Origin of the sequence: Salinicola acroporae, from assembly GCF_003206615.1 — a bacterium.
GTDB lineage: Bacteria > Pseudomonadota > Gammaproteobacteria > Pseudomonadales > Halomonadaceae > Salinicola > Salinicola acroporae.
On sequence record NZ_PZJW01000012.1, the window covers coordinates 1 to 57,671 of the forward strand.

Consider the following 57,671-nt stretch of genomic DNA (forward strand, 5'->3'; position numbering starts at 1 on the left):
TTGCTGGGTAAGATCACTATCACGGTTGGATCCGCGGGACGGCAGAGGCAGGGAATCGGCAAAACAGCCTGCCACTGGCCCGAATGGCTGAGGACAACGCCCAGTTGACATGCCTCCGGCTAGGCCATATTTTCGTTGACGGGATACAAAGAAAAGCAAACAGAAACGGCCGACGATGCCAATAACTGACCCTATATAGCGACCATGAACCCAGGGTGACTCCAACCGTATCCCGCTTCAGAACGTCAAAGTACTTTAACCCGCGGTGCCAACGATGCTCCTGCTATCGCCTGGCGTTCGCGGGTTTTCTCGAATTATTGGCCACAGCTCACGAAAAGCACTGGCCACGACGCCCCGTTGAGACACGCCAACATCGCCCCTCCGTGCTCATTTTGAACACCAAGGAAAATAACATTTGTTTGCATTTCTTACTTACCCATTCTGACGCAAAACAGCGACAATGGCGCCATGCACCGCCACGGGTCAGGGCGCGAGCCCACCTCTCGACGGCAATCGTGTTCATGGTCGCCATCAAAAAAGCGATCTTTTCCGGCCCATAGGTTCACGCTGTCTCGTGAAACCCGTTGGGCCTTTTTTTTGCCCAAGGGTTTTACCGGTCCTGCCCGTTCAGCGGCTCCCACTGCATCGCGGACCACGACGGGGCATCGGACGAGGGGATGATCGACGCTTCCCAATGGCCGCCGCAGGGGCTGGCCGATATCGGCGTGAACCCGCCGAGCCTGGGTGCGGCATTCTGCGATCAAGTACCAATATGGAGAGAAAAAGAGAGGAGAAGAGGTAACGCTGAAATACTGATTTTTCGGATGGTGCCGGCGGTCGGACTCGAACCGACACACTGTCTCCAGCGGCGGATTTTGAATCCGCTGCGTCTACCAATTCCGCCACGCCGGCAGCGGAGACGCATTATACGGACGCCCGGCCCGGCGTCAATCATCACGCTGACTTAATCGGCCGCGTGCTTTATGATGGCGCCCTTTCAGACGCCACCCGCCCATCCAGACTCCACCGATACGCGACCTACGCCATGCAGCGCGCCGATTTTCATTTTGATCTGCCCGACGAGCTGATCGCTCGCTACCCCTCCGAACAGCGTACCGACTGTCGGCTATTGTGCGTCGATGGTGAATCCGGCGCGCTGGACCATGCTCGTTTCACTGACCTGCTTTCCCGACTCGAGCCAGGCGACGTGGTGGTGTTCAACGATACCCGCGTGATTCCGGCGCGGCTGTTCGGCCACAAGGCCAGCGGCGGCAAGGTCGAGATGTTGCTGGAGCGCCCCCTGGATGCCCATCGCGGTCTGGCGCACCTGCGCGCCAGCAAGTCGCCCAAGCCGGGTACCGAACTGATCTTCGAAGGTGACATTCGTGCTGTCGTCGAGGCTCGCCAGGACGCCCTGTTCGAACTGCGCTTCCTGGGCGAGACACCGCTGATCGCCCTGCTCGAGCAGCACGGCCACATGCCGCTCCCGCCTTACATCACCCGTGAGGACGAGCTGGCCGACCGCGAGCGTTATCAGACCGTCTACGCCCGCCGCGAGGGCGCTGTTGCTGCCCCCACTGCCGGCCTGCACTTCGACGAGGCGATGATGGAGGCGCTGCGCGCCAAGGGCATCGAGACGACTTTCGTCACCCTTCACGTTGGCGCCGGTACCTTCCAGCCGGTGCGCGTCGATGATATCCGCCAGCACCATATGCACAGCGAATGGCTGGAGGTCGACGCTGCCGTCTGCGAGCGAGTCAATCGCGCCCACGCCGTAGGCAACAAGGTCGTCGCCATCGGCACCACCAGCGTTCGCTGCCTGGAGAGCGCCAGTCAGGAAGATGGGCGCCTGGCGCCCTATCGCGGCGAGACCGATATCTTCATCTACCCAGGCTATCGCTGGCGCTGCGTGGATGCCCTGGTCACCAATTTTCATTTGCCGGAATCGACACTGTTGATGCTGGTCTCCTCCTTCGCCGGCTACGACACCGTGATGCGCGCCTATCGGGAAGCCGTCGCCAAGCAGTACCGTTTTTTCAGCTATGGCGATGCGATGTATCTGACCCGTCGCCCCGATTGACCCGAGCACGCTTCGCATGGCCCCGCATACAGCCTGATGCGCGGCTACGGGCGCATCCCGGCGTGACCCTATCGGCAGTGGACAAACGCTTTGCGCGCGGCTTCGGTCGCGTTGAAAAAAGAGAGATACGATGCGAGACGAATGCTTCATGAAATTCGAGCGGCTGGCGCAGGAAGGCCGCGCCCGCCGGGGTCGCTTGACCTTCCCACGTGGCACGGTGGAGACGCCCGCCTTCATGCCGGTGGGCACTTACGGCACGGTCAAGGGCATGACACCCAAGGATGTCGAAGCGATCGGCGCCGAGATCATTCTCGGCAATACCTTCCACCTCTGGCTGCGCCCCGGCACCGAAGTGGTCGAAGGCCATGGTGATCTGCACGACTTCTCCCAATGGCACAAGCCGATCCTGACCGACTCCGGCGGCTTCCAGGTGTTCTCGCTGGGCGCGACACGCAAGATCACCGAGCAAGGCGTGCACTTCCGCTCACCGGTGGACGGTGCCAAGGTGTTCATGGGACCGGAGGAGTCGATGGCCGTGCAGCGCTCGCTGGGCTCTGACATCGTGATGATCTTCGACGAGTGCACGCCCTATCCGGCCACGGAAGCCGAGGCCAGGAAGTCGATGGAGCTGTCGCTGCGCTGGGCCAAGCGCTCGCGCGAGGCTCACGACGACTCGCCCTCGGCGCTGTTCGGCATTGTCCAGGGCGGCATGTACCCGGAACTGCGCAAGCGCTCGCTGGAGGGGCTTCTCGAGATCGGCTTTGACGGACTGGCGATTGGCGGTCTCTCGGTGGGCGAGCCCAAGGAAGAGATGATCGGCGTGCTGGATTACCTGCCGACCTGGATGCCGGAGGATAAGCCCCGCTACCTGATGGGCGTGGGCAAACCCGAGGATCTGGTCGAAGGCGTGCGGCGCGGGATCGACATGTTCGATTGCGTGATGCCGACCCGCAACGCCCGCAACGGGCATCTCTTTACCGCCGACGGGACCGTCAAGATTCGTAACGCCAGCCATCGCCACGACACCCATCCGCTGGAAGCAGATTGTGACTGTTACACCTGCCAGCACTTCTCGCGCGGCTATCTCCACCACCTCGATCGCTGCGGGGAAATGCTCGGATCGATGCTCAATACGATTCATAATCTGCGCTATTACCAGCGCCTGATGGCGGGTTTGCGCGGGGCTATCGAAGCGGGTACATTGGCCGACTTCGTAGCACAATTCTACCGGCGACGCGGACTGCCCGAGCCGCCCAGGGTCGATTGACGCGATCCGGACCGGCACATCGACGGCCTGCCGTTCGTCAGTCTCACCCAAGTAACCCGTTTCATTACACGACCTTTTCTCACACAACCTTCGGAGAAACATCCATGCTGGACTTTTTCATCCCTGCGGCTCACGCCCAGGATGCGGGCGGCCCTGCCGGCGGTGGTATTGCCCAGATCATCATGCTGGTCGGCTTCGTGTTGATCTTCTACTTCCTGCTGTGGCGTCCGCAGTCCAAGCGCGCGAAGGAGCACAAGAAGCTGGTCAACAACCTGTCCAAGGGTGACGAAATCGTCATCGGTGGCGGGCTGCTCGGCCGCATCACCAATGTGACGGACGATTTCATCAGCATGGAGATCGCCGAGGGCACTGTCGTCAGCGTCCAGAAGAGCGCGGTAGCCTCCGTTCTTCCCAAGGGCACGCTGAAGTCGCTGTAACTCTCCTGGCTGCCGACGCTTCCGTCGGCAGCCGTCTCTTTCCGCGACACTCTTCGCACGACGGTCATCGCCTCGATCGTCATTGATTGAAAGGACAGGGCTTCCATGCTCAATCGTTACCCCCTGTGGAAGTATCTGCTGATACTCATTGTCTGTGTGGTTGGCGTCATCTACGCGTTACCCAATCTTTACCCACAGGATCCCGCCGTCCAGATCAGCACCACCAACGGTTCTCTGGGCAGTCAGCAGCTCGACCGTGTCACCCAAGCACTGTCCGACGATGATATCCAGGTCAAGTCGGCAGCGATGACAGGCAACAACACTGCCCTGATTCGGCTGACTGATGCCGAACAGCAGCTTCCCGCTCGCGACGTGGTCGACAACCTACTCGATAACGACTACACCGTGGCGCTCAATCTGGCGGACTCCACGCCATCGTGGCTGACCAGCCTTTCGGCGACGCCGATGAAACTCGGTCTCGACCTTCGTGGCGGGGTGCACTTCCTGCTCGAAGTCGACATGGAGGCGGCCGTCGAGCAGCGCCTGAAAGCCACGGCCAGCGCGATTCGCGCCGATCTCCGCGATCAGCGCATTCGCTACCGCTCCACCGACGTCGACGACAACGCCCTGCATCTGGAATTCGCCAATGCCGAAGATCGCGACGCCGCGCGCGACCAGATCAGCCAGACATTCAACGAATTCCAGCTGGAAAACCGTGACGAGGGACGCCGGGCATTCCTCGACATGACGCTGACCGAGCAGGCGATCAAGGACATTCAGGATTACGCGGTCCAGCAGAACCTGACCACGATCCGTAATCGTGTCAACGAACTCGGCGTCTCCGAGCCGCTGGTACAGCGCCAGGGCCCGAGCCGTATCGTGGTCGAACTGCCGGGCGTGCAGGACACCGCCGAGGCCAAACGCATCGTGGGGGCCACGGCGAATCTGGAGTTTCGCCTCGAGGCCCGTCCCGATGCGCCGGACTCCGAGACGGAGTCCTTCCCGTTCCGCAACGATCCGCAGCGCACCGCCACCCTGTCGCGCGACGTGATCATCACCGGTGACCGGGTCTCCAGCGCCAGCCAGGGCTTCGACCAGAACGGCCGCCCGCAGGTCAACATCAATCTGGATGGCACCGGCGGCTCGCTGATGAACCAGGCCACCCGCACCAACATCGGCCGCAACATGGCGGTGCTGTACATCGACCACAGCACGGAGACTCGCACGGTCACCCGGGATGGAGAGCAGGTCGAGGAGCGTATCCCGACGACCAGCCGCAGCATCATCAGCCTGGCAACCGTGCAGAGCGCGCTGAGCAACCGCTTCCGCATCACCGGCCTCGACTCCCCCACCGAGGCCAGCGAGTTGGCGCTGCTGCTGCGCTCGGGCTCCCTCGCCGCGCCGATCTACTTCGTGCAGGAGCGCACCATCGGCCCCAGCCTGGGCGCGCAGAATATCCAGCGCGGTATCTTCTCGGTAATCGTCGGTGGGCTGCTCGTCATCGCCTTCATGCTGATTCGCTACAAGGCGTTCGGCGTGATCGCCAACGCAGCGTTGGCGGTCAACCTGGTGCTGCTGATCGCGGCCATGTCGCTGCTCGGCGCGACCCTGACGCTGCCCGGTATCGCCGGTATCGTGCTGACGCTGGGTATGGCGGTAGATGCCAACGTGCTGATCTACGAACGCATACGCGAGGAGCTCAGACGCAAGACGCCCGCGCAGCAGGCGATTCATGCTGGCTACGGTCGCGCCTTCACCTCGATCGTCGACGCCAACCTGACCACGCTGCTGGTCGCGGTGGTGCTGTTCTCCATCGGCACAGGGCCAATCAAGGGCTTCGCCGTGACACTGTCACTCGGGATACTCACGTCGATGTTCACCGGCATCGTGGTGTCGCGTGCCCTCGTCAACCTCTCCATCGGCGGCAAGCCGGTGAAGAAACTCTGGATCTAGGAGACGCGAGCCATGCGCCAATTCGATTTCATGGGCAAACGCCGCATCGCCTTCATCGTCTCGATCGTGCTGACGATCGTCTCGATCGGTGCCCTCGTGCTGCTCAACCTCAACCTGGGTCTGGACTTTACCGGCGGCACGGTGGTGGAGCTCCACTACGCCACGGTGCCGTCGCTGGACGATATCCGTACCCTGCTGGCCAATAGCGGGTTCGAGAACTTTTCGGTCCAGACTTTCGGCGCCACCGACGAGATTCTGGTACGACTGCAGCAGACCTTCAGCAACGATGTCGGCAATCAGGTCGTCTCTGCGCTGAGCAGTGGCGGTGCCCAGCTCGAGCTGGTCCGGGCCGAGTTCGTCGGCGCCCAGGTCGGTGATCAGCTGCGCGACCAGAGCGGACTGGGCATGCTGGTGGCCATGGCTGGCGTCGCGGTCTACGTCGCCTTCCGCTTCCAGTACAAGTTCGCGCTGTGCGCGCTCATCTCGCTGGGTCACGACGTGCTGATCGTGCTGGGCCTGTTCGCGCTGTTCCAGTGGGAATTCGACCTCACCGTGCTGGCCGGGATCATGGCGGTCATCGGCTACTCGCTGAACGACACCATCATCGTCTACGACCGAATCCGTGAGAACATCCGGCTCTCGCGCAGCGACGACATGGCGCAGATCTTCAACGAAGCGATCAACCAGACCCTGTCACGCACCCTGGCGACCTCGGGCACCACCTTGCTGGTGCTGTTCGCGTTGTTCTTCCTCGGCGGTGACATGATCCACAACTTCTCGATCTCGCTGATTTTGGGGATCGTGGCCGGCACCTTCTCCTCGGTCTATGTGGCGGCAGCGCTGCTGATCGTGTTCAAGCTGGAGCGCCAGGACCTGATCCCGGCGAAGAAGGAGAACGTCGAAGGCGAAGAAGAGCTGCCCTGAGCCGCGCCGGGACCTCTGCTGGACCCAAGGCCTCTCCCCGGAGAGGCCTTTTTCATTGTCGTCTTCCCGGGCACGGCGGCCTCCTCCCCCGCGTCATTCTCGGCGCCGCGTCAGCGCGCTCGGGACTCGCCCCCAAGGCGCCGAGCTGGGGTATGATGAGTCGCCTTCCACGCTTGCCATCAGGGAGACCCATGGCTCCTATCTTTGCCGATTCCAGCGTCGCCCGCTGGCTGCTGGTGCTGGTGCTGATCGCCGGCGTCTATTTCTTCATCGATTTCCTGATTCCGGTGCTCGCCGCACTGATCATCTGTGTCGCCAGCTGGCCGCTCTACCGCTGGCTGCTGGCGCGCTGCGGCCAGCGCCGCACCCTGGCCGCGGGCATCGCCCTGGTGCTGATCATCCTGTGCCTGGTGATCCCCATCGTGATGGCCTGCACTTACGCCTTCCAGGAACTCAAGGGCTGGATCGGCTGGCTGCTGGTCGCCAACCAGCAAGGCATCCCGGTGCCTGCCTGGGCCGCCGAACTGCCGGGAATCGGCAATTGGGTGCACGAGCAGTGGCAAACCTATCTGGCCGAGCCGCACGCGCTGGAGTCCTATCTCCAACTGGTGGGTGGCGAGCACATCGGCAATATCTCGCGCTGGGTGCTGGCGCTCGGCAGCAATGCAGTGCATCTCGCGCTCACCCTGCTGTTCATGCTGATCACGCTGTTCTTTCTCTACCGCGACGGCGTGGGCATGGCACGCCAGCTCGATATTGTCGGCGAGCGCATCCTGCCGGCGCGCTGGCAACGCTTCTCGCGGGTGGTACCGGCAACCATCAGCTCGACCGTGGTCGGCATGGGCCTGATCGCCCTCGGCGAGGGTGTGGTGCTGGGTACCGCCTACTGGATCGCCGGGGTGCAGTCGCCAGTGGTGCTCGGGGTGATCACCGCCTTCATGGCGCTGGTGCCGGGTGGCGCGCCATTGACGTTCACGCTGGTCTCGCTCTATCTCGTCGCCACCGGCCACATGATCAACGGTATCGGGCTGTTCCTGTGGGGGGCGATCGAGCTGTTCATCGTCGACAAGACACTGCGCCCGCGGTTGGTCGGCGGGCCGATCAAGCTGCCCTTCCTGCCCACCTTCTTCGGTCTGGTGGGCGGCGTGAAGACCATGGGGCTGGTGGGGCTGTTCGTGGGGCCGGTGCTGATGGCGCTGCTGGTCGCCAGCTGGCGCGAATGGCTGCACGACGACGAGGCGCCGAACGCCCCGTCGGAAGCCGAGCGCTGGGGCTATGGCAATCCGCGACTGATCGCGCGTTATACCGGTCAGCGATCGGAGTGATCGCGCCCCAGGACGATGGCATGGCGCTTCAGCTTGCGCACCACGCTGGGCTGGCTGATACCCAGACGCTCGGCCAGCGCGTAGGTGGAGCCGTGGGTCTGGGCGAGCTGAGCCAGAATGTGCTGCTCGTGGGCCGCCAACGCGGCTTTCAGCCCTTCGCCCTCGGCCAGTAGCGCCCCGCTCGCCGAGTCCGCAGGAAGCAGCGACGGCGGCGCCCCGACACTGCCCGTCTCGCCGCCAGCCGGCCCACCGATCACGCTGCTCTCCGCCGCCAGCCAGGCGCGCTCCAGCCAGTTCTCCAGCTCGCGCACGTTGCCTGGCCACTCGGCGCTCATCAGCTCGGCCCAGGCCCGCGGGTGGAGCATCTTGTCATCGCCGTAGCGGCGATTGAGCCGTTCCAACTGGCGCTCCGCCAGCCCGCGGATCTCCTCGCGGCGCTCGCGCAGCGGCGGCAAGGTCACCGGGATCACGTTGAGCCGGTAGTAGAGATCGAGCCGGAAGGCGCCCTCCTCCACCTGCCGCGCCAGATCACGGTTGGTCGCCACCACCAGCCGGAAGTCGACCCGCCGCGAGCGGGTGTCGCCGAGCCGAGTGAGCGAACCATCCTGAATCACCTTGAGCAGCTTGGATTGCATGGTCAGCGGCAGCTCACCGATCTCGTCGAGGAACAGAGTGCCGTTGTGCGCCTGCTCCAGCAGCCCCGCCTTGCCCTGTCGCGCCGCGCCACTGAAGGCGCCGGGCTGGTAGCCGAACATCTCCGACTCGAACAGCGACTCGGGGATCGCCGCACAGTTGACATCGACAAAGGCGCCATCGCAGCGCCGACTCCAGCGGTGCAGCTGGCGCGCGAAGGCGGTCTTGCCCACCCCCGATTCCCCCAGCATCAGCACCGTGGCGTCGGTCGGCGCGCTGCGCTTGAGCAGTTGGGTGATCTCGCGCATCACGCGGCTCTTGACCACCAGCTCGCCGGCCTTGCTCGGGGTCTCCGTCGGCGCCTCGTGATGACGTTTGAGATGCTCGGTGAAGCGCTGCTGGAGCAGCGCGTACTCATCCTGCAGCAAGCGCAGATCGGTGAGATCCCGCGAGCGGCTGATGACCCGCACCAGGCGCCCGCCGACATAGACCGGATGCGCCTCTGCGATCACCTGACGGCCGGTGCCGGTGCGCTGCATCAGCTGCGCCGGCTGGCCGGTGCGGATCACCTCGAGCGACACCGAGGGCGAGAGCACGCCGCTGGCCTGCAGCGCCTGCACGGTGGTCGCGCACAGCGCCTCCCGCGGCATGCCATAGACCGTTGCGGCCCCGGGGCTGACATCGAGGATTCGCCCCTCGGCATCGACCACGAACAGATGGTCCTGGGCGGTCTGGAGCATGGCGCTCAGGGTGGCGCGATCCGCTTGGGCATCGGACATCGTCGTCTCCGATTCTAATTTGCATTATTGATACATTACTGAATCGTCGACAACAAGCTATCGATACAAAAACGCATCAATCCATAGAGACAGACAAGCAGAATCAATAGGTTAAGGTTGGCACGCTTTATGCGTGGTGATTATCGATCCCTCGACAATCACAACCCAGGAGATGGTATGCCCCACCAGCCTACGGATCGCGCCCCGCTCAACCAGCCACTGGGCGGTAACGAGATGCCCCGCTTCGGCGGCCCGGCGACCATGATGCGGCTGCCGACCCAGCAAAGCGCTGCCGGTCTCGATGCCTGCTTCGTCGGTATCCCGCTGGACATCGGCACCTCCAATCGTCCCGGCACCCGCTTCGGGCCGCGCCAGATTCGCGACGAGTCGCGCATGCTGCGGCCGTTCAACATGGCGACCCGCGCCGCGCCCTTCGAGAGCCTGCAGGTGGCGGACATCGGCGATGTGCCGATCAATACCTTCGATCTCAAGAAGAGCGTCGGCATCATCGAGCGCTTCTACCACGAGCTGCTCGGCCACGACGTCATCCCGCTGACCCTGGGCGGCGATCACACCATCGCCCTGCCGATCCTGCGTGCCATGGCCAAGAAGCACGGTCCGGTGGGGCTGATCCATGTCGATGCCCACGCCGACGTCAACGATCAGATGTTCGGCGAGCAGATCGCCCACGGCACCCCCTTCCGGCGTGCGGTGGAAGAGGGGCTGCTGGATACCCAGCGCGTGGCCCAGATCGGCCTGCGCGGCACCGGCTATGCCGCCGACGAGTTCGACTGGGGTCGCGAGCAGGGCTTCCAGGTAGTGCCCGCGGAAGCGTGCTGGCACCAGAGCCTGACACCGCTGATGGCAGAGATTCGCGAAAAGGTGGGCGGCGGCCCGGTCTATCTGAGCTTCGACATCGACAGCCTCGACCCCGCCTACGCCCCGGGCACCGGCACCGTCGAGATCGGCGGGCTGACCATCCCTCAGGCGCTGGAGATTATCCGCGGCTGCCACGACCTGGATATCGTCGGCTGCGACCTGGTCGAGGTCTCGCCGCCCTACGATGCCCACGGCCAGACCGCGGTGGTCGCCGCCAATCTGCTGTTCGAGATGCTCTGCGTGCTGCCCGGCGTGAAGCGCCGCTGACGCCGACCGGCGCCCGGCGCCCGGTCGCCGGCGACAGTTCACGACGACCGTTTGCAGCAAACTTTCACAACCACCTTCAACAACAACTATCGCCGCCGGCACGGCGGCAAGGTAGAACATCATGATGCTGGATCTTCTCGTCGTCGCGTTCTACGCGGCGGGCATGCTGCTTCTCGGCTGCTGGGGCATGAAACGCGCCCGCAGCAGCGACGACTATCTGGTGGCGGGCCGCCGCCTGGGCCCGGGGCTCTATCTGGGCACGCTCTCCGCGGTGGTGCTCGGCGGCGCCTCCACCGTGGGCACGATCAAGCTGGGCTACGTCTACGGCCTCTCCGGGCTGTGGCTGTGCGGCGCCCTGGGCCTGGGCCTGATCGTGCTCAGCCTGGTCCTGGCCAAGCCGCTGGCCAAGCTCAAGCTCTACACCATCACCCAGCTGCTCGAGCGCCGCTACACGCCGGCGGCCAAGAGCGTCAGCTCGGCGGTGATGCTCGCCTATGACCTGATGATCGCGGTCACGTCGACCATCGCCATCGGCACCCTGGTGACGGTGCTGTTCGCGCTGCCCTCCTGGGTCGGCGTGGTGATCGGCGGCACCATCGTGGTGATCTACTCCACCCTCGGCGGCATGTGGTCGCTGACGCTCACCGACATCGTCCAGTTCGTGATCATGACCGTGGGCATGATCGGCCTGATGCTGCCGCTGACGGTGCACTACGCCGGCGGCTGGGACACGCTGGTCGCCAGCGCCGCACCGGGGCACTTCTCGCTCACTGGGATCGGCTGGTCCACCATCGTCACCTACTTCGTCATCTATTTCCTGGGCATCCTGATCGGCCAGGACATCTGGCAGCGGGTGTTCACCGCACGCTCGACCCGGGTGGCCCGCTTCGCCGGTACCGCCGCGGGGGTCTACTGCCTGATCTACGGTGCCATCGGCGCGTTGGTGGGCGTGGCCGCCAGCGTGCTCCTGCCCGATCTCGCCGATCCCAACAATGCCTTTGCCGCGATCGCCCAGCTGGCGCTGCCGGATGGACTGCGCGGGCTGATCGTGGCCGCCGCGATGGCCGCGATGATGTCCACCGCCAGCGCCGGCATGCTGGCCGCCTCGACCCTGATGACCCGCGACCTGCTGCCGGCGCTGCGTGGTGGCCGGCAGAGCGAGCGGGTCTCGAGCTACCGCCTGTGGACGCTGCTCATGGGGCTGGTCACCATCGTCATCGCGCTGCTGGTGGATGACGTGATCGGCGCCCTGACCATCGCCTACAACCTGCTGGTCGGCGGCATGCTGGTGCCGATCCTGGGCGCGCTCTACTGGCGCCGGGCATCCAACAGCGGCGCCATCGCGGCGATGGCGGCCGGCTCGCTGGGGGTGATCGTGTTCATGCTCAAGGATGGCCTGCTGGCCAACTCGCCGATCTACGCCGGACTGGCCGCGAGCCTGGCGAGCTTCATCGTGGTCAGCCTGCTGCGCCCGGATCGCAGCCGCCCCGTGGCCGCAGAGACCCAGCCGGAGCAGAGCGCATGAGCGTGGCACACTGGCTGGTGCGGGCGCTGGAAGCGCTCGGCATCGATACCGTCTTCGGCATTCCGGGCGTCCACACCATCGAACTCTATCGTGGGCTCGAGGGCAGCCGGCTGCGCCACGTCACCCCGCGTCACGAGCAGGGCGCGGGCTTCATGGCCGATGGCTATGCCCGCGCCAGCGGACGCCCGGCGGCCTGCTTCATCATCACCGGCCCGGGGATGACCAACATCGCCACGGCGATGGGCCAGGCACTCGCCGACAGCGTGCCCATGCTGGTGATCTCCAGCGTCAACCGCCGCGCCGAGCTGGGCATGGGCGAAGGCCGGCTTCACGAGCTGCCATCGCAGCAGCAGACCCTGAGCGGGGTCAGCCTGTTCAGCCATACCCTGCTCGACCCGGCCAATCTGCCGCGGGTGCTGACGCGGGCCTGGACGATGCTGCACACCGGGCGGCCGGGGCCGGTGCACATCGAGATCCCGCGCGACCTGCTCGATGCCCCGCTCGACGCCGAGCTGCCGCTGCCCGGGCGCTGCCACCCACCCCAGGCCGCGACGGCGGCACTCGACCAGGCGGCGGCGTGGCTCGGCGCCGCCCGACGCCCGCTGCTGCTGCTGGGCGGCGGTGCGATCGCCGACCCGGCGGCGGCGCGGGCCCTGGCCGAGCGCCTGGATGCCCCCACCCTGACCACCATCAATGCCCGCGGCGTAATGGGGCGAGGGCACCCGCTCGATCTCGGCGCCAACGCCACCTGGCCCGAGGTGCGCGCGCTGGTGGCCGAGGCCGACGTGGTGCTGGCGATCGGCACCGAGCTGGGCGAAACCGACTACGACGTCACCTTCGATGGCGGCTTCACGCTCCCCGAACGGCTGATCCGCATCGACATCAACCCGCGCCAGCTGTGCGGCAACCACCTGCCGGCGCTGGGCATCGTGGCCGAGGCCGGCGCGGCGATGCGCGACCTGCTGCCACGGCTGACGCCGGGAGCGCATGAAGCGGCCGCCCGCGTGGCTGAGCTGAAGGCAGCGCTGGCGCTGGCCACCCGGCCAGATTTCGCCCCCTTCGTGCCGCTGTTCGATGCCCTGGACCAGTACCGCCGCGACGCCGTGCTGGTCGGTGACTCCACCGCGCCGGTCTACGCCGGCAACCATCTGGCCCAACGCGACGCAACGCGCAGCTGGTTCAATGCCTCCACCGGCTACGGCACGCTCGGCTACGGCCTGCCAGCGGCCATCGGCGCGGCGCTGGCCTGCCCCGAGCGCCCGGTGGTGGCGCTGGTCGGCGATGGCGGCGTGATGTTCACCCTGGCAGAGCTGGCCACGGCAGTGGAGCTGGCGCTGCCGCTCACCCTGGTGCTGTGGCACAACGCCGGCTATGCGGAGATCCGCCAGGCCATGACCCACGCCGGCATTGCCCCGCTCGGCGTCGACCCCGCGGCACCGGCGTTCCTGCCGCTGGCGCATGCCTTCGGCTGTGCCGCCGAACGCATATCTAGCCCGGCGGCGCTGGCAGAGGCTCTAGCCACACCCTGCACGGCCCCACGGCTGCTCGAGATCGATGCCGCGGCGTGGCAGACGGCCACGTCCCCTGCTTCCCGGGGCAGCGCTGCCACGCCCTGATCGACGCCTGAACCCGCTTCGGAGCCGCTTCCATGCAACGACTGACGCTACAGTTCATCGCCAACCGCTGGCAGCAGAGCGCCGCCACGCGCCGACTGACGGTGAGCGACCCCTACCAGCAGTGCCCGCTGGCCGAGATCACCGCTGGCGCAGCCACCGACGTCGATGCCGCGGTGAACGCGGCCCGCGACGCCCAGCCGGCCTGGCATGCCCTCGGCGGAGCGTGCCGCGCGGCCTATCTCGAGGCCCTGGCCACCGCCCTGGAGACCCGCAGAGAGACGCTGACCCGGCTCTCGGCACGCAACAACGGCAAGGCCCTGGCCGAGACCCATATCGACCTCGATGACGCCGTGGCCTGCTATCGCTATTACGCCGCCCAGGCGCACGCTCTGGAAGCGCGCCAGGGGCGCCCGGTGGAACCCGCCGCGGATATCGATGCCCGCGTCTATGAAGAGCCGGCCGGCGTGGTGGGCCTGATCACGCCGTGGAACTTCCCGCTGGTGACCAGCGCCTGGAAGATCGCCCCCGCCCTCGCCGCCGGCTGCTGCGTGGTGTTCAAGCCCTCGGAGGTGGTGCCGCTGCCGGAGCTGGCCCTGGCCGAGATCGCCGAAGAGATCGATCTGCCACCCGGGGTATTCAATCTGCTGCTGGGCGACGGCGAAGGCATCGGCGCTCCGCTGAGCGCCCACCCCGGTATCGACAAGCTCTCGTTCACCGGCAGCAATGCAGTGGGCGAGACGGTGATGCGCGCCGCCGCCAGCGGCAGCCGCGGGGTCTCGCTGGAGCTCGGCGGCAAGTCACCGATCCTGGTGCTCGACGATGCCGATGTCGACAGCGCCGCCGACTGGGTGATGGGAGGGATCTTCTTCAACAGCGGCCAGATCTGCTCGGCCACCTCGCGGCTGCTGGTGCACCATAGCCTGGCCGAGGCGCTCTACGCAGCGCTCGCCCAGCGGATCGATGCCCTGTGCCTGGGCGACCCGCTTGCCGCCGGGACCGACATGGGGCCGATGACCAGCGCCCGGCAGCGCGAGCGGGTGGAAGCCTATCTCGCCCTCGCCGTCAGCGAGGGGTTGGTCGCGGTGCGCGATGCCAGCCACCGCCAGCTACCGCCCCAGGGCGAGTTCGTCGCCCCCACCCTGTACCGCGACGTGCCGGTGACTAGCCGTCTGTGGCAGGAGGAGATCTTCGGCCCGGTGCTGTGCGCGCGCGGCGTGGCCAGCGACGCCGAGGCGATCGCGCTGGCCAACGCCAGTGACTTCGGTCTCGCCGCTACCGTAATTGGTGGCGACCTCGACCGTGTGCGTGGCGTGGCTCGGGCGCTGCGCGCCGGCAGCGTATGGCTCAACAGCGAGCAGCGGGTGCTGCCCCAGGGCGGCTGGGGCGGCTTCGGGCGCAGCGGCATCGGCCGCGAGCTGGGCCCCTGGGGGCTCGCCAGCTACGTGGAGATCAAGCACGTGATTGGCCCGGCGTGAGCGTCGGTCGAGACGCCATGCGACCTTTCTCTTACAGCCGCGGCGGCGGCGCTGTGTCATAACGTAAACGCTCGTTTGAGAATCGCTCGTCGCCCCGCCATCGGGGCCGGCATGCGGTACTAGGTGCTGTCTGAAAAATCGACGAGCGAAGGCAAGGCAAACATCGGCGAAAGCGGATCGGGCTGGCGCTCCAGTTTACGGGTGTCAATGAGCATATGACGCGCTCTGCTCGCCCTTCGGGCCGTCCTACGGACGTTCTGAACGTTGTTCAGTGAGCCGATTTTTAACGCCGCATGGGCGAGAGAAGTCCTTCTCAGACAGTGCCGACGAGCCATGACAACAGCTCACAAGGGATCGATACCATGCCAATGCCGCGCTCTCGGCAACTGGCGCTGGGAGTGATCGTCGGGGCCAGCGCCCTGCCGCTCCCGGCCCTGGCCGCCTCCAGCTTCCATGACACCTTCGACGACACCGTCTTCTTCGGCGATAGCCTGAGCGACAGCGGCTACTATCGAGGCGCCATCGGCAGCGCGCTCTCGCTGACGCCGAGCCAGCAGGCCTTCATCGGCCGCTTCACCACCAACCCCGGGCCGGTATGGGCCGAGCGCGTCGCCGGCCACTACGCCGGCAACGCCCAGCCCAGCAATGTCGGCGGCAACGACTACGCCGCCGGCGGTGCCCGGGTGACCACGCCGGCCGCGACCCCGTTCGGCGCGGCACCCGCCCTCAGCGAGCAGGTCGCGACCTACCTCGCCAGCACCGGCGGTGTGGCCGATGGCGATGCCCTCTATGCCGTATGGGGTGGCGCCAACGATCTGTTCGCGGTGGTCGGGGGCGCCGACGCCCAGAGCACCATCACCACCGCGGTCACCGGCACCGCCGGGATTCTCGCCACGCTGGAAGGGGCCGGCGCGCGCCATGTGCTGCTGTTCAACATTCCCGACTTCGGCCTGACGCCGCGCTTCAATGGCGACCCCGCCACCAGCGCGGGCGCCACCGCGCTGGCGAGCCAGTACAACAGCGCGCTCTACGCCGCGGTCGCCGCCAGCGGCGCCAAGGTGATCCCGGTGGATACCTTCGGCTTGCTACAGGAGGTGGTCGCCGAGCCCACCGCCTACGGCTTCACCAATGTCACCGACCGCGCCTGTACCCAAACGCTGCCACTGTGCACGCCAGACACCCTGGTCGCCCCCGGCGCCGACGAAACCTATGTGTTCGCCGACGACGTTCACCCCACCACCGCCACCCACCGGATCATCGGCGAGTACGTGATCTCGCTGCTAGAAGCCCCGCAACAGCAGCAGTTGCTGACCCACTCGGCGGTGCTCAGCGGGCGCTCGCGGGCCAACCGGGTCGCCGAGCATCTTAATGCGGTGCCGCTGGCCAACGGCCTGCGCTGGTGGGGCGATCTGCGCGCCGAGCATCAGCAGCTCGACTCCGGCGATCTGTATGACGCCAGCATGCCGGCGGGGCTGTTCGGGGTGGACTGGTATCAAGACGGGCTGGTACTGGGCGGGTTCGTCGGCTACGGCGATCAGGACGCCGACTTCGGCGACGGCCGCGGCGACTTCCAGCGCAAGGACACGACCCTCGGTCTCTTCTCCGGCTGGTATGCCGAGAGCGCCTGGGTCAACGCCCAGTTGAGCTACAGCTGGCTCGATTACGATATCGACCGCGAAGTGCAGCTGGGCAGCGCGACCCGCCACCACCGCGGCTCGCCGGACGGCAGCAACCTGAGTGCCGCGCTCAACGCCGGCTACGAGTTCAGCGCCTTCGCGATTCCCGAGGGCGACGTGCGCACCGGGCCGATCGCCGGGGTGACCTGGCAGCGGGTCAAGCTCGATGGCTATGACGAAGAGGGCCAGGCGTCGACCTCGCTGAGCTATCCCGACCAGGACATCGACTCGCTGGTGGGCCGGGTCGGCTGGCAGATCCGCCGCCACGGGCCGACGCTCAACCCCTACCTGCAGCTCACCTACAACCACGAGTTCGAGGAGAGCGAGGGGGTCGCGGCGACCCTGCAGAGCCTGCCGCAGTTGGGCGACTACCGCGTCCCCAAGCTCACCTTCGATCGTGATTACGTCGAGGTCAACGTCGGCGCCCGTGCCACGCTCTGGGGCGTCGATACCCAGGTCGGTGCCAGCGTCGATCCCGATAATGCGCGCACCAGCACGCTGTCCGTGAATCTGGGCAAGCGTATTTGAGCGCCGGGACGCCCTAGGGCGCCCCGCTCCCGCGCAGCATAGAAACGCCATCCAGGAACAGGCCCTGAAAACGTGAGCTGCAAACAAAAACACCCCGCCGGCAAAACCGGCGGGGTGTTTTTTCTAGAGGCCCGCTAAAGGCCTCATCCAGGGGCCTCAGACGCCCGCTTTCAACTGCTGTGCCAGCGCCTTGTAGAGGCGCGGGCCGGCGGCCATCAGGCTGCCGCCATCCTCGACGCTGGGCGAGCCGTCGATGGCGCCTGTCAAGGCACCGGCCTCCTTCAGCATCAGCGAACCGACCAGGCGGTCCTGCTCTTCGAGCCCGAGCACGAATACCGCGTCGGCGCGGCCGGCAGCGAATTCGATCATGTCGAGCAAGGCGCAGCCGGAGCCGGTCAGGGTATCGAGCTGCGGGCCGAGCCGTTCGACCACGTTGAGATATTGCGGCAACCAGTGCGAGCGGGCTTCCTGGGACGGCCAGGCCAGCGCAACCCTGGCACCGGCGACGGAAACCGCCTTGGAAGCGCGCAGGCGCTTGCCGTTGCCCTGGGCGCCGCGACCGCGACTGATCAGGAACTCGTCATCGCTGAACGGCGATACGATCACCGCGTGTTCCGGACGCCCCTTGACCAGGCACACCATCGAAATCGCGAACTGCCGACTCGCCACACCGAGATTGGACTCGCCGTGGATCGGCTCGATGTGCCACACGGTCTCCTTGTCGGCGCCCTTACCCTCGCGATATGGGGTATAGCGTCCGGAAATACCGTGCTGCGGATAACCACGGGTCAGCTGATGCACGATCAGCGTCTCCGCATTGCGTGCCGTGTCCTCGAGCAGACTGACGGTCGCCTGCTCGTCATGGTTGACCTCGAGACGGTCACGGATACGAACGAATTGCTCAGCGGCGCTGCGAGCGGCACGCAGCGCATATTGAACCATCGGATGCATGGATCTGGCCTTGGGGTGTCGGAAGCTGTTAAAGAACGCCGCGCAGTCTAGCAGAAGCGTGCCTCTCCAGTCATGCTAGACTGCGCGTTTTCCCGGTTGCCCACACTGCCTGATGTCCGCCTTCCCTATGCTCGACCGAATTCGTATCGTCCTCATTGGTACCAGCCACCCCGGCAATATCGGTGCCGCCGCACGCGCCATGCGCAACATGGGCCTCGAAGATCTTGCCCTGGTCACCCCCCGTTGCGACCCCAGGGATCAGGAGGCGTACTCGCGAGCCTCCGGCGCCAATACCCTGGTCGATGCCGCGCGACAATTCGACGCGCTCGAAGCCGCCGTCGCCGACTGCACCCTGGTGGTCGGCGCCAGTGCGCGCTCGCGCCATCTACCCTGGCCGATGGTCAGCCCACGGGCCGTGGCGGAGAGTCTGCCGCAAGTGCTGGCCCCCGATGGCGCCCGTCTCGCGCTGGTCTTCGGTCGCGAGGATACCGGCCTCACCAACGCCGAGCTGCAGCGCTGCCATCAGCACGTGCACATCCCGACCAACCCCGATTTCAGCTCGTTGAACCTGGCCGCAGCCGTGCAGGTGCTCGCCTACGAATGCCGCCAGGCCTATCTGGCCACCGAGGAGGCCGCCCCGCCGTCGGCCAGCGAGACGGATCAGCCCTTCGGCGTCGCGTGGGACAACCCGCCGGCGACCCACGCCGATCTCGAGCGCTTCTTCGTCCATCTCGAGCGCACGCTGACGGCGATCGAGTTTCACGACCCGGACAATCCCCGCCAGTTGATGGCACGCCTGCGCCGGCTGTTCCTTCGCGCCCACCTCGATTCGATGGAGATGAACATCCTGCGCGGCATCCTCGGTACGATCGACAAGCGCCTGCGCGACCGCGACTGACATCAGCGCCCAGGATCGATCCGGTGGCCGCGCGGTGCTCGGCCACCCTCACCTGAATGGTTGACCGTCTTACTGGGTTTTTCCATAATGCCGGCACCGATGCAGCGACAGCCGATATCCGCCGATGCGTTTGACCACCAAAGGCCGCTATGCCGTGACCGCCATGCTCGATCTGGCCCTCAATGCCGATCAGGGGCCGGTATGTCTGGCGGACATCTCCAAGCGCCAGGACATCTCGCTCTCCTACCTGGAGCAGCTGTTCGCCCGTCTGCGACGGGCCAAGCTCGTCAGCAGCGTGCGCGGTCCGGGCGGCGGCTACCTGCTGGGTCGCGCCCCGGCGGATATCTCCGTGGCGGGCGTGATCGATGCGGTCAACGAGTCGGTGGACGCCACTCGCTGCCAAGGCCAGGCGGATTGCCATCAGGGCAGCAAGTGCATCACGCATCATCTGTGGTGCGACCTGTCGGACGAGATCCAGCGTTTCCTGAGTGACATCAGCCTGCAGGAGCTGGTTCGCCGGGAACAGGCTCGCAGCGCCACTCGCCCCGAACCCGAGGTGAGCGCCTTCGCCGACGACGTCGCCACGATTGCCGTGTCGTCGCGCTAGTCAGGTCATCCAGCGACTACACTTCGGCGTAGCGTGCCCGACTTCATTTCGACCGATAGCCAGAGATCTTCCGTGCCATGAGCGCTCCGATTTATCTCGATTACGCCGCCACCACCCCTACCGACCCGAGGGTGGCCGAGCAGATGATGCGTCATCTGACGCTGGACGGGGTCTACGCCAACCCGGCGTCGCGTAGCCACATGCCCGGATGGCTGGCCGAACAGGCGGTGGAAAACGCCCGCCGCCAGGTCGCCGACCTGATCGCGGCGGACCCGCGAGAGATCGTCTGGACCTCCGGCGCCACCGAGGCGGACAATCTGGCACTGACCGGTTTCATGCGGGCCAACCGCGGCCGCGGTCGCCACATGGTCACCTCGATCATCGAACACAAGGCGATCGTGGATACCGCGGTCGCGCTGGAAACGGAAGGCTTCGAGGTCACCTGGCTGCCCCCGGGAGACGATGGCCAGATCACGCCTGAACAACTGCGCGAGGCGATGCGCGACGACACCGTGCTGGTCTCGCTGATGGCGGTCAACAACGAATTGGGTAGCGTCAACGACCTCACCGGTCTGGCCGCCGTTGCCCACCAGTTCGGTGCGCGCTTTCACGTAGACGCCGCCCAGGCCACCGGCCGACTGTCGCTGGATGTGGGCGCGATGGGGATCGACCTGATGTCGCTATCGGCGCACAAGGCCTACGGCCCCAAGGGCATCGGCGCCCTCTATGTGCGCCGCGACCCGGATCTGCGCATCGAGGCGCTGATCCACGGTGGTGGTCACGAGCGTGGGATGCGCTCCGGCACCCTGCCCACGCATCAGATCGTGGGCATGGGCGAAGCCTTCGCGCTGGCTCGCGACGAGGGCGGTGCCGACGGCGAGCACGCCCGTGCGCTGCGTCGGCGGTTCCTCGATGGGCTGGCCGACTGTGGCGGCATCCATAACCACTCGCCGCAGGATCGGTCCGTGCCCAACATCGTCAATCTCGCCTTCGACGGGGTCGATGGTGAGTCGTTGCTGATGGCGCTGCGCGGGCTCGCCGTATCCACCGGGTCGGCCTGCAACTCGGCCAGCGTGGAGCCCTCCTACGTGCTCAAGGGGATCGGCGTGCCCCATACCCAGGCGCTCGCCTCGATCCGCTTCAGCTTTGGCCGCTTCACCACCCTCGACGAGATCGATGCGGCCGTGGCCGATATACGCCGTGCCTTGAGCGGGTTGCGTCAACCGTCGCAATCCGCCGCCCTGAATCATCGCTAGGGGAGTGGCGCCAGTGCCACTCCCGTCCGGCCAGGAGAGATAGCATGCAGAACATCACCATTAGTGAATCCGCCGCCACCCAGATCCGTCACGTCCTAGAGGAGCGTGGCAGCGGCCTGGGGCTGCGGGTGGCGGTCAAGCCGAGCGGCTGCTCCGGCTACAGCTACGTGCTCGACATCGCCGACGACCTGCGCGACGGAGATGTCGCGTTCGAGGAGCGCGGCGTCAAGGTGCTGGTGGACAAGGACGCGCTGGCGATCCTCGACGGCACCGAGGTCGACTACGTCAGTGAAGGACTCAATCGCTTCTTCCGCTTCAACAATCCCAATGTGACCGACGAATGCGGCTGTGGCGAAAGCTTCAATGTCTGACCTCCCCCGCCCCCCTGTTGCCGAGCCCCCGGCGCTGTAACGGCCGGGATGCGTAGGCCGCGGGCTTGCGCTACAATGGCGCGATTTTTCGGCCGGCGTGCGGTACCCGCAGGCAGCCGCCACCCCGGCCAGCGACGATTTCGGACGGCGCGCCATCTAACGACACGATCGGTTGGAGGCGCGTCGTCTCGCATCTTCACCCCTTTTTTCGTTCGCGATGATCGCGATCGATTCACCACAGCCAGGAGACCGAAGTCATGGCCACCGAGCGTACGCTTTCCATCATCAAGCCCGATGCCGTTGCCAAGAACGTGATCGGCGACATCTACAGCCGATTCGAGAAAGCCGGCCTGCAGATCGTCGGCGCCAAGATGCTGCATCTCTCCAAGGAGCAGGCCGAAGGCTTCTACGCCGAGCACAAGGAGCGGGGCTTCTTCGCCGACCTGGTCGGCTTCATGACCTCCGGCCCGGTGATGGTCCAGGTCCTCGAAGGCGAGGGCGCGATCGCCAAGAACCGCGAGCTGATGGGCGCTACCAACCCGAAGGAAGCCGCACCGGGTACCATTCGCGCCGACTTCGCATCGTCCATCGATGCCAACGCCGCGCACGGTTCCGATGCACCGGAGTCCGCCGCACGCGAGATCCGCTATTTCTTCCAGGATGGCGAACTCTGCCCGCGCGGCTGATTCGTCGACCGACCGGCCTCTCCCGCCGGTCGGTCACCCCTGTCTCCGGACACCCCGCCACTCTCGAGCCGATTCCGTTGCTATGAGCGCTGCTACCGCCATCCCCCGCACCAATCTCCTGGGGCTCTCTCGCGAGCAGATGGAGGCGTTCTTCGTCTCTCTGGGCGAGAAGAAGTTTCGCGCCGCCCAGGTCATGAAGTGGATCCATCAGGAAGGTTGCGACGACTTCGAGTCGATGACCAACCTATCCAAGCCGCTACGCGCCCGACTGGAAGAACACGCCGAGATCCGTGGGCCGAGCGTGGTCTACGAAGGGACCTCCAGCGACGGCACCCGCAAGTGGGTGCTCGAGGTCGAGGATGGCAGCTATGTCGAAACCGTGCTGATTCCGGCCGATAGCGGCACGCGCCGTACGCTCTGCGTGTCGTCGCAGGTCGGCTGCTCGCTGGATTGCAGCTTCTGCTCCACCGGCAAGCAGGGCTTCCAGCGCAACCTGACCAGCGCCGAGATCATCGGCCAGGTGTGGGTCGCCCAGCAGCGAGCCGGCGGCCGCATGAGCGCGCCAGATGGACGACGTGCCATCACCAACGTGGTGATGATGGGGATGGGCGAGCCGCTGCTCAATTACGACAACGTGGTACCGTCGATGAAGCTGATGCTCGACGACAACGCCTACGGTCTGTCCAAGCGCCGGGTGACGCTCTCCACCTCCGGCGTGGTACCGATGATCGATAAGCTGGGCGACGACATCGACGTGAGCCTCGCCATTTCGCTGCACGCGGCCAACGACGAACTGCGCAACGAGCTGGTACCGCTCAATCGCAAGTACAACATTCGCAAGCTGCTCGATTCGTGTCAGCGCTATCTCGCCAAGTGCGGCGACGCACGTCACATTACGATCGAGTACACCCTGATCAAGGACGTCAACGATCAGCAGGTCCATGCGCAGGAGCTCGTCGCACTGCTCGACGAACTGCCGTGCAAGATCAACCTCATTCCTTTCAACCCGTTCCCCCATTCGGGGTACGAGAAGCCATCCCGCAATCAGGTCATGCGCTTCCAGAGCTGGCTCTACGAGCTCGGCCATACCGCGATGGTACGCACGACCCGCGGCGACGACATCGATGCGGCATGCGGTCAGTTGGTGGGCAAGGTCAAGGATCGCACCAAGCGCCACGAGCGCTATATCCAGTCGATCCAGTTGGACGCCGACTGAATTGCCGCGCTCAGCGGCAAGTCCAGCTCGCCGGAGACGACCGGGCGCCCGCCAATCGGTCTGGCGTCGAGCGGGCGTCGCCTTGACTTCGCTCCGGTCCGGCGCTTTGATGGGAGCCCCAAAACCGCTTTGTTATCAGTTGCTCGGGATTCGACCTTCGGATTATCGCCGTCCCGTAAACGTGGGAGAGCCGTGAATGACTCGCCAATCTCGTCCCTTTTCGATACGGCCGCTATGTATCGCGCTGGGGCTGGTGTGTCTATTGGGCGGTTGCGCCACCGCGGTGTCGTCGAACGGGCCCAGGCAGGACAGCCCGGAAGAGGCGGCGGCGGCCTATACGAGACTCGGCAAGGCCTATCTCGCCGAAGGCAACATGCCGCGAGCGCAGCAGGCTCTGGAGCATGCGCTGAATCTGGACCCCCGGGACAGCGGCGCGCTGGAGGGACTGGCATTGCTCTACCAGCGCCAGAATGATCTCGACCTGGCGGACCGGTTCTTCCAGCAGGCACTGGGGGCCGACCCCAAGGCCACGCGCATCCGTAACAACTACGCCGCGCTGCTGTATCAGCGCGGCGAGTACGCCAAGGCATGCGAGCAGTTGCGCGTCGCCAGCGACGATATCACCTATACCAACCGAGCCCAGCTCTTTGCGAATCTGGGCCAGTGCGAGATGGCCAGCGGCGATGCGACTGCGGCTCGCCAGTATTACGAGCGCGCGCTCGATATTGATGCGCGAGACGCACGTAGCCTGCTGGCTCTGGCTCGCATCGATCATACGCAGGGTAACGACGAACGCGCCTGGGAACGCCTGCAGCGTTATTTCACCGTGGCTGGCACCAACGCCGATAGCCTGCGCCTGGCCAGCGAGATCGCCAGCGCCCAGGGGGATTCGGCACGTGCTGCCTTTTACCGCCAGCAGTTGGGCGGCGCCTGAGGCCAACAGACCCCGTACTCGAGCCCTGACTCGGGAAAAGATCAGAAGGATTTTCGCCAATGAGCGAAATGAACGAATCATCGACCAAGCAACACGACGCACCCGGCCACGCTTCCGAAACGGCGGGTGACATGCTCCAAGGCGAACGCGAACGACAGGGACTCAGTCTCGAGGACGTCGCGCTGCAGCTGAATCTGAGGCCGATCGTTGTCGCGGGTCTCGAGGAGGATCGCTTCGACCAGGTGCCCATCGCCGCCTATCGCCGGGGTTACGTGCGGGCCTACGCGCGCTTGCTGGGGCTCGACGAGACCCGGGTCGTCGGAGCCTACGACGCCAAGCACGGCCGCGGCGACATGGAACGAAAACTGGCCCCGGTGCATACCGCCCGCCCGCCCTCCCGGGTCGGCGCCTGGATCTTCCGCCTGTTCACGCTGCTGGTCATCATCGGCCTGATCTCGCTGACACTGCTGTGGTGGCAGAGCCGCGAGGGCAACGATATCTTCGGTGGCGGCAGCGACGACAGCCCGATCGCCGTCGACCGTCTCAACGACGACGGCGCTGGTACTTCTGCCCCGGCGCCAGCGACGGACAGTTCGGCGATGACACCCAACACCGACACCCAACTGCCGCCGCTGCCCTCGCAGCAGGATACGCCGGCGGCCGGGGCCGACGCATCGACGGACGGCGCCGGTTCCATGGATAACGCTACGGACGATGGCACTGGCGTTTCCGCATCGGCGGAGACGACGCCGCCGAGCGGTGACGAACGTCAGGCCGAGCAGCTCGGCTCGACAGCCAACGATCTGGTTGCGTCCAACGCGGCACCGGCAGATGACGAGGCAACGCCAGCCGCGGGCAGCGCCAACACGCTTTCCCTGACTTTCAACCAAGAGTCATGGACCGAGATCTACGATGCCAACGACGATCGCATTTTCAGCGGTTTGCAGTCCGCCGGCAGCCAGGCGAGCGCGGAGGGAGATCCCCCCTTCCGGCTGACCATCGGCAACGCCAGCGGCGTGACGCTTCGGTATCGCGGTGAATCGGTCGATCTGAGCCAATACACGGGCGGCAACAACGTCGCTCGCTTTACCTTGGGAGACTGAGAAGCGCCATGAATATGCCATCTCCGATCACCCGCCGAACCTCCCGACGGATCCACGTCGGTGACGTCCCCGTCGGAGGCGGCGCACCGATCGCCGTCCAGAGCATGACCAACACCGACACCAACGATGTCGCTGCCACCGTCGCGCAGATCCAGCGTCTTCAACAGGCCGGCGCCGACATCGTGCGTGTCTCGGTACCGGACATGGACGCCGCCGAAGCCTTTGGCAAGATCAAGCGCCAGATCAGCATTCCGCTGGTGGCCGATATCCATTTCGATTACAAGATCGCCCTGCGAGTGGCCGAGCTCGGCGTCGACTGCCTGCGCATCAACCCCGGCAATATCGGCCGCGAGGATCGGGTGCGGGCGGTCGTCGATGCGGCACGCCACCACGGCATCCCGATCCGGATCGGCGTCAACGCCGGCTCGCTGGAGAAGGATCTGCAGAAGAAATACGGCGAACCGACCCCGGAGGCGCTGGTCGAGTCGGCCATGCGCCACATCGATCACCTCGACCGGCTCGACTTCCCTGATTTCAAGGTCAGCGTCAAGGCCAGCGACGTGTTCATGGCAGTGGCCGCCTACCGGCTGCTGGCCAAGCAGATCGAGCAGCCGCTGCACCTGGGCATCACCGAGGCCGGCGGTCTGCGCTCCGGCACGGTGAAGTCCTCCATCGGCCTCGGCATGCTGCTGATGGATGGCATCGGCGATACCATCCGCGTTTCGCTGGCCGCCGATCCGGTGGAGGAGATCAAGGTCGGCTTCGACATGCTGAAGAGTCTCAAGCTGCGCGCCAAGGGCATCAACTTCATCGCCTGCCCCAGCTGTTCTCGCCAGAATTTCGATGTCATCGCCACCATGAACGCCCTGGAGGAGCGACTCGAGGACATCATGACGCCGCTGAACGTCTCGGTCATCGGTTGCGTGGTCAACGGTCCCGGCGAAGCCAAGGAGACCGACATTGGCCTCACCGGGGGCAGCCCGGCCAACCTGGTCTACATCGACGGCAAGCCGGCGAGCAAGCTGCGTAACGATCATCTCGTCGACGATCTCGAAGCGCTGATCCGCGAGAAGGCAAAAGAGAAAGAGAGCCGCGCTGACGCCTTGATTGCCCGCGAGGCATGAATCCAGCGTCCCCGAGTTCGCATGCATGCGCGTGAGGCTTGACGCCTCGCGGCCCATCATCAGAGAGTAACCGACGAACGCCCAGGCGGGTGCCTGTGGCGTTTTGCTATAGGCAGGAGTGTCAGTTGAGCAACAAAATCCAGGCCATTCGCGGCATGAACGATCTGCTGCCGGATCGGTCGCCCGCGTGGCAGTATCTCGAGCGCCAGCTGCGCTCGCTGGTGGACCGCTACGATTACCGCGAGATCCGCACCCCGATCGTCGAACAGACCGCCCTGTTCGCCCGCTCCATCGGCGAGGCGACGGATGTGGTCGAGAAAGAGATGTACACCTTCGACGACCGCAACGGCGAAAGCCTGACCCTGCGCCCGGAAAATACCGCCGCCGTGGTGCGGGCGGCGATGGAGCATGGCCTGTTGCACAACCAGACGCAGCGGCTCTGGTACATGGGTCCGATGTTCCGCTACGAGCGTCCGCAGAAGGGTCGCTATCGCCAGTTCCACCAGATCGGCATCGAGGCCTACGGCATGACCGGCCCCGATATCGACGCCGAGATCATCCTGCTCTCCGCTCGCCTCTGGCGCCAGCTCGGCATGGCGGAACACGTCACGCTCGAACTCAACTCGTTGGGCACGCCGGAAGCCCGCGCCGCCTATCGCGACTCCCTGGTCACCTATTTCGAGGCCCATCGCGAGGTGCTCGATGAGGACTCCCAGCGTCGATTGACGACCAATCCGCTGCGGATTCTGGACTCCAAGAACCCCGCCATGGCCGGGATGCTGGCCGGGGCGCCGCAGTTGCTCGACCACCTCGACGACGCCTCCCGCCAGCATTTCGAGCAGTTGAAATCGACGCTCGATGCCGCCGGCGTGGGCTATCGCATCAACCCCCGGCTGGTCCGCGGGCTCGACTACTATTCACGCACCGTATTCGAGTGGACCACCACCGCCCTCGGCAGCCAGGGTACCGTCTGCGGCGGCGGGCGCTATGACGGCCTGGTCGAACAACTCGGTGGCAAGCCAACGCCGGGCGTCGGCTTCGCCATCGGTCTCGAGCGCCTCATGCTGCTGCTCGATACGCTCGACCTGATTCCCGCGGAGGCCCATGGTGGCGCCGACGCCTACCTGCTGGCGATGGGCGACTCGGCGGAGCGCAACGCGATAGGACTCGGCGAGCGCCTGCGCGATGCTCTGCCGGCGCTGCGACTTCAGGTACACTGCGGCGGCGGCAGCTTCAAGAGCCAGATTCGTCGCGCCGATCGCAGCGGCGCCAGCGTCGCGCTGATCCTCGGCGACGACGAGCTCGAAAAGGGCTGCCTGACAATCAAGCCGCTGCGCGAGGATGGCGAGCAGCAGACACTCGAACTGGACGACGCCATTGCTTGGCTGGACCGCCAGTTCCCCTGAAGCCTGAACGGGTACCGGCAGCCGCATGACTGCCGACGAACGCAGAAGGAGACCGCCCGTGGCGGAGCTTAGGACCGAAGAAGAGCAGCTGGACGCGATCAAACAGTGGTGGAAGTCGAACGGCAGCGCGCTGCTGGTGGGGATTGCCGTCGCCGCCGCCGGCGTCTTTGGCTGGCATGCCTGGCAGCGCTATGAGGAAGGCCAGTCCGCCGAGGCATCCAATGCCTATCAGCAGCTGATCGCCATCGCCAGCAGCGATACGCTCGACGACAACGCCCGGACACAGGCCTTTAGCCTGGCAGATGGCCTGCAAAGCGATCATGGCAGCACGCTCTACGCCGACCTGGCCGGCCTGCTGGAAGCCAAGATCGCCATTGGTGCCGACGATACCGACCGCGCTCGCCAGGCACTCAGCGATGTCGTCGCCGACAGCGACCGTCCCTACATGAAGGGCCTGGCACGCATCGACCTGGCCCGTCTCCAGATCGCCAGCGACAACCCGGATGCGGCGTTGAAGACCCTGGAGGACGCCGTTCCCGGCGCGCTCGAGGCGCAGCGCCAGAACGTCCTCGGCGACGCCTTCGTCGCGCTGGAACGCCCGGACGACGCGCGCAAGGCCTATCAACAGGCGCAAAGCCTGGCCCAGGATGCTGACCAGACGATCTACGGCCTTCAGCTCAAGCTAGACGATCTCGGTGTGGAGGACGCCACCTGATGAAACTGACTCACCTACTTCTGCCCCTGGGCCTGACCGCCACGCTGCTGGCCGGTTGCGCCGGTAGCGTCGAACCGCAATATCCGCCCAAGGAGCTCCAGGACTTCACGCCCAAGGTCAGCCTCGAGGAGCGCTGGGATCAGGGCATCGGCGAAGGGCTTGGTCGCGCCCGCTATCCGCTCACGCCGATCGTCGACGACGGAACCCTGTATGCCGTCGACGAGACCGGCGATCTGCGGGCGATCGATACCGATAGCGGCGATACCCAGTGGGAGGTCAAGCTGGGGACCCCCATCTCCAGCGGCATCGGCGCCGACGGCGGGCGTCTCTACCTCGGCACCCGCAATGGCGAGGTACTGGCCGTGGATCGGCAAGACGGCAGCATCGACTGGAAATCGAGAGTCTCCAGCGAAGTGCTGGCCGCGCCCCAGGTCAACAGCGAGCTGGTGGTGGCCCAGAGCGTCGACGGTGCGGTCACCGCCCTCGACCGCCTGACCGGCAACGAAAAATGGGTCTACTCCAGTTCCCAGCCGGCATTGACGCTGCGCGGTACCGGCGCCCCCCGGGTCATCGAGCCGGTCTCCTTCGCCGGCTTCGCCAACGGCCGCCTGGTGACGCTGGACAACCGCAGCGGCCAACCGCTGTGGGACATGCGCGTCGCCGTGCCCAAGGGGCGGACCGAGGTCGACCAGCTCGTCGACCTCGACGGCCAGCCGGTACTGACCCCGGATGGCCGGCTGTTCGTGACCAGCTACAACGGCCGCCTGCTGGCGCTGGAAGCCACCTCCGGCAAGGTACTGTGGGAACATGAGGAGTCCAGCTACCTGACACCATTGGTGGTCGGCAACTACCTGTTCACGGTCAACGCGGCGAGCCACGTGATCGCGATCGACGCCGACACCGGCCGCGTGATGTGGGATTCCGACGCCCTGGAAGGCCGCTCGCTGACCGCCCCATCGTTCGTCGACGGCAACATTGCGGTAGGCGACTACCAGGGCTATATCCATCTCATCGACGCGTCGACCGGCGAGATGAGCGGACGCATCCACGTCGGCGGCGACGGCCTGTCGCTGCCGCTGCTGACGGGCGACCGTCGTCTCTACGCCCTTGGCAACGATGGCACCCTGGTTGCCTACGACCTGAAGACGCTCTCCGATCAGGACTGACCGGCGCCGCGCTCTGCCATTCGGCCCCGCCTGAGCGGGGCCGATTGCGTTGGGAAGAATGGAACCGCGCGGCTCGGACTTCCCGCTGTTCGCATGCTAGAATGACCGGCTATCAAGCGGCCGTACCGGGCTCCCTCGCAGCCCCTCCCGCCGGCCGTCCACCTTGTCACCGCCTTTTTGCGAATCGCCATGAACCCCGTTATCGCCCTGGTTGGCCGACCCAACGTCGGCAAGTCGACGCTTTTCAATCGCCTGACACGTACCCGCGACGCGTTGGTGGCCGATTTCCCCGGCCTGACCCGCGACCGCAAGTACGGCAGCGGCCAGCTCGGCGACAAGACCTACACCGTGATCGACACCGGCGGCATCAGCGGTGACGAGCAGGGGATCGACGCGGCCATGGCGGAGCAGTCGCTGACCGCTATCGACGAGGCCGATATCGTGCTGTTCATGGTCGACGGGCGTGCCGGTCTGATGCCGGCCGATCAGGCAATCGCCAACCACCTGCGCGTCAACCAGAAGAAGACCTGGCTGGTGGTGAACAAGACCGATGGCCTCGAGGAGCATACCGCGATGGCCGACTTCTGGGCGCTCGGTCTGGGTGATCCACGGCCAATCGCCGCATCCCACGGCCGCAACGTCACCACGCTGATCGACGAGGTGCTGGAGCCGTTCCCCGAGCGCGACCCCAACGCCGGCCCGGCCGGCCATCATCCCGGCATTCACATCGGTGTCATCGGTCGCCCCAACGTCGGCAAGTCGACGCTGGTCAACCGCATGCTGGGCGAGGAACGCGTGGTCGTGTTCGACGAGGCAGGTACCACCCGCGACGCCATCGAAGTGCCTTTCGAGCGGCGCGGCAAGCCTTACGTGCTGGTCGATACCGCGGGCGTCCGGCGGCGCAAGAACGTCAGCCTTATCGCCGAGAAGTTCTCGATCATCAAGACGCTCGAGGCGATCAAGGAGTGCCACGTCGCGATCATGGTGCTGGACGCCCGCACCGGGCTGGTGGAGCAGGACATGCACCTGCTCGACTACGTGCTCAGCAGCGGGCGCGCGCTGGTGCTGGCGGTCAACAAGTGGGATGGCCTGGAAGCGGAAGCCCGCGACAAGATGCGCTCGGACATCAAGCGTCGGCTGGGATTTGCCGACTACGCCGAGCTGCACTTCATCTCGGCGCTGCACGGCACCGGCGTCGGCGACCTCTACAAGTCGGTCGACAAGGCCTTCGACAGTGCCAACAGCCACTGGTCGACCAACCGGCTGACCTCGATCCTGCAGGATGCGGTCAGCGAGCACCAGCCGCCGATGATCAATGGCCGCCGGATCAAGCTTCGCATGGCGCACCAGGGCGGCAGCAACCCGCCGATCATCGTCGTCCACGGTAACCAGACCGCGTCGTTGCCGGAAGCCTACCGACGCTACCTCACCAACACCTTCCGCAAGGTGTTGAAAGTCCGTGGCACGCCAATCCGATTCGAATTCCGTTCGGGCAACAACCCCTACGACAACCAGGCTGGCGCCAGCGATCGCGAGAAGGCGCGCGCGCGTCAGCTCAGCCGGACCAAGGAAGCGCGCAAGAACCGCCGCTAGGTTTTTACGAAAACTACCTGCGCTCGGCAATACGGCGTTAAAAATCAGCTCACTGAACCTCGTTCAGAACGTCCGTAGGACGGCCCGAAGGGCGAGCGGAGCGAGTCAAATGCTCATTGACACCCTGTAAACTGGAGCGCCAGCCCGGTCCGTTTTCGCCGATTTTTGCCTTAGCTACGCGCCCCGGTCTGGCCTTCGCTCGCTGACTTTTCGTACAAACCCCAAGGCTCAGCACCTGGCGGTGGCACGCTTCTCGGCGTGCCGCGCGGATCGGGCAGGAAGCCTTGGTTCGTGCCTGGGCTTTTTAGACCGGTCTAGGGGCTGGCGGCGCGCGCCACCCGCACCTGATCGCGTCCGCCCTGCTTGGCGTCGTACATGGCGCGATCGGCGGCTTCCAACAGCGCCCCGGCGTCCGTCCAATCGAGCGTGCTGGCGACGCCGGCGCTGAAGGTGACATGGAACACCTCCTTCCCCGCCACGCACTCCATCTGGGCAAAGCTCTCGCGAATGCGTTCGATCGCCTCGCGCGCGTTTTCCAGCGAGCACGCCGGTAGCACCGCGACGAACTCTTCCCCCCCATAGCGGCCGATATGGTCGACCCGACGCAGGCGCTGACGCAGCAGGTTGGCGAGCAGGCGGATCACATAGTCGCCGGTGCCGTGACCATAGGTGTCGTTGATCGACTTGAAGCGGTCGATGTCGATCATCACTACACATGCCTCGGCGCCGCTGCGCTGCGTGCGTGACTGCTCGATCTCGATCAGCTCCTTGATTGCCGGGTGCTTGATCAGCCCGGTCAGGCCATCGCAGGCCAGCGCCTGGCTCAACTGGCGCGAGCGCTGTGCCCGCGCCGTGACCGCAGCCACCAGCGCCACGTCCGCGATCGGCTTGACCAGGAAGTCGTCACCGGCCTGGGCCAGGGCCTGGGCCTGGCGCTGGACGTCGGATTCCGCCGACAGATAGACCAGCGGGATTCGCAGCCAGTCGTCGTCGAAACGAATGAGGCGCGCCAGTTCCGGCCCGGAACACCCCGGCATGTTGATGTCGATCAGCGCCAGATCGGGCACGAAATCGCGCAAGCCCCGCAACACGTCGCGGGGGGCGGTGATGACCCGGGACTCGATACCGGCGCCCTTCAAGGTCAGGCGAAAATGCTCGGCGAGCTCGAGGTCGTCATCGACGATCAGAACCCGGTAGGGATCCTGCTGAGGAAGGCTGACCAACTGGCGGAGATGGCGCTCCAGTGACGGCACGTCGAGCGGATGGGTGAAGAAGCCCTGGGCGCCGCCACGCACGGCCTGCAGACGGGCCTCGAAGCTGCCGTCGTCGCTGATCAGCACTCGCATCGCGCCAGGCACCTCGGCGATACGAGCTTGCCACACCTCGGGCTCGAGATTGGACGTGTCGATGATCACTACATCGGGTTGCCACTCGTGGCCTTCCTCGACCTGGCTCAGGCCGCGGCAGTCGTAGCCAAAACCACTCAGCGACTGCAGCAGCACCTGGGTGTCGCCCTCGGCCAGGATCGCGATCCGAACCGAACGCTCACCGCTCACCAGTTCGAAGTCCGACTGCGGCTCACCCACCGTCGTCTTCGCACTGTCTTCGAGCAGCCGATAGCTACCCGATAGGCGGTCATGCAGCGTGGTCAGCATCGGCGAGGTGGGCGCGACCGAGGTCTCCAGCACGGTCTGCACCCACAGCTCCATCTCGCGCGCCTCCCGCCCCAGCGCCGGATAGCCGAAGGTCCCCGCCGAACCGGCGATACGGTGCAGCCCATGGCGTAACGACTCCAGCGCCTCGGGCTCGACCGTGCGCTGGCGTGCGGCGAGTTCGCGCGCCTGCGCCATCAGTGTCTGCAAATCGTGGCCGAGGCGCTCGGCGTACTGCTCGCGCAGTGCCGCCAGGCGCGCCTGTATGTCACTATCCTGCATGGGATCGCTCCCAGATCTCCCGCAACTGCGTCGATAGCGTCATGGGATCGAACGGTTTGATGACCACATCCAGGGCACCGATGGCGCGATAATGCTCGATCTCGCTGGGCTGGACCTTGGCCGTCATGAAGATGACCGGAATCGATTGTGTCGACGCCTGTTCCCGCAACCGGGTCAGCGTGGTAGGGCCGTCGATGCCCGGCATCATAACGTCGAGCAGGACCAGATCCGGCTGCCAGTCATCGGCGCATGAAATCGCCGACTGGCCGTCATCGCAGCTGCGGACCTCGAAGCCGCCGACGATCTCGAGCGCGACCTTGGCCACCTCCTGGATCGAGATATCGTCCTCGACATGCAGAATCCGTTGGAGAGGTTTCATCTCAGCGGGTTTCCTCGTTTTGATTGTCGGACGACGTCGCACCGCCCCGAAGCTGACGACCGAAGGCTTCCATGAGCGCCTCGGCAGACAGACCGGGCTTGGCGATCGCCGTATCCATTCGTCCCAGCAGCGTCGGTGCCAGCGCCTCTTCGGACAGGATGATGACAGCCGGCTGACTGGCCAGTTGGCTCAGCATCGAAATGATCTCCCAGCCCGGTGATTGCGGCCCGGTCAGATCCAGCGATATCAAGCCATAGTCATGGCTGTCGAGCAGATAGCGCGCTTCCTGCAGCGAACGCGCCACGTCCAGCGTCATGCTGGGAGCGATCTGTCGCGCCACACGATGGGTCAGCTCGGCATCGCTCTCGACATGCAGGATACGTTCGCGCTGGGGTCGCTGGCTCAGCGAGCTGTGCAACGCGCCAGCCAGCCGCTTCTCGTCGAGCGGTTTGGCCAGCCAATCGACGGCGTCCAGGCGGCCGCCGATCTCCAGCGCCCCCTCTTCCGCCGCCGCCGATACGATCAACACCGGCAACTCGCGGGTACGGGGCTCCTCGCGCAGTTGACGCAGCAGCGTCAGTCCGTTGCCGTCCGGCAGCAGTAGATCGAGGGTGATGGCATCGAAGCTTCGGCGCTCGAGCCATTTCAGGGCTTCGCCAATGGTGTGCGCGGTTTCGGCCTGATAGCCCCAGTGCCTGACCAGCGTGGCCAGCAGCACCGCCGTGTCCGGATCGTCCTCGACGATCAGCAGTCGGGATCCGCTGGTTTCGATCTCGTTGCCGTCGGCAGGCGCTGGCGACCCTTCCACTGCCACCTCGGACTCGGGCGCCCGAGCCATCTCGGTGCAGGGTAGCTCGAAGAAGAAACAAGCCCCCTGCCCGGCCTCCGAGAAGAAGTGGATCGACCCTCGCATCCGCTCGACGAGTTCACGCGTGATGGCAAGGCCCAGACCGGTTCCGCCCTGCTTGCGCGTGGTGGAGCCGTCGGCCTGGGAGAACTTCTGGAAGATACGATCGTGAAACTCGGCGGGGATGCCAGGGCCATGGTCGATGATGCTGACTCTCACCCGGTCACCGATCGGCTCTACCCGAATTTCGACCTGCGTGTGCGGAGGGGAGAACTTGGCCGCGTTGGAGAGCAGGTTGCTCATCACCTGCTGAAGGCGCATCGGATCGACGTTGACACTCGCGCGATCCATGCGATCGGTCACCACATAGCGAGTCTGGAACTGGTCGGCGTAAGCCTGGTTGGCCTCGACCGCTTGGTCGACCAGCGGCATCAGCGGCTGCTCCTGCATCTGGAACGTCATCTTGCCGGCGACCAGTTTCTCCATGTCGAGCAGATCGTTGATCAGCAGAATCAGACGCTGGGAATTGCTGTGTGCCGTCTTCAGCATCCCACGCATGGCATCCGGCGGCGTTCCGAGCGCACCGCCCTGAATCAACCCCAGCGCACCGGAAATCGAGGTCAGCGGCGTGCGCAGCTCATGACTGACGGTCGAGATGAACTCACCCTTGAGACGTTCGTCGCGCTTGCGCTCGGTGATATCGTGCAGGAAGCCGTGCCAGGTGGTGCCGCCATCCGCCTCGCGCTCGGGCACCGACTGACCCGAAAGCCAGATGACATCGCCATTGAGGCGCTGTACGCGGTACTCGCAATGCCACGGCGTCAAATTCTTCTCCGACTCCCTGATCGACTCCAGCAACCGATCCATGTCTTCCGGTACGATGCGCTCGAAAACTTGTGTCGCATCGAGCTTGGCCTGCTCAGGCGTCACACCGTAATAGGCTTGTATCGCCTCGCTGGCGTAAGGGAACGAGGGGCGCCCTTCAGTGTCCTGATGATACTGGTAGATCAGCCCGGGAACCTGGGAGGCGATCTTGGCCAGACGCCCAGACATCTCCTCCCGCGCTTCGACTTCGTGCCAGCGCATCAGGGTACCGCCAACCCAACGCGCCAGCAGGCGCACGAACTCGCGGTCGGCCTCGTCGAATGGACGCCCGCGCACGCTGTCGCCGCTGAACGCCAGCGCGCCAAAGCGCTCGCCGTGGACCCAGACCGGCGCGCCGATATAACTCTTCAGCTCGAACAGCCGGCGACAACGGTGCTCGCCCCAGCCCTCGGCGTCGGCGTCGGCGAACGCCACCACGTCGTTGCTCGCCACCACCGCGCTACAGTAGGTATCGCGGGTCGCCAGTACCTGTCCGCGCACGAAGCGATTGTCCGGCGAGTAGCCGGCCTCGATGGTGTAGTCGTCGCCATCGATCCGGTTGGCAACCGCGAACGGCATCCCAAGGTGCTCGGCACCTGCCTGCAGCGCCTTTTCCACCAGACGCTGGAAAGAGGTTTCCTGGAAGGCTGCGATATCGTTGAGGGTCTGCAGCGTCTCCTTCTGCGCCTCGAGGCGCTGGTTGAGGGACTCCAGGGTCGATTTCTGACTCTCGAGTCGCTGCTGATGACGAAGCATGGTGTCCCGGGTCACGCGACGCGTGCCCCACAGCAGCAACAGCAGGCAGGCCTCGGCGATCAGCCACGCCACACCCCAGCGCAGCCAGGTGCTGATGATCAGCGCATCGCGATGCTCGAGTTGCGTCGTGATATCTTTCCAGACCGCCACCGCCGAGATCGCTCGCGAGCTGTCGTCCCCGGATTGGCTCAGCGGGACCAGCGTCAACAGATAGCCGCGTCCGTCATCGCCCTCGACCACGGACCAGTTCGCGCGGTCTTGCACCACCGGCATCTGGGTGCCGGACAACCAGTCATCGATCAGCGCATTCGAGCGCTTGGTCACCCGCCATCGGGGTACGGCCCCATCGATGCCGCCCTCTCGGGAAAGCACCGCGACACCGCTCTCCAGTTGATCGGAGAGCCTGTCGACGTTGGGCACCACGGCAAACTCCACCTCGAGAAGCCCGACGAGCGTATCGCTCTTCTCGTCCTCGGGTCCGAAGATTGGCGCGACACTAGCGGTGGTCGCACGGGAACCGTCGAACTCGATGCCGTAGACCGCCTCTCGCGTTTCCAGGCTCCGCCGTAACAGATAGTCGCTGTCCCCGGAGGCCGGAGACGCGTCATGCGACTGCAGGCTCAGGAAAGGATTCGCGTCGTCGTCACCGGGCAGGAAGAGGTTGAGCTCCAGCGCGTTGCCCGCTTCCAGCGCCCTCCAGTAGGGGGCGAGATTCTCGCGGAGTCGGGTCCGGATCGCTTGCAGCCGAGCTGGCGAGACAGGGCCCTCGGCCTGGGCCATGAGCCCCCGAACGACCGGATTGGCGACCAGCGTGGTCGCCAGTACCTGGACTCGGCGTTCGAGCCCCGCACGAGAAGCATTGATGGTGATCCCCTGTTCCTGAGACTGGAAATCCAGGTCCCGGGAAAAGGCCTCACGATCATTGAACAACGCCTGCAGCAGCATCCACCCGAAGAACAGCGTCAGCAGGATGCTGCCCAGGACAATCAACCATGTCGGTAAGCGAGAGACCTTCACTCATCTGTCTCCTCATGAACGGTTCCCAAGCAAAGCATGACATGACTCATGCTTTTTCATGAGGATAACGCATTCGCTTACTCCGTTGGCCGTTGAATAGATTGCGAACCGACCCACTGACAGGCGAATTGCCACGCGGCACGACCGCTGCGTACGCCCCGCAGCGTGGCATAGCGCACCGCTTCGGCACGGGCCGCCTCGCTCCAGGCATCGTCACCTCCCAGATGCGAGACCCAATGGCGGCAGGCCTCGAGGTAGGATTGCTGGTCGAACGGATGAAACGCCAGCCACAGGCCAAAACGATCCGACAGCGAGATTTTTTCCTCCACCGCATCGCCATGGTGCAACTCGCCGTCGACCAGATGCGTCTCCTGATTGTCGGCCATGGACTCCGGCAGCAGGTGCCGACGATTCGACGTGGCATAGAGCAGCACATTGTCCGGCGGCCCGGTCAGCGTGCCATCGAGAACGCTCTTCAGCGCCTTGTAGGCATCATCGCTGCCCTCGAACGACAGATCGTCGCAATAGACGACGAATCTCTCCGACCGGTCCCGCAGCCGCTGGACCAGGATCGGCAGCGCGACCAGATCGTGACGGTCGACCTGGATCAGGCGGAGCCCCTCGCCGGACAGCGTATTGAGCAGCGCGCGCACCATCGACGATTTGCCGCTGCCGCGCGCGCCCCACAGCAAGGCATGGTTGGCGGGGTAGCCCTTGAGAAACGCCCGGGTGTTCTCCAGCAAGGCGCGCTTCTGGCGCTCGACCCCGATCAGATCGTCCAACCGGACGCCATCACGCGACGATACCGCGACCAGCTGCCCGCCGAGCGGGTGGGATTGCCACAGGGCCGCGACATCGCGCGCCCAATCGACGGCAGGCGGCTGCTCGGGCAGCCACCCCTCGACACGATCCAGCAAACGGCTCAGACGTAGCGCCAAATCACCATCCATCCTCGACTCTCCTTGAAACGAACTGGGGCAGACGATTCCGGCAACGGGCTCTAAGAGTGGTGGAAAGTACCGATGGAAATCGATCTTCCCGGAGGATTGCAGGCTGCCGGAAACGGAGTATCTTGTGCCGGCTGGCCCCTCGGGTCCAGTCGCGGCCCTCGGTCGACCCGCGTCATCGGCCTGGGAGTACCGATACGGCACCGCCGCTCACCCAGACGTTTCCCATGGCTCATTTCAAGGAGTGACGATGGCGTTTCGCTTCCGCTGGCTCGCCGCATCGGTCCTGATGACATCGCTCTCCGGCTGCCTGGCGCTTCCCCAGGTCGGCTTCATGCTGGGACGAATCGCGCTGTCGTCGATGGGCGTCGAGAACGTGCGCATCGGCAACTATCACTTCTCGCCCGGCCTGGAGGGAATCGACGAACTGACGCTGCTGAGTTCGGGACTGGCGTTGGCCGGCCTGCCGGTGAACGTCGATCTGCCGCTGGCGATGGTGCTGCCGGCGGGAACGCCGTCGATCACGCTGCAGGGCTTCGACTGGCAACTCCAGGTACCCGGCGCGGAACCCGCCGCTGGCGAAGTCACCGAGCCGATCTCGCTGACGGGCGGCGAGCCCGCGACCGTCACCCTGCCGGTCTCGCTGGAGCCGGAAGGCCTCGACGAACTCTCGTCCAGGGCCAATCGCGTGTCGTCCCTGCTCTCGCTCGCCCGGCGCTTGAGTCGTGCCGGCGCACTGCCGACGGGCAGCCAACTGACACTGACGCCCACACTGCCGGCCGCGCTCGATGGCATCGTCACGGCACCGACACTGACCCTGGATATCGGCGACCCCGCCGACGGCGGCCAGCAAACCCCGTCGGCTTGACCGCCCTGCCAGGCCGGGTATCTTGGGCCAATCGGCACCCCCAATAACCTATGACCAGAGAGTTTCGGAGAGCATCATGTCAGGAAGACCTTCCCCCCGGCTGATTGGCGCCCTCGGCCTCGCGGCCCTGCTGAGCGCCTGCAGCACCTCGCCGATGGGCCGCAACCAGTTGGCCTTCTACTCCGACGACGAGCTGGCGCAGATGGGCCAGCAGAGCTTTGCCCAGTACCAACAGGAGTTGCCCACGGTCAGCGGCGCCAAGGCCAGCTACGTGCAGTGCGTGGCGAAAGCGATCACCGCCGAGGTTCCCGCCAGCGCCGGTATCTCCGAGTGGGAGGTCAAGCTGTTCAAGGACGACACCGCCAACGCCTTCGCCCTGCCGGGCGGCTATATTGGCGTCAACACCGGGCTGCTCGACGTCGCCACCAACCAGGACCAGTTGGCCGCGGTCATCGGCCACGAGGTCGGTCACGTGCTGGCGCACCACGCCAACGAGCGCGTCTCCACCCAGGCGGCGACGCAGAGCGGGCTCTCTGTACTGCAGACGGTGGCAGGCCTGCAGGGCGCGGGTGGTGAGCAGCTAATGGGGCTGCTGGGGGCGGGGGCGCAATACGGCGTGATCCTGCCATTCTCGCGCCAGCAGGAGTCGGAAGCCGACCTGGTGGGGCTGGACCTGATGGCCGATGCCGGGTTCGACCCCAGCGCCAGCATTCAGCTGTGGCAGAACATGTCGGCCAACAGCCAGGGCGAGCCGCCGGCCTGGATGTCCACCCACCCCAGCAACTCGCAGCGGATGGAAGGCCTGCACAATCGCCTCAGCGAGGCCCAGTCGCGCTACGAACAGGCCAAGGCCAACGGCAAGCGCCCCAGCTGCAAGGTTTAACATCCAACCTTTCAGCATCTGGCACAGGGGCGGGCAGGTAGAACCGACAAGCTTGAATCCGCCACCCCACGACGCCTCCCAGACGGCGCTGGACGACAATTGCCAGTGAAGGGTCTTGTGTCATGGATGACACAAGAGGCGCGTTGGGCAGGATGCCCTTTCGCGCCGACCCGAACGCTGGCGATTGGCGTTCAGGATTTCGCCGTCTGTGGCGTCAAAAAAGGGGAGCGCGAGGGGCTTGCCCCTCGCAATCACGAGCAAGAGGGTTGTCGAGACTCGGCAGTCGTAAACGGACTCTGCTGGAATTCGTTGCCCTGTCGAAACCCAGGTTACAACTCTCCCCGCAGCAACTCCCGCAGTGGCGCGGTATCAGGCCGCACCCGACGCCACAGCCAGAAGGACTCGGCGGCCTGCTCGATCAGCATGCCGAGCCCATCCACCGACCGCGCGCCCCGCTCGGCGGCCCAGCGCAGGAAGACGGTCGGCTCGGCGGCGTACATCATGTCGTAGGCCAGGCCATCCGCCGCGAAAAGGTGATCCGGCAATGGTGGCAGGTCGCCGGCAAGACTGGCGCTGGTGGCATTGACCACCAGATCGAACGGGCCTTCGATGCGATCGAAGCCGCAGCCGGTGACATCGCCCTTGCCGACGAACAGTGCCGCCAGCGCCTCGGCCTTCGACACGGTGCGGTTCGCCACCGTCAATGTCGCGATCCCGGCCTCCAGCAGCGGTTCAATCACCCCGCGCGAGGCCCCTCCCGCGCCGAGCAACAGGACCCGCGCACCGGTGAGCGGCGCAGCGTGGGCGTCCAGATCGCGGACCAGGCCGACGCCGTCGGTGGTATCGCCGTGCAATTTCCCATCGTCGCCTACCAGCAGCGTGTTCACGGCGCCGGCAAGCTGGGCTCTCGGCGACAGCACCTCGGCCAACGCAAAGGCCTCCTGCTTGAACGGCACGGTCACGTTGCCTCCCCGGCCGCCGGCATCGACGAACGCCCGCCAGGCCCCCGCGAATCCGGTCACGGGGGCCTCGATGGCTTCGTAACACAGGTCCTGGCCGGTCTGTTCGGCGAAGGCGGCGTGAATGCGTGGCGATTTCGAGTGGCCAATGGGGTGGCCAAAAACGGCATAGCGGTCGGTCATTGGGGTAACGGTTCCTCGGAGATATTCAACCAATCGCGGGGTTGGAGATAGGCGAGCAGACGCGCTTCCTCGGAGCCCGGTTGCGGCGCCCACTGATATTGCCAGCGCGCCAGCGGCGGCATCGACATCAGGATCGACTCGGTTCGCCCACCGCTCTGCAAGCCGAACAGGGTGCCCCGGTCCCAGACCAGGTTGAACTCGACGTACCGGCCCCGGCGATAGGACTGGAACTCCCGCTCCCGCTCCCCGAACGGTGTCTCGCGACGGCGCTCGGCGATCGGCACGAACGCTTCCAGGAAGCTGTCTCCCACCGACTGCTGGAAGGCAAAGCAGGTCTCGAACGGCCATTCGTTGAGGTCATCGAAGAACAGTCCGCCGACCCCCCGGGTCTCGTCGCGATGCTTGAGCGTGAAGTACTCGTCGCACCACGCCTTGAAGCGGGGATACACCGTCTCGCCGAACGGTTCGCATGCCTTGGCGGCGACCCGGTGCCAATGTTTCGTGTCCTCGAGACTGGGATAGTAAGGCGTCAGGTCGTAACCGCCACCGAACCACCAGACCGGTTCTTCGCCCGCCTTGTCGGCGATGAAGAATCGTACGTTGCCGTGCACGGTCGGCACGTGCGGATTGCGCGGGTGCAGTACCCACGAAACCCCCACCGCGTGGAAGCTGCGCCCCGCCAGTTCCGGACGCGCGACACTCGCCGAGGGCGGCAGTTTCTCACCGTGGACATGCGAGAAGTTAACGCCGCCTTTCTCGAACAGCGCGCCCTCCTCGATCACCCGCGAGCGCCCGCCGCCCCCTTCGGCGCGCTCCCAGCTCTCTTCGCGGAATCGCCCGCCACCGTCGAGCGCGGCCAGCGAGTCGCAAAGTGAATCCTGCAGCGTGAGCAGATAGTCCTTGACGCTTTCGAGATGGGAATGTGCCACGGTCGTTTTTCCTTCGGTCCGGAGAATAGGGATTCGGGGCGTATCGGCACGGCGGCTGCGCGCGACTTGGCCCTTTCAGGCGCGCAGCAGCCGCCCGGTCGTCAGATCGCGGATGGTGCTGGGCCGGTCGCGTCCACCGAGTGGCCCATCGACGATCGCGCCCAACGCCTCACCAAATGTTTCACGCACCTCGTCGGCGCTCATCGCCGGCGCTTCACCGGCACGATTGGCCGACGTCGACACCAAGGGTCCACCCCAGGCGGCGCACAACCCCTGCACCAGCGGATGGTCGCTGACCCGGACCGCCAGCGTGGGATGATTCCCTCTCAGCAGCGGTCTGGCCCGCCCGTTATCGGGTATCAGCCAGGTGTGAGGTCCCGGCCAGGTCTCGAGAAGGCGACGGCGGGCTCGCTCGTCGATGCCCTCGAGCCACTCCGACAGCTGCCGGATGTCACCGGCGATCAGGATCAGGCCCTTTTCACTGGCGCGCCCCTTGAGCGCGATCAGCGATGCCAGCGCCCGTTCGTCGTCCGGGTCGCAGCCGAGCCCCCATACCCCTTCGGTCGGATAGGCGATGATTCCTCCCTGCCGAAGGGAGGAGACGGCCGCCGAGAAATCTTGACGCATCTGGGTCTCTCTTCCAAGAAAACCTGGGTCTCTCTTGCACCAACATCCGGGCCTGGCTTTCACCAAGGCCCGGCTGCCATTTCCACGACAGTCGAGCTGCTGCCCATGGGCCGAATTCTAGCACGCCGACACGCCGCCGGGCCGTGCGCCAACGTCGCACCCCAGGCACCCTGGAGGTGGCGAATGCCCGCGCCGGCGGCCATATTGAGGAACCGGGTATTCCTCCACCGGACAGGACAATCAAGGAAACGCCAATGCCCCGCTCATCACTGCCCCCGATACTGCTCTCGCTGGCGCTGACCGGCGGTCTCGCCGCCTGCGCCCAGCAGCCGGCCCAACCGCCCGCCCCGCAGACCTCCCTCGCCGACGAGCTGGTGATGGCGACGGCCTGGATGCAATCCTCCGGCGAGTACGCCGCGCTGAGCCACCAGGCCTTCAACCTCGCCCGCATGAACCTGGATCGTGCGCTCGCCGCCGACGGCAGCCAGGCACAGCGCCCGCCGGCGATCATCGTCGACGTCGACGAGACGGTGCTCGACAACAGCCCCTACGAGGCGTGGCTGATCGCCAACGACGAGAATTATGCCAGCGATAGCTGGCACCAGTGGGTGGAGCGAGCCAGCGCGGTACCGATGCCGGGAGCAAGCTCCTTTCTCGATTACGCCGCCTCGCGGGGCGTGGAGATCTTCTACGTCACCAACCGCCGCGACGACGAAACGGAGGCGACGCTGCGCAACCTGCGTCAGGTCGGCTTTCCCGATGCCGACCACGAGCACTTCCTGCCGCGTACCGACTCGAGCGACAAGACGTCCAGGCGCCTGCGCGTCGCGCAGTCGCACTGGGTCGTACTGCTGATGGGTGACAATCTGGGCGACTTCTCCCAGGGGTTCGACCGCGAGAGCGCCGCGGCGCGACGTGCCGCCGCCAACGCCCAGGCCGACGCTTTCGGCAGCCGCTACATCGTGCTGCCCAATCCGGCCTACGGCGCGTGGGAGGAAGCGATCTATGGTGGGGACTGGAGCCTGAGCGACGAGCAGAAATCCCGTGCCCGCCGCAACCATCTCGAGGCATGGGGCGGGCCGACCCGCTGAAGCGTTTTCCGAGCGGCGAATGTGGCGAGCATCAACGCCCTCTTCTGACCCAGCCGCCCGAGGTCTGGGCGACCCAGCCATCGAGTTCGAGTTCGAGCAGCCCCAACTGGACGTCGGCGACGGACAGTCCGGTCAGGTCGACCAGCAGATCCACCGGCGTCGGCGCATCGCTGAGCGCAGCCAGCAGCGGCGATGCCGGCATATCGATCGCCGCCGCTCCCGTCGACGACGCCTGGCGGGCGTCCGTCACCGGCCCGGGCGCAGCCGGACGCTGGCGTGGCGGTCCGCCCGGCGAAGCCATCGGCTGCGTGGTCGGGATGGCGGCATCGGGCTCAGACACCGGTACCTGCCAGGGCGACAGATCACCCACGATGTCCTCTACATGGCGCACCAGCGCAGCCTCGCCCTGCCGAATCAGGCGCAGGCAGCCCTCGGACTGAGGGTTGTGGATCGAGCCCGGTATCGCGAACACCTCCCGGTTCTGCTCCAGCGCCAGCCGCGCGCTCACCAGCGAGCCGCTCTTCTCCGCGGCCTCCACGACCAGTACGCCTTGTGACAGCCCCGTGATCAGCCGGTTGCGACGAGGAAAGAAACGCGGATGAGCCCGCGTCTCCGGCGGGTGTTCGGAGATCAGCAGCCCGTCGCCTTCCCATAGTTCCCGGAAGAGCGCGGCATGGCGTGGCGGATAGACCACGTCCACCCCGCAGCCGAGCACGCCGATGGTTGCGCCGCCGGCCTGCAGTGCCGCCCGCTGTGCGGCACCGTCGATACCCAGCGCCATGCCGCTGGCGATACAGAACCCCCTGGCGACCAGTTCCCGGGCGAACCGCACGGCATTGTCCTGCCCTTCCCGCGTGGGTCGCCGAGTACCGACCATCGCGATGGCGCGCTGCGACAGTATCGAGAGCTCGCCCTTGGCCCACAGCACCGTCGGTGGGTCCGGCAACTGGGTCAGCAGTTCGGGCCAGGCCGGATGCCCCGGATGGAGCAGATGCCGCCGCGAATCGGTGCGTTCCCACTCGAGCGCCGCGTCGACTGCCGGCGTGAGCGGGCTACGCGAAGGGTGCTCCAGCCACAGCCGCAGCGGCTGAGCCAGGTTGGCGGGCAGTGCCGCCAGCCATCCCTGCGGCCACGCCATGTCGCCTCCTTCACGCCATCGACGCAGCAGGGGTGCCAGCCGAACCGGGCCCAGCCCGGGCAGTGCACTCAACGCCAACCAGTCGCGCAGCGTCGGGCTCACTGCCGGCACCTGCCAGCGCGGCGCCACGTCGTTGTCAGCGGCGCCGCGCTCAAGGCGCTCCTCCCATGGCCACCGCCTCGCGCAGATCGCGCGGCACGACGAGGCGGTCGCCCACCGCCAGCGGCTGGGAAACCCGCATGACCAGGGCGTAGCTCAGGTGATCGAAGACGCGGAAGACCATCACCGCGCCCGCCTCGGTGTCCGGCAACGTCACCCAGGTATCACGGCTATCGTCGTGCACGCGTTCGCCTTGGCGCATCGCCTGCAGCACATGACCGGCCTCGATCCCGTCCGCGCTGCCACGGTCGATCGCCACCACATCGTAGCGACCGATGAAACGCACCCCGGCGGGGATGGACAGGATCGTCGCCACCACCGGCGTGTCCGGCGCTCGAGGCTCGAACCGAGTCGCGATGCCGCCTTCGGTCAGCGCCAGCAAATAGTCGCCGCTGCGAATCTCCTGAACGGCGTCCAGCACCTCCAGTTCACCGACGTCGTCCACCTTTCGAATCACTTTCACGTGTCCGAGCCGTCGCAGTTCCAGCCCGCGCAGCGTTCCGGCGAGAGCCTCCTGGCCCGGCGTTGTCCCGGCATCCGGTTGTCGAGCCGCCTGCCGGGGCGCGCCCGTCGAGCGCGGAATCCGGTAGTCGGTGCCAGGGCGATAGACGCCCAGCGTCTCGCCCGCTGCTGGCAGGATTCCATGGGCATACAGCCTGTCGCCGGCACCACTCAGCAGCCGCTGCGACTGTCCGGCAACGACCGTCGGTGCCTCTTCGAGGATGGCGGGATCGACGATCTGATAGGCATCCAGGAAGACCTTGATGCGATCCAGCGGCAGCCCTGGCACGGCATCCCGCGTCGGCGCCCGGCGGACACCGGGCGAAAGCCGAACCGTCTGGCCGCGCCCACGCTCCAGCGACAGCCGTGGCGAACCGGCCACACCGGCGTCGAGGCTGAGCACATCGCCCGGATAGAGTGTCTGCGGCGAGGCGACCTGCGGGTTGTGCCGCCACAGCGCCTGCCACTGCCACGGCGAGTCGAGAAATCGCGAGGCGATGCCCCACAGCGTGTCGCCCTCGCGCACCGTATATTGGGCAGGCGCGTCCGCCTTGAGCGACAACGCCCATGCCGGGTTCGAAAACGCCGCCATCACGCCAAGGCCGCCGACCAGCAGCCAGCGCCACATCCTGGCGCGGCAGCGATGCGGCCTCGTCCCCTCCTGACTGATCATTATCGTCGTCCCACCGGTGATTACCTCGAGGTATTGCTGCATAGATCGGCGCCGCCACGTCGGACTTGAGGATCCGACGCCCCGGGATCGGCGTCCTGGGCATCGAACCGGCCCGGCGGTTTCCCCACCAGCGCTGGCGATCTACAATAGGGAGATCACGTCACTCATGCCGATAGGCACGCAAAACGACTATGGCCATCAGAACCATTCTCCAATACCCCGATCCGCGCCTGCGCACCAAGGCCGCCCCGGTCGATCACGTCGACGACGAGATCCGCACCCTGGTCGACGACATGCTGGCAACGATGTACGACGCCTCCGGCATCGGCCTGGCAGCGACGCAGATCGACGTTCACCAGCGCGTGATCGTCATGGATGTCAGCGACGACCGCAACGACCCGCTGGTGCTGATCAACCCGAGCTACGAGCCGCTGGACGACGAGCGCGAGCCGCTGCAGGAAGGCTGCCTGTCGATCCCCGACTACTACGCCGAGGTGCCGCGGGCGCTGCGCATTCATCTCAAGGCGACCGATCGCGACGGCAACGCCTACGAACTGGACGCCGACGGCCTGCTGGCCCACTGCATCCAGCATGAGTGCGATCATCTGGAAGGTGTCCTGTTCGTCGACTACCTGTCGCCGCTCAAGCGCGACCGCATTCTCAAGAAGATGCAGAAGCGCCAGAAGCAGGAGGCCTGATCGCCTGCCTCACCGCTCCCCGGACTTGCAAAGGCCGGCCGTCCCCGTGACGCCGGCCTTCGTCATTCGCGGGCATCGTCCATCTTCAAGCATCACTCATCAGGAATCTATCGCATGCGTCACCGTGTCGAAGGGCCGTCGCTGCGGATCGTTTTCGCCGGCACGCCCGACTTCGCCGCCGAGAGCCTGAAGGCGCTGCTCGCCTCCCGTCATCGGGTGGTCGGCGTCTATACCCAGCCGGATCGACCCGCCGGGCGCGGCCGCAAGCTCACGCCCAGCCCGGTCAAGCGTCTCGCCGAGCAACACGATCTGCCGGTGGAACAGCCGCTCAGTCTCAGGGACGAGGCGGCCCAGCGGCGGCTGGCCGAGTTCGAGGCGGACGTGATGATCGTCGTCGCCTACGGCCTGCTGCTACCCCAGGCGGTACTCGACACGCCCCGGCTCGGCTGCCTCAACGTGCACGCCTCGTTGCTGCCGCGCTGGCGCGGCGCGGCGCCGATCCAGCGTGCCATCGAGGCCGGCGACAGCGAGAGCGGTATCACCCTGATGCAGATGGATGCCGGTCTCGATACCGGCGACATGTTGCTGATCGAACGGACCCCCATCGATGACGCCACCACCGGTGGCGATCTTCATGACCGCCTTGCCGAGCTCGGCGGCCGGACACTGGTCGAGGGCGTCGACGCGCTGGCCGAGGGCAGCCTGAGCCCCACGCCGCAACCGGCGTCCGGTGTCACCTACGCCAGCAAGCTCTCGAAGCCGGAAGCAGAGCTCGATTTCCGTCAGCCGGCGACAGCATTGTCCCGCCGGATTCGTGCCTTCAATCCGTGGCCGGTGGCCTGGACCCGGCTCGACGGCGAGCCGTTGCGGCTATGGTTCGCCGTGCCGGATACCGGACCCGGCGAGCAGGATGCCGAGCCTGGGACACTGCTGGCGCCGGACGGTGAGGCACTGCGAATCGCCTGCGGCGTCGACGGCCGCGACGTGCTGCGAGTGACCCGACTGCAGATGCCGGGCGGCAAGCCCCTCGCGGCCCGCGACCTACTCAACGCCAATCACCCTCGTCTCAGCCCCGGCCAGCGCCTGGGCCAGCCCAAGGAAGCCGACCGATGAATCCTGGCGATACCCGCGCCTTTGCCGCGCGACTGCTGGTACCGGTACTCGACGGCAAGGGGTCGCTCTCGGGACTCGATGCCGACCTGGCCGCCAGCGTGATCAAGGAGCGCGACCGAGGCTTCGTCAAGGCACTCTGCTACGGTGTCTGCCGCGCCCATCCACGCCTCGATGCCCTGGCGGGTCAGCTGCTGCGCCAGCCCATGAAGCAGCGCGACACCGACGTCCAGGCACTGCTGCTGATCGGGCTGTACCAGCTCCTCCACATGCGGGTACCGCCTCATGCCGCCGTCAGCGAGACGGCGGGCGCCGCGCGCGCGCTCGGCAAGGCGTGGGCGACGAAGGTGGTCAATGGCTGCCTGCGCCGGTTCCAGCGGGAGTCGGTGGCATTGCAGGCGAAGGTGGACAAGGACGCGCCGGTCGCCCTGTGGCACCCGGCCTGGCTGCTGCTGGAGTTCCGCGACGCCTGGCCTGACGACTGGCGAGCGATCTGCGCGGCCAACAACGACGCGGGGCCGATGACGCTGCGCGTCAACCGGCGTCGCGTCACCCGCGAGGATTACCTGAAGCGGCTCGAGACGGCCGGGCTTGAGGCGGTACCCTGCGAATTCGCCGCGGATGGCGTCCGACTGACCACCGCCTGCGACGTGTCCCAATTGCCCGGCTTCGCCGACGGCGACGTCAGCGTTCAGGACGAATCGGCCCAGCTGTGCGCCGACCTGCTGGCACCGGCGCTGGCAGGCGACACCACCCGGCGAGTTCTCGATGCCTGCAGCGCCCCGGGCGGCAAGACCGCCCACCTGCTCGAACGTTTCGACGCCGAGCTTACCGCACTGGACATCGACCCGGCCCGCCTGAAGCGGGTCTCGTCGACGCTGCAGCGACTGAGGCTGGAAGCCCGTCTTCACGCCGCCGATGCCGGCCGCGCGGACGCGGACGGCGACTGGTGGGACGGCCAGCCGTTCGACACGATCCTGCTCGACGCCCCCTGCTCCGGCACCGGCGTGATTCGGCGCCATCCGGATATCAAGCTGACCCGTCGCCACAGCGACATCGCCGAACTGGCGGCGCTGCAATCGCGCCTGCTGGATACGCTGTGGAGCAAGCTCGCGCCGGGCGGCGTCCTGCTCTATGCCACCTGTTCGGTGCTGCCGGCGGAAAACGAGGCCCAGATCGACGCGTTCCTGGCGCGCACGCCGGAGGCCGACGCCGATACGCCGCGCGAACTCGACTGGGGCCGGCCGAGCGGCCCTGGTCGGCAACTGCTGCCCACCCCGGCCGGCCACGACGGCTTCTTCTACGCCCGGCTGCGCAAGCGCGCCTGATCACTCCTCTACCACACCGTTGTCTCGCCCGCCACGCCAGCGGGCCAGTACGATCGCCCCGATGTGCACCACGCCACATCGGGGCGTGGTGCACTTGCGACATCCCCGCTCGCCTTCGATACTGATAACGAATCCGCCATCCGGGAAGCGCCCGTCGTGCCTGACAACGAGGTCATCGATACTACGCAGACCACCGAGACACAGACCACCAAGACGCCGTTCACCGAGACGCAGCCAGCCGGGCTCGCGCTCGGTGGCGTCTCCCCCCACAGCGCCCTGATCGTCGTCGACGTCCAGCCTGATTTCATGCCGGGCGGCGCGCTGGCCTGCGCCGAGGGCGACCAGATCCTGCTGGGGCTGGAATGGCTGCTGTCCCAGCACGCCTTCGCCCACGTGGTGGCAACCCAGGACTGGCATCCGACGAGGCACGTCTCGTTCGCGTCCAGCCATCCACCGCACCAGCCGTTCGAGGCGATCGACCTCTACGGCCACTCCCAGACGCTGTGGCCGGATCACTGCATTCAGCGCACCGAAGGCGCGGCGCTGCACCCGGCCATCGACTGGTCGTACTGCGATGCGATCATCCGCAAGGGAACCGATCCCGGCATCGACTCCTACAGCGCGTTTCGCAACAACGTCGGCCCCGACGGTCATCGACCCGCCACCGGCCTCGCCGGCTGGCTTCGCGACCGCCGCGTCACCGACGTCTACCTCTGCGGCCTGGCCCGCGACGTCTGCGTGCTGTGGACCGCCGAGGACGCGGTAGCGGCGGGCTTCAACACCCATTTCCTCTGGCCGCTGACGCGTCCCGTCACCTTCGAAACCGACGACGACACTCGGCAACGGCTCTCGGCCTTGGGTATCGCGGTCGTCGACGCCTGAGCCGTTATCGGGAGCCGAGAGATTTCCCGACGCCCCATGGATTCCAGGGGCTTCCGGCCGCCGACGGCGATCGTCGGGGCCTTCTCAACCAAGGAGCTGTCTCATGAGCGACCACGTCTACAAGCAGATCGAACTGACCGGTTCTTCCCCCAACAGCATCGAGGATGCCGTCCAGAACGCGCTGCAGAAAGCCAGCAAGACGCTGCACGGCATGCGCTGGTTCGAGGTCACCGAGACCCGCGGCCACCTCGAGAACGACAAGCTGGCGCACTGGCAGGTGACCATCAAGGTCGGCGTCTCGCTGGATTGATCGGCGCGGCCGGCGATCGCGGGCGGGATCTCGTCCGCGGTCCTGTCAATCGGTGGCCCGGCTCGTTATGCTACGCGCTAATTTCGGTGCCGGGCGGGTTGCACTCCGTTCCTTCGGGGCCGGGTAAACTGGCAGGCGGTACGCTGTATTTCCGTGATGGTTTGGCATGAAAATTATTATTCTGGGTGCCGGTCAGGTCGGCGGTACGTTGGCAGAACATCTGGCCAATGAAGAGAACGACATCACGGTGGTGGATATCAACGAGGAGCGGCTACGAGAGCTGCAGAATCGGCTCGACATCCGCACGGTGATCGGTACCGCGTCCTACCCCAACATTCTGCGTCAGGCCGGCGGTGAAGACGCCGACATGCTGATCGCGGTGACCAGTTCCGACGAGATCAACATGGTCGCCTGTCAGGTGGCGCACACGTTGTTTCGCACGCCGACCAAGATCGGCCGCGTGCGCTCCACCGCCTATCTGACGCGCAAGAGCCTGTTCTCCAACGACGCCATCCCGGTGGACGTGTTGATCAGCCCGGAGCAGGTGGTCACCGACCACATTCGCCGGCTGATCGAATACCCCGGGGCGCTGCAGGTGCTCGATTTCGCCGGCGGCCTGGCCCAGTTGGTGGCGGTGAAGGCCTACTATGGCGGCCCGCTGGTGGGCCAGGAACTCGGCTTCCTGCGCCGCCATATGCCCAACATCGATACCCGCGTGGCGGCGATCTATCGTCGTGATCGACCGATCATCCCTACCGGCGACACCGTCATCGAGGCCGACGACGAGGTCTTCTTCATCGCCGCAAGGCGCGATATCCGCACCGTGATGGGGGAACTGCGCAAGGTCGATCGCGACTTCCGGCGCGTGCTGATCGCCGGCGGCGGCAACATCGGCGAACGCCTGGCGGAAACGCTGGAGCACAAGCATCAGGTCAAGATCATCGAACACGATCTCGGCCGCTGCGGCGCGCTCTCCGAGAAGCTCGACCGCACCGTGGTGCTCCACGGCAGCGCCACCAGCAAGCGGCTGATGCTCGAGGAGAACATCGAAGACTGCGATATCTACTGCGCGCTCACCAACGACGACGAGGTCAACATCATGTCGTCGATGCTGGCCAAGCGCCTGGGGGCCAAGAAGGTACTCACCCTGATCAACAACGCCGCTTACGTGGACCTGGTCCAGGGCGGCGAGATCGACATCGCGATCTCGCCCCAGCAGACCACCATCGGCAGCCTGCTCACCCACGTTCGCCGTGGCGATATCGTCAACGTCCACTCGCTGCGCCGCGGCGCCGCCGAAGCGATCGAGGCGATCGCCCACGGCGACAAGCGCTCTTCCCGGGTGGTCGGGCGCACCATCGGCGAAGTCGATCTGCCCAGTGGCACCAGCATCGGCGCCATCGTGCGCGGCAAGGAAGTGCTGATCGCCCACGACGATGTGATGATCGAGAGCGGCGATCACCTGATCCTGTTCGTGATCGACAAGCGACGCATCCGTGACGTCGAGCGGCTGTTCCAGGTCGGCCTGACGTTCTTCTGATGGTTCATTCATCCGACACCGCCTGCCCGTCCCGCCCGGTGGGGGACGCCGCGTGAGCCTACTGGTCATTCTCCGCATCGTCGGCCTGCTGCTGATGCTATTCAGCCTGACCATGGTGCCGCCGATGGTCATCGCGCGAATCTTCCACGACGGCAACTGGCACGCCTTCGGCGCCGGCATGGCGATCTCGGTCATCACCGGCGCGCTGCTCTACTGGCCCAATCGGCGTGCCAAGCGCGAATTGCGCACCCGTGACGGCTTCATCATCACCGTGCTGTTCTGGAGCGTGCTCGGGCTGTTCGGCACGATCCCGTTCATGGTCTCCGATGCGCCGTCGATGTCGTTCACCGATGCCGTCTTCGAATCCTTCTCCGGACTCACGACCACCGGCGCCACCGTGCTCAGCGGTATCGATCACCTCCCCGCCTCGATCCGCTTCTACCGCCAGCAGCTGCAGTGGTTGGGCGGCATGGGGATCGTGGTACTCGCGGTGGCGATTCTACCGACACTGGGCATCGGCGGCATGCAGCTCTACCGGACCGAGATTCCCGGCCCGCTGAAAGACTCCAAGCTGACCCCGCGGATCACCGAGACGGCCAAGGCGCTGTGGTATATCTACGTGATCCTGACTGTCGTCTGCGCGCTGGCCTACTGGGGCGCGGGCATGAACTGGTTCGACGCCATCGGCCACAGCTTCGCCACCGTGGCCGTCGGCGGGTTCTCCACCTACGATGCCAGCATCTCGCACTTCGATAGTGCCACGATCGAAATAATCTGCGTCTTCTTCATGGTCGTCTCCTCGGTCAGTTTCGGTCTGCACTTCGCGGTATGGCGGGAGCGGCGCCTGCTGCAGTACATCCGCGACCCGGAGTTCCGCTTCTTCGTCACGTTTCTCGGCATCCTGATCGCGATCACCATCATCACCCTGTTCGCCACCGGCACCTATCACGACGCCACCGGCATTCGACACGGGTTGTTCGAAGCCGTTTCGGTCGCGACGACATCCGGTTTCAGCGTGGCCGACTTCACCCTGTGGCCCGGGGTACTGCCGATCATGCTGTTCATGGCAGCCTTCGTCGGCGCCTGCTCCGGGTCGGCGGGGGGCGGCATGAAGGTGATCCGCATTCTGCTGGTCCTGAAGCAGGGCATCCGCGAGATTCACCGGCTGATCCATCCCAACGCCGTGTTTGCCGTCAAGGTCGGCAAGATGCGCATCTCCGAAGGCGTCGCCGAAGCCGTCTGGGGCTTCTTTTCCGTCTACATGATGCTCTTCGTGGTGATGCTGCTGGCCCTGCTGGCCACCGGCCTCGATCAGGTGACGGCGTGGTCGGCGATCGGCTCGGCGCTCAACAACCTGGGGCCGGGACTGGGTGATGTCTCGACCGACTACGGCGACATTCCCAGCGCCGCCAAGTGGATCCTGGTGCTGGCGATGATGCTGGGAAGACTGGAGATCTTCACCATCCTGGTGCTGTTCACACCGGCATTCTGGCGACGCTGACCTTTCATTCGCGAACAATCCCCCTCGCTTTCCCAGAGCGAATCGCTTTTTCACCACCCACTCGGCCAGTCATCGGTGAATGACACTAAAGATTGAGCCATAGGCAGGCTTTTCGACGAGTTCGACCGGGAGAGCGGTGGTAGAATGCCGCCCTTCGCGGCCACGCCGCCACCTCGGCTACCCAAGAGAGAGTCATGTCCGCCAGTTCCGACACCCACACCGCGTCCTCGCTCCTGCCCCGCATCGGGCTCATTCCACAGATCCTGATCGGGATCGCGGCCGGCCTGCTCCTCGCCACCCTGGCGCCGTCGATCGCGCCGTCGGTCGCTATTCTCGGCGACCTGTTCATCGGCGCGCTCAAGGCGGTCGCTCCGGTACTGGTCTTCGTGCTGGTGATGGCGGCCATCGCCAGCCACCAGCGTGGCCAGCCGACCCAGGTGCGCGGCGTACTGATGCTCTACCTGACCGGCACGCTGGCTGCCGCGCTGATCGCGGTGGCGGCGAGCTTCCTGTTCCCGACCTCGTTGATCATCGATGCCCCGCGAGCCGATGGCACGCCGCCGACCGGCGTCGCCGAGATCCTGCGCAACCTGGCCATGAGCGCGGTGGACAACCCCATCCACGCCCTGACCGATGCCAACTTCATCGGCATCCTGGCCTGGGCCGTCGGGCTCGGCCTGCTGCTGCGTCGCGCCAGCGACACCACAAGGCGGTCGCTGGCCGATCTCTCGGATGCGGTTTCCGGCCTCGTCCGCTGGGTGATCCGGCTGGCCCCGCTGGGCATCTTCGGACTGGTCGCCAACACCTTCGCCTCCACCGGCATGAGCGCGCTGGCCGATTACGCCCAACTGCTCGCGGTACTGCTGGGCTGCATGGCCTTCGTGGCACTGGTGAGCAATCCGCTGATCGTGTTCCTCTACACCCGCCGCAACCCGTATCCGCTGGTCTTCACCTGCCTGCGTGGCAGTGCCATCACCGCCTTCTTCACCCGCAGCAGCGCGGCCAACATTCCGGTCAACATGGAGTTGTGCAAGCGCCTCGACCTGCACGCCGACACCTACTCCGTCTCGATCCCGCTGGGCGCCACGATCAACATGTCAGGCGCCGCGGTCACCATCACGGTGATGACGCTGGCGGCCGCCAACACGCTGGGAATCGATGTGGATTTCGCCACCGCGCTGCTGCTCTGTGTCGTTTCGGCGCTGGCGGCCTGCGGTGTCTCCGGTGTCGCCGGCGGCTCGCTGCTGCTGATACCGATGGCGGCCAGCCTGTTCGGTATCTCTGCGGACGTCGCCATGCAGGTGGTAGCGATCGGCTTCGTCATCAGCGTGATCCAGGACTCCACCGAAACCGCGCTCAACTCCTCCACCGACGTGCTGTTCACCGCCGCGGCGTGCCGTTCACCACGCGCCCAGCAGTGTCTCGCCGGCGAGTGATCGACCGTCGAGCAGGACTCGCGTTGACGGCGACTGACGTTTTTCGCTGTCAACGGCTTGGAATCGGCGACGTGACGTGCAATATGGGGCGACTCTCTTACTAAGCCTTGGATTGCCCCCTTGATGCCCGACAACGCCGCCGGACCCCGCGAGACCGTGGATCTCGCCGCCCATCACCTGACCCTGCTGGGCACTGCCCACGTTTCCCAGGCCAGCGCCGACGAGGTGCGCGAGCTGATCCGCTCCGGCGAGTTCGATGCCGTCGCGATCGAGCTTTGCACCTCACGTCATCAGAGCCTGGTCCAGCCCAACGCCATGGCCAAGCTCGACCTGTTCCAGGTCCTCAAGCAGGGCAAGGCCGGCATGGTTGCCGCCAGCCTCGCACTCGGTGCCTTTCAGCAACGGGTGGCGGAGCAGTCGGGGATCGAACCCGGTGCGGAGATGCGCACGGCGGTCAACGAGACCCAACGGGCCGGCCTGCCGCTCTATCTAATTGATCGCGAGATCGGCGTCACCCTCAAGCGCATCTACCAGAACGTACCGTGGTACAAGCGCTTCAGCCTGATATCCGGTCTGCTCGGCAGCGTGCTGTCGCGGCAGAAGGTCTCCAGCGAGGAGATCGAGAAGCTCAAGCAGGGCGACGTTCTCGAGTCCACCTTCGCCGAATTCGCCGAGCAGTCCCAGACGTTGTACGAGCCCCTGATCACCGAGCGTGACCGCTACATGGCGCTCAGGCTGGTGGAAGAACTGCCGGAGGGTGGAACCCAGCGCGTGCTGGTGGTGATCGGCGCCGGCCACCTCAAGGGCATGAAGGCCCACCTCGAAACCTTGAGCCAGCGTCCGCCCGAGCTGGACAGCGTGATCCAGGAGCGCGCCAACCTGGAATCGACCGCGCCCCGCGCGCGCTGGTGGAAAGCGATCCCGTGGGTGATCGTCGCCCTGGTGCTGACCGGCTTCGCCATCGGCTTCAGCCGCGATACCGCCTTCGGCTGGTCGCTGGTGGGCGAATGGGTGCTGATCAACGGCAGCTTTTCGGCACTGGGGGCGCTGATCGCCCTGGGCCATCCGCTGACGATCGCCGCCGCCTTCGTCGGCGCCCCGCTGACTTCGCTCAACCCGACCATCGGCGTCGGCTTCGTGACCGCCGGCGTGGAACTCTACCTGCGCCGCCCCACCGTCGGCGACTTCTCGCGGCTGCGCAGCGACGTCAGCCACTGGCGCGGCTGGTGGCGCAATCGCGTCGCTCGCACCCTACTGGTCTTTCTGCTCTCGAGCCTGGGTTCCGCCATCGCGACCTGGGTCGCCGGCCTGCGCATCGCCGGGCAACTGCTGGGCTAGCCCGGCGTGCTCGGCTCGCCCTTCGCGAGCCGAGCACGCGCCAAGGGAGGAGCCAGCCACGGTGATAGTGGCCAGCAAACCGGAAAGGCTCTCACGCCGAGCCGAAATGGCGTCTCCTCGGGCGTGCGCCCATTACACCTGCCGCGCATGCCCACTCTCCTTTTCCCCTCTTGAAAGCCGTCCGACCGCCACTATTCTCTGCTACGGGTACCGCCGAGGCCGCTGATAGCGGGGCCGGGAGCCGGGGATGAAAAATTTCGCAGCGTGATCTGCGCTCCCCCTTGAAAGCTGTCTGGGCGACCCTATTTAACATAATGTCGAGAGGGAGCCGATTGGCAGACGGCATCTCGCATGCGTCATCCCCTCGACAGCGGACGCCGCCGAGCGGGTCCGCGAGCGGTGATCCGGGATGGGCCCGGGCACCCCAAGACTTCGCTGTCATTCAGGAGGTTGCACCATGAATACGATGTCTCTCTCTCCGCTGTTCCGCCGTTCCATCGGCTTCGACCGGCTCAACGATCTGTTCGAGACCGCGATGCAGAACGACGTGCCCAGCTATCCGCCCTACAACGTCGAGAAGTATGGCGAGAACGACTACCGCATCGCCGTGGCCACGGCCGGATTTGCCGAGCAGGAACTCGACGTCAACGTCGAGAAGCGTGTGCTCACCATCACTGCCGGCAAGGGCGAGCGCCAGCAGGACGACAAGGTACAGTACCTGCACCAGGGTATTGCCCAGCGCGCCTTCAAGCTGTCGTTCCGCCTCGACGAGAACATCGAGGTCCAGGGCGCCCGGCTCGAGAATGGGCTGCTGATCGTCGACCTGCTGCGGGTGGTGCCGGAAGAGCAGCGTCCGCGCCAGATCCCCATCAACGGCGGCCAGGGCCGTCTGGAAACTCAATCGGCGGATCAAACCGTCGCCGTCTGAGCCAATGGCGACAGGACCGCGCCGCCGCCGTGACAGCCAGGGCCAAGCGCCGCGGTAAAATGGCAACGCCCCCGACGGAGCAATCCGTCGGGGGTGTCGTCGTTGAGGGGGTCGACCTGGCTTCAGGACGTCGGACGCGTCGCTGGCAAGTCGTCCAGTACGCCTTGCGCCCTGGCCATCGCATAGGCCGCCTTGGGTCCGTGCCACAATGTCGGCACCAACAGCATCGCCACCGGCACGGCGGGGATAACCAGGAACTGCTGGAGCACGCTGACCTGCCCCTCGCCCATGCCCAGCAGAATCGCCGCCATCAGCGCGAAGACGATCCCCCAGAACGCCCGTAGCGCCGATCCGGGATTGTCGTTGCCGGCACAGACGACGGATACCGCATAGCTCATCGAGTCCCCGGTCGTCGCCACGAACACCGTGGTCAGCACCAGCACGGCCAGCGCCAT

General features: G+C 65.8%; 49 protein-coding genes and 1 tRNA gene (1 of these 50 running past the window's edge). 37 read left to right on the forward strand and 13 right to left on the reverse strand.

Annotated elements, in window-relative coordinates; genetic code table 11:
• Positions 1-825: 825 nt before the first annotated feature.
• Positions 826-912 (reverse strand) — tRNA-Leu (locus DOM54_RS16555).
• A 133-nt stretch (positions 913-1,045) separates the two neighbouring features.
• Here DOM54_RS16555 and queA point away from each other — a divergent pair.
• The 6 genes from queA (at position 1,046) to DOM54_RS16585 (ending at position 7,986) form a co-directional block, all read left to right on the forward strand.
• On the forward strand, positions 1,046-2,080 hold the full coding sequence (queA, locus tag DOM54_RS16560; protein WP_110717382.1) for a tRNA preQ1(34) S-adenosylmethionine ribosyltransferase-isomerase QueA: 1,035 nt from the start codon (positions 1,046-1,048) through the stop codon (positions 2,078-2,080).
• A gap of 148 nt (positions 2,081-2,228) precedes the next feature.
• Entirely contained in the window at positions 2,229-3,347 is a 1,119-nt protein-coding gene (gene tgt / locus DOM54_RS16565; RefSeq protein ID WP_110717640.1) for a tRNA guanosine(34) transglycosylase Tgt, read from the forward strand.
• A gap of 104 nt (positions 3,348-3,451) precedes the next feature.
• Positions 3,452-3,784 (forward strand): preprotein translocase subunit YajC, encoded by a 333-nt coding sequence (gene yajC, locus DOM54_RS16570; protein ID WP_110598458.1) that lies wholly within the window; start codon positions 3,452-3,454, stop codon positions 3,782-3,784.
• Positions 3,785-3,889: 105 nt separating this feature from the next.
• A complete protein-coding gene (secD, locus tag DOM54_RS16575; RefSeq protein WP_110717384.1) occupies positions 3,890-5,737 on the forward strand; it encodes a protein translocase subunit SecD in 1,848 nt (615 codons plus the stop codon).
• 12 nt (positions 5,738-5,749) lie between these two features.
• Positions 5,750-6,661, forward strand: a complete 912-nt coding sequence (gene secF, locus DOM54_RS16580; protein WP_110717385.1) for a protein translocase subunit SecF — start codon at positions 5,750-5,752, stop codon at positions 6,659-6,661.
• A gap of 191 nt (positions 6,662-6,852) precedes the next feature.
• The gene (locus DOM54_RS16585; protein WP_110717387.1) at positions 6,853-7,986 is read left to right on the forward strand and encodes an AI-2E family transporter; all 1,134 of its coding nucleotides are present in this window, start codon (positions 6,853-6,855) and stop codon (positions 7,984-7,986) included.
• On the opposite strand, the gene DOM54_RS16590 is transcribed toward DOM54_RS16585, so the two are convergent.
• On the reverse strand, positions 7,971-9,398 hold the full coding sequence (locus DOM54_RS16590) for a sigma-54 interaction domain-containing protein (protein ID WP_110717388.1): 1,428 nt from the start codon (positions 9,396-9,398) through the stop codon (positions 7,971-7,973). The two genes, DOM54_RS16585 and DOM54_RS16590, sit on opposite strands and share 16 nt — an antisense overlap.
• A 177-nt stretch (positions 9,399-9,575) precedes the next feature.
• On the opposite strand from DOM54_RS16590, the gene speB reads away from it, so the two are divergent.
• The 5 genes from speB to DOM54_RS16615 all read left to right on the forward strand — a co-directional run bounded on the left by speB (position 9,576) and on the right by DOM54_RS16615 (position 17,364).
• Entirely contained in the window at positions 9,576-10,544 is a 969-nt protein-coding gene (speB, locus tag DOM54_RS16595) for an agmatinase (RefSeq protein WP_110717390.1), read from the forward strand.
• 121 nt (positions 10,545-10,665) lie between these two features.
• The gene (locus DOM54_RS16600; RefSeq protein WP_110717391.1) at positions 10,666-12,069 is read left to right on the forward strand and encodes a sodium:solute symporter family protein; all 1,404 of its coding nucleotides are present in this window, start codon (positions 10,666-10,668) and stop codon (positions 12,067-12,069) included.
• Entirely contained in the window at positions 12,066-13,685 is a 1,620-nt protein-coding gene (locus DOM54_RS16605; RefSeq protein WP_110717392.1) for a 5-guanidino-2-oxopentanoate decarboxylase, read from the forward strand. The genes DOM54_RS16600 and DOM54_RS16605 overlap by 4 nt, the downstream gene beginning before the upstream one ends.
• A gap of 32 nt (positions 13,686-13,717) precedes the next feature.
• Entirely contained in the window at positions 13,718-15,160 is a 1,443-nt protein-coding gene (locus DOM54_RS16610) for an aldehyde dehydrogenase family protein (protein ID WP_110717393.1), read from the forward strand.
• Between the two features lie 362 nt (positions 15,161-15,522).
• Positions 15,523-17,364, forward strand: coding sequence for an autotransporter domain-containing protein (locus DOM54_RS16615; RefSeq protein ID WP_206019131.1), 1,842 nt, complete (start codon positions 15,523-15,525; stop codon positions 17,362-17,364).
• A 156-nt stretch (positions 17,365-17,520) separates the two neighbouring features.
• Here the strand turns inward: DOM54_RS16615 and DOM54_RS16620 are convergent, their stop codons facing one another.
• The gene (locus DOM54_RS16620; RefSeq protein ID WP_110717396.1) at positions 17,521-18,315 is read right to left on the reverse strand and encodes an inositol monophosphatase family protein; all 795 of its coding nucleotides are present in this window, start codon (positions 18,313-18,315) and stop codon (positions 17,521-17,523) included.
• A gap of 127 nt (positions 18,316-18,442) precedes the next feature.
• Between DOM54_RS16620 and DOM54_RS16625 the strand changes: the two genes are divergently transcribed.
• The 13 genes from DOM54_RS16625 to der all read left to right on the forward strand — a co-directional run bounded on the left by DOM54_RS16625 (position 18,443) and on the right by der (position 31,390).
• Positions 18,443-19,213, forward strand: a complete 771-nt coding sequence (locus DOM54_RS16625; protein WP_110717397.1) for an RNA methyltransferase — start codon at positions 18,443-18,445, stop codon at positions 19,211-19,213.
• Between the two features lie 124 nt (positions 19,214-19,337).
• Entirely contained in the window at positions 19,338-19,820 is a 483-nt protein-coding gene (gene iscR, locus DOM54_RS16630) for a Fe-S cluster assembly transcriptional regulator IscR (RefSeq protein ID WP_110717399.1), read from the forward strand.
• A 77-nt stretch (positions 19,821-19,897) separates the two neighbouring features.
• Positions 19,898-21,076, forward strand: coding sequence for an aminotransferase class V-fold PLP-dependent enzyme (locus tag DOM54_RS16635; protein ID WP_110717400.1), 1,179 nt, complete (start codon positions 19,898-19,900; stop codon positions 21,074-21,076).
• Between the two features lie 44 nt (positions 21,077-21,120).
• On the forward strand, positions 21,121-21,447 hold the full coding sequence (locus DOM54_RS16640) for a HesB/IscA family protein (RefSeq protein ID WP_110598471.1): 327 nt from the start codon (positions 21,121-21,123) through the stop codon (positions 21,445-21,447).
• Positions 21,448-21,704: 257 nt separating this feature from the next.
• Entirely contained in the window at positions 21,705-22,133 is a 429-nt protein-coding gene (gene ndk, locus DOM54_RS16645) for a nucleoside-diphosphate kinase (RefSeq protein ID WP_110717402.1), read from the forward strand.
• Between the two features lie 82 nt (positions 22,134-22,215).
• Positions 22,216-23,349 (forward strand): dual-specificity RNA methyltransferase RlmN, encoded by a 1,134-nt coding sequence (rlmN, locus tag DOM54_RS16650; RefSeq protein WP_110717403.1) that lies wholly within the window; start codon positions 22,216-22,218, stop codon positions 23,347-23,349.
• Between the two features lie 196 nt (positions 23,350-23,545).
• On the forward strand, positions 23,546-24,283 hold the full coding sequence (gene pilW, locus DOM54_RS16655; RefSeq protein ID WP_110717404.1) for a type IV pilus biogenesis/stability protein PilW: 738 nt from the start codon (positions 23,546-23,548) through the stop codon (positions 24,281-24,283).
• Between the two features lie 59 nt (positions 24,284-24,342).
• Positions 24,343-25,386 carry a RodZ domain-containing protein gene (locus DOM54_RS16660; protein WP_110717406.1) on the forward strand — a complete coding sequence of 348 codons (1,044 nt, stop codon included), beginning with the start codon at positions 24,343-24,345 and terminating at the stop codon, positions 25,384-25,386.
• An 8-nt stretch (positions 25,387-25,394) separates the two neighbouring features.
• Complete coding sequence (gene ispG, locus DOM54_RS16665) at positions 25,395-26,510, forward strand: flavodoxin-dependent (E)-4-hydroxy-3-methylbut-2-enyl-diphosphate synthase (RefSeq protein ID WP_110717408.1); 1,116 nt, start codon at positions 25,395-25,397, stop codon at positions 26,508-26,510.
• A gap of 125 nt (positions 26,511-26,635) precedes the next feature.
• Positions 26,636-27,916, forward strand: coding sequence for a histidine--tRNA ligase (gene hisS, locus DOM54_RS16670; protein ID WP_110717409.1), 1,281 nt, complete (start codon positions 26,636-26,638; stop codon positions 27,914-27,916).
• 58 nt (positions 27,917-27,974) lie between these two features.
• The gene (locus DOM54_RS16675) at positions 27,975-28,631 is read left to right on the forward strand and encodes a YfgM family protein (RefSeq protein ID WP_110717411.1); all 657 of its coding nucleotides are present in this window, start codon (positions 27,975-27,977) and stop codon (positions 28,629-28,631) included.
• A complete protein-coding gene (bamB, locus tag DOM54_RS16680; protein ID WP_110717412.1) occupies positions 28,631-29,797 on the forward strand; it encodes an outer membrane protein assembly factor BamB in 1,167 nt (388 codons plus the stop codon). Before DOM54_RS16675 ends, bamB begins: the two co-directional genes overlap by 1 nt.
• 189 nt (positions 29,798-29,986) lie before the next feature.
• A complete protein-coding gene (der, locus tag DOM54_RS16685; protein ID WP_110717414.1) occupies positions 29,987-31,390 on the forward strand; it encodes a ribosome biogenesis GTPase Der in 1,404 nt (467 codons plus the stop codon).
• Positions 31,391-31,704: 314 nt separating this feature from the next.
• Here der and DOM54_RS16690 read toward each other — a convergent pair whose 3' ends face one another.
• The 4 genes from DOM54_RS16690 to DOM54_RS16705 form a co-directional block, all read right to left on the reverse strand.
• On the reverse strand, positions 31,705-33,324 hold the full coding sequence (locus DOM54_RS16690; RefSeq protein WP_110717415.1) for a diguanylate cyclase: 1,620 nt from the start codon (positions 33,322-33,324) through the stop codon (positions 31,705-31,707).
• Complete coding sequence (locus DOM54_RS16695; RefSeq protein WP_110717416.1) at positions 33,314-33,703, reverse strand: response regulator; 390 nt, start codon at positions 33,701-33,703, stop codon at positions 33,314-33,316. Before DOM54_RS16695 ends, DOM54_RS16690 begins: the two co-directional genes overlap by 11 nt.
• Before the next feature lies 1 nt (position 33,704).
• Complete coding sequence (locus DOM54_RS16700; RefSeq protein WP_110717418.1) at positions 33,705-37,187, reverse strand: ATP-binding protein; 3,483 nt, start codon at positions 37,185-37,187, stop codon at positions 33,705-33,707.
• Positions 37,188-37,264: 77 nt separating this feature from the next.
• Positions 37,265-38,137, reverse strand: coding sequence for an ATP-binding protein (locus tag DOM54_RS16705; RefSeq protein WP_110717420.1), 873 nt, complete (start codon positions 38,135-38,137; stop codon positions 37,265-37,267).
• A gap of 247 nt (positions 38,138-38,384) precedes the next feature.
• On the opposite strand from DOM54_RS16705, the gene DOM54_RS16710 reads away from it, so the two are divergent.
• Together DOM54_RS16710 and DOM54_RS16715 are read left to right on the forward strand one after the other, a co-directional pair.
• Positions 38,385-39,002, forward strand: a complete 618-nt coding sequence (locus DOM54_RS16710) for a hypothetical protein (protein WP_110717421.1) — start codon at positions 38,385-38,387, stop codon at positions 39,000-39,002.
• A 76-nt stretch (positions 39,003-39,078) separates the two neighbouring features.
• Positions 39,079-39,885, forward strand: a complete 807-nt coding sequence (locus DOM54_RS16715) for a M48 family metallopeptidase (RefSeq protein ID WP_110717423.1) — start codon at positions 39,079-39,081, stop codon at positions 39,883-39,885.
• Positions 39,886-40,214: 329 nt separating this feature from the next.
• Here DOM54_RS16715 and aroE read toward each other — a convergent pair whose 3' ends face one another.
• The 3 genes from aroE to tsaC form a co-directional block, all read right to left on the reverse strand.
• On the reverse strand, positions 40,215-41,027 hold the full coding sequence (gene aroE / locus DOM54_RS16720) for a shikimate dehydrogenase (RefSeq protein WP_110717424.1): 813 nt from the start codon (positions 41,025-41,027) through the stop codon (positions 40,215-40,217).
• Positions 41,024-41,956, reverse strand: a complete 933-nt coding sequence (hemF, locus tag DOM54_RS16725; protein ID WP_110717425.1) for an oxygen-dependent coproporphyrinogen oxidase — start codon at positions 41,954-41,956, stop codon at positions 41,024-41,026. Before hemF ends, aroE begins: the two co-directional genes overlap by 4 nt.
• Positions 41,957-42,031: 75 nt before the next feature.
• Complete coding sequence (gene tsaC / locus DOM54_RS16730; RefSeq protein ID WP_110717427.1) at positions 42,032-42,583, reverse strand: L-threonylcarbamoyladenylate synthase type 1 TsaC; 552 nt, start codon at positions 42,581-42,583, stop codon at positions 42,032-42,034.
• Between the two features lie 254 nt (positions 42,584-42,837).
• Between tsaC and DOM54_RS16735 the strand changes: the two genes are divergently transcribed.
• On the forward strand, positions 42,838-43,674 hold the full coding sequence (locus DOM54_RS16735) for a 5'-nucleotidase, lipoprotein e(P4) family (protein ID WP_110717428.1): 837 nt from the start codon (positions 42,838-42,840) through the stop codon (positions 43,672-43,674).
• 31 nt (positions 43,675-43,705) lie between these two features.
• On the opposite strand, the gene dprA is transcribed toward DOM54_RS16735, so the two are convergent.
• Both dprA and DOM54_RS16745 read right to left on the reverse strand, forming a co-directional pair.
• A complete protein-coding gene (gene dprA, locus DOM54_RS16740) occupies positions 43,706-44,914 on the reverse strand; it encodes a DNA-processing protein DprA (RefSeq protein WP_240613942.1) in 1,209 nt (402 codons plus the stop codon).
• Between the two features lie 49 nt (positions 44,915-44,963).
• Positions 44,964-46,145 (reverse strand): LysM peptidoglycan-binding domain-containing protein, encoded by a 1,182-nt coding sequence (locus DOM54_RS16745; protein WP_162619902.1) that lies wholly within the window; start codon positions 46,143-46,145, stop codon positions 44,964-44,966.
• Between the two features lie 191 nt (positions 46,146-46,336).
• On the opposite strand from DOM54_RS16745, the gene def reads away from it, so the two are divergent.
• The 10 genes from def (at position 46,337) to DOM54_RS16795 (ending at position 57,216) form a co-directional block, all read left to right on the forward strand.
• Positions 46,337-46,843, forward strand: a complete 507-nt coding sequence (gene def, locus DOM54_RS16750; protein WP_110717431.1) for a peptide deformylase — start codon at positions 46,337-46,339, stop codon at positions 46,841-46,843.
• Between the two features lie 114 nt (positions 46,844-46,957).
• On the forward strand, positions 46,958-47,956 hold the full coding sequence (fmt, locus tag DOM54_RS16755) for a methionyl-tRNA formyltransferase (RefSeq protein WP_110717432.1): 999 nt from the start codon (positions 46,958-46,960) through the stop codon (positions 47,954-47,956).
• Positions 47,953-49,281, forward strand: coding sequence for a 16S rRNA (cytosine(967)-C(5))-methyltransferase RsmB (rsmB, locus tag DOM54_RS16760; protein WP_110717433.1), 1,329 nt, complete (start codon positions 47,953-47,955; stop codon positions 49,279-49,281). Before fmt ends, rsmB begins: the two co-directional genes overlap by 4 nt.
• Positions 49,282-49,437: 156 nt before the next feature.
• Entirely contained in the window at positions 49,438-50,163 is a 726-nt protein-coding gene (pncA, locus tag DOM54_RS16765; RefSeq protein ID WP_240613943.1) for a bifunctional nicotinamidase/pyrazinamidase, read from the forward strand.
• Positions 50,164-50,266: 103 nt separating this feature from the next.
• Positions 50,267-50,473 carry a dodecin gene (locus DOM54_RS16770; protein WP_110717435.1) on the forward strand — a complete coding sequence of 69 codons (207 nt, stop codon included), beginning with the start codon at positions 50,267-50,269 and terminating at the stop codon, positions 50,471-50,473.
• A 166-nt stretch (positions 50,474-50,639) separates the two neighbouring features.
• Positions 50,640-52,013: a Trk system potassium transporter TrkA gene (gene trkA, locus DOM54_RS16775; protein ID WP_110717436.1), complete on the forward strand. Its 1,374-nt coding sequence runs from the start codon at positions 50,640-50,642 to the stop codon at positions 52,011-52,013.
• Positions 52,014-52,065: 52 nt separating this feature from the next.
• A complete protein-coding gene (locus DOM54_RS16780) occupies positions 52,066-53,514 on the forward strand; it encodes a TrkH family potassium uptake protein (RefSeq protein ID WP_110717437.1) in 1,449 nt (482 codons plus the stop codon).
• 194 nt (positions 53,515-53,708) lie between these two features.
• Complete coding sequence (sstT, locus tag DOM54_RS16785) at positions 53,709-54,950, forward strand: serine/threonine transporter SstT (RefSeq protein WP_110717439.1); 1,242 nt, start codon at positions 53,709-53,711, stop codon at positions 54,948-54,950.
• A gap of 123 nt (positions 54,951-55,073) precedes the next feature.
• On the forward strand, positions 55,074-56,288 hold the full coding sequence (locus DOM54_RS16790; protein ID WP_110717440.1) for a TraB/GumN family protein: 1,215 nt from the start codon (positions 55,074-55,076) through the stop codon (positions 56,286-56,288).
• Between the two features lie 457 nt (positions 56,289-56,745).
• Positions 56,746-57,216: an Hsp20 family protein gene (locus DOM54_RS16795; RefSeq protein WP_110717441.1), complete on the forward strand. Its 471-nt coding sequence runs from the start codon at positions 56,746-56,748 to the stop codon at positions 57,214-57,216.
• Between the two features lie 122 nt (positions 57,217-57,338).
• Here the strand turns inward: DOM54_RS16795 and DOM54_RS16800 are convergent, their stop codons facing one another.
• Positions 57,339-57,671, reverse strand: partial view of a BCCT family transporter gene (locus DOM54_RS16800; protein WP_110717442.1) — the final stretch only. 1,245 nt of this gene lie beyond the right edge of the window; only the last 333 of its 1,578 coding nucleotides appear in the window; the start codon falls outside the window, past its right edge — the gene reads right to left on this strand; its stop codon occupies positions 57,339-57,341.

What these genes read in the sequence shown, in the direction of transcription:
- fmt (WP_110717432.1), top strand. Translation starts at nt 46,958, where the DNA reads ATGCGTCACCGTGTCGAAGGGCCGTCGCTGCGGATCGTTTTCGCCGGC.
- tsaC (WP_110717427.1), bottom strand. Translation starts at nt 42,583, where the DNA reads ATGCGTCAAGATTTCTCGGCGGCCGTCTCCTCCCTTCGGCAGGGAGGA.
- aroE (WP_110717424.1), bottom strand. Translation starts at nt 41,027, where the DNA reads ATGACCGACCGCTATGCCGTTTTTGGCCACCCCATTGGCCACTCGAAA.
- DOM54_RS16620 (WP_110717396.1), bottom strand. Translation starts at nt 18,315, where the DNA reads ATGCATCCGATGGTTCAATATGCGCTGCGTGCCGCTCGCAGCGCCGCT.
- DOM54_RS16710 (WP_110717421.1), top strand. Translation starts at nt 38,385, where the DNA reads ATGGCGTTTCGCTTCCGCTGGCTCGCCGCATCGGTCCTGATGACATCG.
- rlmN (WP_110717403.1), top strand. Translation starts at nt 22,216, where the DNA reads ATGAGCGCTGCTACCGCCATCCCCCGCACCAATCTCCTGGGGCTCTCT.
- DOM54_RS16705 (WP_110717420.1), bottom strand. Translation starts at nt 38,137, where the DNA reads ATGGATGGTGATTTGGCGCTACGTCTGAGCCGTTTGCTGGATCGTGTC.
- tgt (WP_110717640.1), top strand. Translation starts at nt 2,229, where the DNA reads ATGAAATTCGAGCGGCTGGCGCAGGAAGGCCGCGCCCGCCGGGGTCGC.
- DOM54_RS16600 (WP_110717391.1), top strand. Translation starts at nt 10,666, where the DNA reads ATGATGCTGGATCTTCTCGTCGTCGCGTTCTACGCGGCGGGCATGCTG.
- sstT (WP_110717439.1), top strand. Translation starts at nt 53,709, where the DNA reads ATGTCCGCCAGTTCCGACACCCACACCGCGTCCTCGCTCCTGCCCCGC.
- pilW (WP_110717404.1), top strand. Translation starts at nt 23,546, where the DNA reads ATGACTCGCCAATCTCGTCCCTTTTCGATACGGCCGCTATGTATCGCG.
- yajC (WP_110598458.1), top strand. Translation starts at nt 3,452, where the DNA reads ATGCTGGACTTTTTCATCCCTGCGGCTCACGCCCAGGATGCGGGCGGC.
- rsmB (WP_110717433.1), top strand. Translation starts at nt 47,953, where the DNA reads ATGAATCCTGGCGATACCCGCGCCTTTGCCGCGCGACTGCTGGTACCG.
- DOM54_RS16590 (WP_110717388.1), bottom strand. Translation starts at nt 9,398, where the DNA reads ATGTCCGATGCCCAAGCGGATCGCGCCACCCTGAGCGCCATGCTCCAG.
- DOM54_RS16735 (WP_110717428.1), top strand. Translation starts at nt 42,838, where the DNA reads ATGCCCCGCTCATCACTGCCCCCGATACTGCTCTCGCTGGCGCTGACC.
- DOM54_RS16635 (WP_110717400.1), top strand. Translation starts at nt 19,898, where the DNA reads ATGAGCGCTCCGATTTATCTCGATTACGCCGCCACCACCCCTACCGAC.
- bamB (WP_110717412.1), top strand. Translation starts at nt 28,631, where the DNA reads ATGAAACTGACTCACCTACTTCTGCCCCTGGGCCTGACCGCCACGCTG.
- def (WP_110717431.1), top strand. Translation starts at nt 46,337, where the DNA reads ATGGCCATCAGAACCATTCTCCAATACCCCGATCCGCGCCTGCGCACC.
- DOM54_RS16610 (WP_110717393.1), top strand. Translation starts at nt 13,718, where the DNA reads ATGCAACGACTGACGCTACAGTTCATCGCCAACCGCTGGCAGCAGAGC.
- DOM54_RS16660 (WP_110717406.1), top strand. Translation starts at nt 24,343, where the DNA reads ATGAGCGAAATGAACGAATCATCGACCAAGCAACACGACGCACCCGGC.
- DOM54_RS16695 (WP_110717416.1), bottom strand. Translation starts at nt 33,703, where the DNA reads ATGAAACCTCTCCAACGGATTCTGCATGTCGAGGACGATATCTCGATC.
- speB (WP_110717390.1), top strand. Translation starts at nt 9,576, where the DNA reads ATGCCCCACCAGCCTACGGATCGCGCCCCGCTCAACCAGCCACTGGGC.
- ispG (WP_110717408.1), top strand. Translation starts at nt 25,395, where the DNA reads ATGAATATGCCATCTCCGATCACCCGCCGAACCTCCCGACGGATCCAC.
- iscR (WP_110717399.1), top strand. Translation starts at nt 19,338, where the DNA reads ATGCGTTTGACCACCAAAGGCCGCTATGCCGTGACCGCCATGCTCGAT.
- DOM54_RS16615 (WP_206019131.1), top strand. Translation starts at nt 15,523, where the DNA reads ATGCCAATGCCGCGCTCTCGGCAACTGGCGCTGGGAGTGATCGTCGGG.
- queA (WP_110717382.1), top strand. Translation starts at nt 1,046, where the DNA reads ATGCAGCGCGCCGATTTTCATTTTGATCTGCCCGACGAGCTGATCGCT.
- DOM54_RS16690 (WP_110717415.1), bottom strand. Translation starts at nt 33,324, where the DNA reads ATGCAGGATAGTGACATACAGGCGCGCCTGGCGGCACTGCGCGAGCAG.
- DOM54_RS16790 (WP_110717440.1), top strand. Translation starts at nt 55,074, where the DNA reads ATGCCCGACAACGCCGCCGGACCCCGCGAGACCGTGGATCTCGCCGCC.
- DOM54_RS16585 (WP_110717387.1), top strand. Translation starts at nt 6,853, where the DNA reads ATGGCTCCTATCTTTGCCGATTCCAGCGTCGCCCGCTGGCTGCTGGTG.
- der (WP_110717414.1), top strand. Translation starts at nt 29,987, where the DNA reads ATGAACCCCGTTATCGCCCTGGTTGGCCGACCCAACGTCGGCAAGTCG.
- secD (WP_110717384.1), top strand. Translation starts at nt 3,890, where the DNA reads ATGCTCAATCGTTACCCCCTGTGGAAGTATCTGCTGATACTCATTGTC.
- DOM54_RS16770 (WP_110717435.1), top strand. Translation starts at nt 50,267, where the DNA reads ATGAGCGACCACGTCTACAAGCAGATCGAACTGACCGGTTCTTCCCCC.
- ndk (WP_110717402.1), top strand. Translation starts at nt 21,705, where the DNA reads ATGGCCACCGAGCGTACGCTTTCCATCATCAAGCCCGATGCCGTTGCC.
- DOM54_RS16715 (WP_110717423.1), top strand. Translation starts at nt 39,079, where the DNA reads ATGTCAGGAAGACCTTCCCCCCGGCTGATTGGCGCCCTCGGCCTCGCG.
- DOM54_RS16605 (WP_110717392.1), top strand. Translation starts at nt 12,066, where the DNA reads ATGAGCGTGGCACACTGGCTGGTGCGGGCGCTGGAAGCGCTCGGCATC.
- trkA (WP_110717436.1), top strand. Translation starts at nt 50,640, where the DNA reads ATGAAAATTATTATTCTGGGTGCCGGTCAGGTCGGCGGTACGTTGGCA.
- DOM54_RS16745 (WP_162619902.1), bottom strand. Translation starts at nt 46,145, where the DNA reads ATGATCAGTCAGGAGGGGACGAGGCCGCATCGCTGCCGCGCCAGGATG.
- DOM54_RS16795 (WP_110717441.1), top strand. Translation starts at nt 56,746, where the DNA reads ATGAATACGATGTCTCTCTCTCCGCTGTTCCGCCGTTCCATCGGCTTC.
- DOM54_RS16625 (WP_110717397.1), top strand. Translation starts at nt 18,443, where the DNA reads ATGCTCGACCGAATTCGTATCGTCCTCATTGGTACCAGCCACCCCGGC.
- secF (WP_110717385.1), top strand. Translation starts at nt 5,750, where the DNA reads ATGCGCCAATTCGATTTCATGGGCAAACGCCGCATCGCCTTCATCGTC.
- DOM54_RS16640 (WP_110598471.1), top strand. Translation starts at nt 21,121, where the DNA reads ATGCAGAACATCACCATTAGTGAATCCGCCGCCACCCAGATCCGTCAC.